A 57,671-nucleotide genomic window follows, 5' to 3' on the forward strand; every position below is an offset into this window, starting at 1 on the left:
CGCTCATATTGAACCATTGAGAGGGAAACACCCCGTGGATCGTGAACCATAAGGGTTACATCAGAGCCCCGTTTCGCAGCATTCAAAATCTCTTTTTCTAATAGAGAATGGTTAAAGGATGGGGTGATGATGAGGATACGCGAGGCATCTTTAATCGCTTTGTTCAATTGATGGATAAAAAGGGAATGATGATTGGGTAGAGGAAAGAGAGTTTCTCCGCCATAAAGGGTCACAAAGGTTAAAAGAAGCCCAAGAAGTTTTATCATTTAATTTTTTTTTAGTTACAATGATACCACGAAGCTTTTGATAGAACAAGAGCATATAAAGAGGGGTCGTACCGATCATGAACATTTTGCTTTTTAACGATAATCCGGTCGTCCGAAAACTGGTAGCTCTCAGTGCACAAAAAACGAAAGACGATTTGAGTGTTATTTGGTCGGTGGATGAGATCCAGGAGAGTGGTTTCGATTTACTGATTATTGATGATGCACTTTACAGTGATGAGCTGTTTGAATCGATCAAAGAGCTGGTGACGTTTAAAAGCACTTTACTGATGGCAACCAGGGGCAAAGCGGTTCCGGCCGGATTTGAGAATGTTATCAATAAGCCGTTTCTTCCTACCGATCTGGTCGATATGTTTATTCAAATTGAGAAAAAAATATCTTCTATTCCTCCTGCAACACAGAGTATGAAGAGTGAAGAGAATTTTACGGAAGCACCTCTATATGCTATTAATTTGGATGAGACACTCACGAAAACGGAAAGTTTTGGGGATGAATTTGATTCTTTTGATTTAGGTGATTTGGACGAAGAATTTGATTTGGACGATGAACTGGATGAAATTATTCCAGGGTCAAAAGCGGGAAATGATGACTTTGATTCTTTTGAGTTGGGTGATTTGAATCTCGACGATGAAGAGGACGAAGAGATCCTTCCCACCGCTATTCTGGATCAAGAAGAGGTTCAAGAAGTTCAAAACCTCTTGGATGATACGGAAAGTGATGACTGGAATGTTGAAGATGACATTATGATCAAAGGGATTGATGAGTTGGACGAATTGGACGAACTTGATCTTCCCAAAGAGGAGAGCGGTGATTTCGGTTCATTAGACGATGAATTACTGTTGGAGGAAGACGATTTTGGCGATTTGGAGCTTCAGATCCAAGATGCGGTGAGCGGATTGGACACGGAAGCGCTCGATAAAGAGTTAGAACTCGATGATTTTGAATTGGATTTTGATGATGCGTTGATGGAAAAGCTTGATCTGAGCGATAAAGAGATTGTTGATAGCGAGGATATGGAAGGGTTTGATGAATTCGATATGCTGGATGAACGGGAGCTTAAGCTGGCAATCGGCGAAGAGGTAGAAGAAGAACCTGTAGCGGGTATTGACGAAGAAGATCTTTTCTTAGAGACGGAAGAACTGGATGAAGAGATGAAGGATACGGATCTCAATGAAGAGGTAGCGCAAGTGGCTTCGAGCACAGTCTCTACTGCTCATACAGAGGGGGTTGAAGCTCTTCAGGCTCTTCTAAAAGCACTTTCCAATGAAGATGTAGCCAAATCGCTTAAAGGGCTTAATATCAGTATTAATATTAATTTTGGGAACGATGCATGAACCGACGCAGTGGAGCTATACTTGTTTTATCCGGGCCTAGTGGTGCCGGAAAAAGTTCGTTGATCGGTAAAATAACCGATCAGATCGGACCTACCTATTTTTCAATTTCAACAACGACGCGCCCTATGAGAGAGGGAGAAAAAGATGGTGTTCATTACCATTTTGTAAGCATTGAGGAATTCAAACATGAGATCGAGCAGGAGATGTTCTTGGAATATGCGGTCGTACACGGCAACTATTACGGAACGTCACTGGGACCGGTCAAAAAAGCGCTGAACGAGGGAAAGCTTGTTATTTTCGATATCGATGTTCAGGGACATGATGCGGTTCAAAATCGCCTCCACGATATTACGACATCCGTTTTTATTACTACTCCAACACTTGCAGAGTTAGAAAAAAGGCTCCATAGCCGTTCGACCGACAGTGAAGAGGTGATTGCAAAACGTCTTGAGATGGCTAAGCGGGAAATTCAGCGTATCAGTGAATACGATTTTTTAATCGTGAATGACAATTTGGATGAGGCATCGGAGATTTTGGTTTCGATCGCTAAAGCGGCACGGATGAAAATACCGACCTTGCAAATCAACGAGTTTGTTCAAACATGGGAAGCCACGTAATAAAAACTTTGGTGTATTAGTCGAAATACGTTATACTTCCCCACCTAATTTTCTAGATAAGGAACTCTACCTATGAGTATGCCAAGCGGAACTGAATTATTATTGATTTTCGGAATTGTTATTTTGTTGTTCGGTGCGAAAAAAATTCCTGACCTTGCAAAAGGTATTGGACAAGGGATCCGTAATTTCAAAAAAGAGATGAAAGACGAAGATGCTGCACCAACTGCATCTACAACGCCTGAAGCTCCAAAACAGGTTGATACCACTGCATCTACAACGGTAGAAGCTCCTAAAACTACTACGCAAGCGTAAGCCTTGAAACAGCGAGTGAGTGCGCTGTTGCGCGATAAATTCAATTGTGATGTAATCCTCGAAAAGCCGAAAGATCGCTCTTTTGGTCATTTCTCTACCCCTATTGCTTTTTCTCTTGCAAAAGAACTCCGAAAATCGCCGATGGCGATTGCGGAAGAAATTGCCACCTCATTTAATGAAACCGAGATGTTCGGTGCCGTTGAATCGGTTAAAGGGTATATCAATTTTCGTCTCTCCGAAGGCTTTATGGATGAATATGCCTCATGGGCATTGAGCCATGGTGACCAATTTGGAAGCAATGACAAAAAAGGCTCCATTCTCCTCGAATTCGTCAGTGCGAATCCTACCGGACCGCTTCATATCGGTCATGCACGTGGTGCGGTGTATGGTGATACAATGCTCCGTCTCGGACGCCACCTTGGGTATGATATCACGGCAGAATATTACGTCAACGATGCGGGTAACCAAATCGATTTACTTGGGGTATCGCTTCAGCTTGAAGGGCGTAGCAGCCTGTTAGGCGAAAGTGTCGAGTGGCCGGAGAAATATTATCGCGGCGAGTATCTTAGTGACCTGGCACGCGAAGTTGTAGCGCTATTTGGCGAAGATGCACTTCGTGATGAGAGCCGTCAAAAAGAGTTGGCACTTTGGGCAAAAGATAAGATTTTAGCCCTCATTGTCGACGATTTAAAAGCAATCAACATTCATTTTGATACCTTTGTCGGTGAGGCGTCGCTCTATAATGAGTGGGATCGTGTTATGGCCAAAATGGGTGAAGGAGTTTACCAAAACGAAGGTAAAACATTCATCCGTTCTTCAGAATTCGGTGATGACCATGACCGTGTTGTCGTTCGTGAAGACGGCCGGCCGACCTATCTTGCCGGAGATATCATCTACCATAACCAAAAGTTTGAGCGCGGGTATGATGATTATATCAATATCTGGGGGGCGGATCACCACGGTTACATCGCCCGTGTGAAAGCGGCAGTAACCTTTTTGGGATATGATTCCAATAAGCTTGAAGTGCTCCTCTCTCAGATGGTGAGTCTCCTCAAAGACGGTGAACCTTTCAAGATGTCCAAGCGTGCCGGAACCGTTATTTTGATGAGTGACGTTGTTGAAGAGATCGGTGCGGAAGCATTACGCTTTATGTTTGCTTCTAAAAAGTGTGACACGGCACTCGAATTTGATATCGAAGAACTCAAACGTCAAGACAGTTCCAATCCGATTTATTATATCCAATATGCCCATGCCCGTATTCAGACGTTGATTGCTAAAAGCGAAAAAACAATGGATGAGATCATGGGATCCCATTTGCACGGTTTAAGTGCGGATGCGGACGGATTGTTGTTCGAAGCATTGTTGTTGCCGGAGATTATCGATGACGCATTCGAATCGCGCCAAGCGCAAAAGCTTCCCGATTATCTAAAAGTTCTTGCGGGACGTTTGCATAAATTTTACTATGATACCCGTATCATCGGCACCGAAGATGAAGCGAAACTGCTTAAACTTCTCCTCGTCGTTGCCCTCTCCATCAAAACAGGCCTCTCGCTTCTCGGGATCCAAGCCAAAGACCGAATGTAAATTCGGTCTCGTAATCTTCTTCACGGTATAATTTAAAAAATATATCCAAGGTATTTCCTATGATTAAAGTTGCAGCAATACAGATGCAAATGGGCAGTGACAAATCACTCAATGTTGCCAAAGCGGAATCAATGGTACTAGAGGCGGCCCGTAACGGAGCGAATATCATTTTGATCCCTGAACTGTTTGAGGGGTATTACTTTTGCAAAGATATGGATACAAAATATTTTGAATGGGCTCAACCTCTCGAAAATAACCCTTTGATCGCACAGTTTAGTGCCGTTGCCAAAGAACTGGGTGTCGTTTTGCCAATCAGCTATTTTGAATGTGACGGGGAGCGTTATTTTAACTCCCTCGTGATGATCGATGCGGACGGAACGGTGATGGATAATTACCGTAAAACGCACATTCCCGATGGCCCCGGCTATGAGGAAAAATTTTATTTTGAACCGGGGGATACGGGCTTTAAAGTATGGAAAACCCGTTTTGGAAATGTCGGGGTCGGGATCTGCTGGGATCAGTGGTTTCCCGAAACAGCGCGCAGTCTCACCCTCATGGGAGCGGATATGATTTTCTATCCTACAGCGATTGGCAGTGAACCGGAGATCGGTGTCGATTCGGCGTCGCATTGGCAGCGGGTACAGATGGGGCACAGTGCGGCGAACATCATCCCCGTTATCGCCGCCAACCGTATCGGCGAAGAGGTGGGGGAGAGCTGTACCCTGACGTTTTACGGCTCATCGTTTATCACCGACCATACGGGGCAAAAAGTTGCCGAAGCATCGCGTGACAAAGAGGAGATTCTCTACAGTGAGTTCGATCCTGTATCCATTCGCGAACACCGCCACTACTGGGGATTGATCCGCGACCGGCGACCGGAGTGTTATGGGGAGATTGTTAAAAAATAGCTTTGTGGAACTTCTTTTGCTTTAGTGAGGGTAAGAATCACTAACGGGGGTTGCCGTGAAAGTTGTTTTACGCAATAACGCTATCTTTGTTCAAGGGAGCTCTAATACGCTTGAAGAGGCGTGGATGGAGGAGTTTTTTGACCATCACATCCATAACACACTGTTTTTGGATAACGGCGTATTAGTCCTCAATAACGAAAATTCCTCCAACCAAAAAGAGGAGTTTTTGGAAACACTAAGTGAGCGTTTTACAAAAGCCAATGAACTCACCGGTTCGTTTTACAGCCGATCGCTCAAACGGTGTCGCACTGCCGCTGTCCGTATCGAAGTCCCTTTCCGTGAGAGTGAAAAAGTGGATATCGAAGTATATGCTTACAATTCGGGATGTGTGCAATTTACCCTTTTGACGCCGAATCGCTGGGTGATGCGCTATCTCAAACAGCAGCTTTCCAACCTCGTAACCAGCTTCAGCGAAGAGGATATCTTTATCGATGCCAGTAGCGCTGCGGCAAAATCATGTCTCGAAAAAACATTGAACCGTCGAGAAGTACTCCATTTTACAATTAACTACCAATACGATGATGAATTTATGAGTCGGCTTTACGGAAATTACAAAGGGTGGGGATTCGGAAACGACGCAATTGATAAAATGATTCGCTACCATGCGATTTTCGAAATACCGATGGGTTCATCCCCGGAAGATTTGAAAAAACGGTACCGCATGCTGGCGAAACGGTATCATCCGGACCGAGTACAGAGCAAAAATCCTAAAATCATCAATAAATACACCGAAAAATTCCAGCTCCTTCAAGAGGCGTACGGTGCATTAAGAGCGGTTAGTTAAAACACTTAAATCTTCCGCGATAAAGCGGTAGAGCCGTTTGTCTTTCATATCATTCAGTTCGTTCGAAAATCCCCGTTTGGTGAAGAGAAAGATTTTGTCCGGGGCAATCGAGAGCTTGGCACATTTTTCTTCGAGTTTGTGAAATTCTTTTTTGTTCACCTTGTGGTTTGTCCATTTGCACTCTCCGACCCATGTCTCCCCCTCCATCGTTTCGCTCAGTAGATCGATTTCCACTTCGCGATTCCAATAACTTCCCGAATCGAGGAGGTCGCTTTGAAATTTGGGTGCTAAAACATCACGAATATACAGATCGCACAGCTCTTCAAAGGTAAAGCCGACAAAGGCGTTGAAGTGGGTATGAAAATGGTTTAAAAAGGGGAGGGTGTTTCCCTCTCGGATTGATCGGCTAAACGGTTCGACAAATGCGAACCAAAACCGTAAAAAGGGGGAGGTAAATCGAAATTTGTGCGAAATACGGTGGTGCTCGATCTCTTTTTTAAAGCGTTGTTTCGGATGAGCCCTCAGCAGCGGCATTTCGCGTGAACGTTCCAGGGTCAGATAACCGCTGTAGCGTAAAAAATCAAAAGCTTCCCTCCCCCTCTCTTTACCGATACGAGCCCGCCGATAGGCTGATCCTTGACGCCGATCTCCTACAGCGATGGCATGGAGCAAGTTGAGGTAGAGAGGGTCGTCTTGGAGCGGTGAGAGGAACTCTTCTCGATGGGACTCAAAGGATTCGATAATGTGATGGAGAATAAGCGATTCGATCGGTTTATCCGTGTCAATTGCTTCGTCATATCCTCCGAAAATGGCGAACAATTCAATGCACTGTTCCATGTCCCGAGGAAGATTACGGTGAAAAAAATCGCTAAAGAGTACTCTATTCATTGAATAGATTATAGCTCATTGCGCATGGTTTACAAAGAGGCGAGTACTGTTGATATTTTGTTTAGAATTTCAGATACTTTTGCTGAGAAGGCACTCAGACGTTCTTCGTAAGCAGTTGTAACGGGATTTCCTGCTGCAAGTTCTTCAAGAGGTGTGAGTATCGCGTATAAAAAATCGCGATGTTCGGCACATTGATGACAGACGGTTGTGTTGGCGCACATCCCCTCGTTCATTGTAACATAGGCTTTTTGGGTGGCTTCATTCACGCGTGTAAAGTAGTCGCTGTTTCGAATGAGATCGCTTTCGAGCAGGGTGTGGATTTCTTGAAATTCTCTCTGTGCCTCACGAAGAATATCGAGCATGGTGGTCTCCCGTTTAAATTTTATGACCTTAATTGTAGCTCAAAAAAAGGTAGAATAGCATTACAAAATTATTCTTATGAAAAAGAGAGTGTATGCACTATCGTTATATTGGGCGCAGCGGTTTACGGGTTTCGCCGATTTGTTTGGGGACGATGACATTTGGAAGCCAGTGCGATGAGAAAACAGCGTTTACCATCATGGACAAAGCGTATGAAGCTGGGGTTAATTTCTTCGATACGGCCGAACTCTATCCGGTCCCTCCGGAAGCAAAACTTGCCGGACTTACTGAAGAGATGGTAGGGCGTTGGCTCAAAACAAAATCCAGAGAGAGTCTGATTCTCGCGACCAAAGTCGCAGGTGCAGCATCCGGATGGTTTGTCCCTCCCATCCGTCACGGTTACACGGCGATTGACCGCTTCCATATCGAGCGGGCGGTAGAGGGGTCATTGAAACGGCTGGGGACCGACTATATCGATCTCTATCAGATGCATTGGCCCGATACCGTTGTTCCCATCGATGAGTCGATGCGGGCATTCGATGCACTCGTGCAAAGCGGGAAAGTGCGTTATATCGGAACCTCCAACGACACGGCGCGGGGGACGATGAAGTCACTGATGGTGAGCAAATACGAAAAACTGGCCCGTTTTGAGTCGATTCAAAATAACTTTTCGCTTCTGAACCGTCGTGATTTGACCGAGATCGGCGCATTGTGCCGTGAAGAGAAAATTTCACTGCTCCCCTATTCGCCTTTGGGCGGTGGGGTGCTGAGCGGCAAATACAATCAGGATATCAATGCGCACGGACGATTCAGCGATTACGTCAAATCCACCAATAAACGTCAGCGTTTGATGGCGGCACGATTTATGAACGATAAAACCTTGGCTTCGACGCAGGAGTATCTTCGTATCGCAGCCGAAGCGGGTTTGCATCCGGTGACAATGGCAATTGCGTGGAGCAAGCAGTTTGATTTTGTCGCCTCGACGATTGTCGGCGTCACAACACCGGAGCAGCTGGATGCGAGTTTAGCAGCCATGAATCTCGAACTAAACTCCGAAATACTTCAAAAACTGGATGAGGTACATGCAAAAATTCTTTATCCTATGGGGTAGTCTCCTCGCTCTTATTATCGGGGGATGCAGCACGAAGCATTATCGTGTGAGTGAGCCAAAAATCATCACCCTCAAAACCCCGAAAATCAAATTTTCCGATACGGGATATATCCGGCATGAGGGGGAATCGGTCGAAGTGGAGCTTTTTACGGCTGGTGTGGCGGTAGAGAAAATTTCGATTGATGCGTTGGTATGTGTCACTGCCGGGTGCATGAGTGAAGAGGCGTTTGTGAAAGAGTATCTCTATCCCGATTACCCGCGTGATACGATGCGGCGTATTGTTTTAGGGCAGGACATATTTGGAGGTCGAGGGAAAGAGGAGATGTGCGACGGTCGCCTTTTCCAGTTTATCCGAAACGATGAGATGGATATTATCTATCGCAGAGGCAAAGGGGAGATCTATTTTAAAGATCGACTCAATAGCCTCATCATTAAAATTGAAGATTTCAAGGAGAACAATGCAACTGAGTGAACGAAGTTCCCATATAGAGCAATCTCATATCCGCTCGATGACACGGGCGTGTAATGCGATGAACGGAATTAATATGGCGCAGGGGGTCTGCGATCTCGAAGTCCCCAGCGTTGTGATCGAGGGGGCGTATGCGGCAATGAATGAGGGAATTAATATTTATACCCCAACCGAGGGATTGCCCCGATTACGTTCTGCAATAGCCGCTAAAATGAAACGGTTTTATGAGGTAGAAATTACACCTGAACAGGTACTGGTCTCTGATGGGGCGACAGGGGCATTTTATACGGCGTGTATGGCGTTGCTCAATCCGGGTGATGAGGTGATTTTATTTGAGCCGTATTATGGTTATCACCGTTCCACCCTCACTTCGCTGGGTGCTGTGCCAACGTATATCCGCCTCGAAGCACCGGAGTGGAAACTAAATATGGAGGCACTCGAAGCGGTGGTGACTCCGAGAACCCGTGCGATGGTGATCTGTAATCCCGCCAATCCAAGCGGAAAAGTCTATACCCGTAACGAGTTGGAAGCGATAGGAGCTTTTGCGGAGAAACACGATCTGATCGTTTTTGCCGATGAGATGTACGAACACTTTTTGTACGGCGATGCAATCCATATTACGGCGCTCAGTATTCCGAGTTTGAGGGATCGATGCGTTGTCCTCTCAGGATTTTCCAAAGTATTCAGTATCACGGGCTGGCGGTTGGGATACGCTATAGCTCCCGTGGGTGTTATCGAAGCGATGGCACAGCTCAACGATCTCATCTACGTTTGCGCCCCCGCACCGCTTCAAATCGGCGCAGCGGTGGGGTTGGAGAGTTTGGGAGATGATTATTATACTGAACTTGCCCGCATTCATGAACATAAACGCGACCTCTTTTGTGATGCACTCCGCGACGCGGGATTGAACCCGAGTGTTCCAAACGGAGCGTATTACGTTATGACCGATGTCAGCAGTGTGAACGGTAATAATGATTTTGAAAAAGCGATGGAAATATTAGAGAGAACGGGAGTTGCCTCCGTTCCGGGTCGGGCATTTTATCATGACGATGCGGGACGAAATATGGTTCGCTTTTGCTACTCTAAACCGTTAGATGTACTCGAAGAGGCGGCGGAGAGAATTCGACGTTTATGATATAATAGTGAGAATTATGATAGAAGGAGGGATCAATGTTAAGTGTGCAAATTAACAATCCTGAGGTCGAAAATTTCTTTCACCATTCATCAGAGTCTATCGTGCAGTTCCTCGAAAAAGCAGTTGCTCATTTAGAAAAGAATCCTTCGTTTATCGTATCATCGATGGATGAAGCGCGTGCACGAGTAGAAAGCGCGCGAAAGTCCGATGATACTCTTTCCGAAGAGGAATACAAAAGCGATATGGAAGCCTTTTGGAAAACCGTGTAATTCTGATTATTCGCAACCGAAAATTTACTATCCAGCTTCAAAATATTCTCCGTTTTATTGCTCTTGATAAACGTTCCGCCGCAATCGATTTTCAACACGATCTTGACGCGAAATTCCAGCTTTTAAAAACTCAGCCAATGATGGGAAGAATGTCTCAATATGCGGATGATGAGAATGTGCGTGATCTTATCCATAACGGGTATACCATCGTTTATGAAATCAAAGATGAACAAACGATCCGGATTTTGGAAGTCTTTAAATGGCAAGATAAATAAGTAGGGGATTGAACTCGATGAAGATGCAGTATGTGCAAAAATTGCACATACTGCCAAGGATCAGAGAAATCAAAAAAACTTTTAAAAAATACACAAGGAATTTAATCATGTCAAATAAGTTTGTCGGAGCACACGTCTCCGCTTCGGGCGGTGTTTTTAACGCTCCCCTAAACGCGATGAAAATCGGTGCCAAAGCGTTTGCCCTTTTTACCAAAAATCAAAAACAGTGGGCGGCAAAGCCTCTCGATGATGAGACGATAGCTCTATTTAAAGCCAATCTTGCCAAAAGCGGGATTCTTCCAAAACACATTCTTCCTCACGATTCGTATCTGATCAATCTCGGTCATCCCGAAGAGGAGAAACGGCAAAAATCGCTCGAAGCGTTTATCGATGAAGCACGCCGATGTGAACAACTCGGACTCGATCGGCTGAATTTCCACCCCGGAAGTCACCTCAAGCAGATCAGCGAAGAGGAGTGCATCGATCGTATCGCGAGTTCGATGAATGAAACGCTGAGTGTTACGAATGGTGTCACTTTGGTCATCGAAAATACAGCGGGTCAGGGGAGCAATCTGGGGTGGAAATTTGAGCACTTAAGTGCCATTATTGAACGTATTGAGGACAAATCCCGTATCGGTGTCTGTATCGATACGTGCCATATGTTTACCGCCGGTTACGATATCCGTACCCGAGAAGCGTATGATGCAACATGGGCAGAGTTTGATAAAATAGTGGGATTTAAGTACCTCAAAGGGATGCACATCAACGATTCCAAACCTGATCTCGGGAGCCACGTCGACCGACATGACTCTCTGGGCAAAGGGAAAATCGGTCTTGATGCGTTTGGATTTATCATGAACGATCCTCGCATGGATGATATTCCGCTGGTGCTTGAGACAATCGATGAGACGATTTGGGCTCAGGAGATTGAACTTCTGTACGGAATGGAGCAAAAATGAGAATTTTGACACTATCAATTATTGCATCGGCGAGTGTGATGGCGGGGGGATACAAAATCCCTGAGAGTTCGATCAATGCGACGGCACTGAGTGCGGCGTATGTGGCAAATGCTCACGGAGCAGATGCGGCGTATTACAACCCTGCGGCAATGGTCTATAACGAGGATGCGGGTCTGCTCGAAGTGGATGCGACCTATATTGGATTAAGTGCTATCCATTACGCGTCAACCAGCGGAACGATAAATATAGATTCCAAAAGTGAATCATTTTTAGTGCCTACTCTCCATTATGCTTCTAAAAAATTGGGAGATAACGGTGTCCGTTTTGGATTTAGTATTGTGGCTCCGGCAGGATTGTCGAAACGGTGGTCGAGTGCTCCTGCACTCTATAGTGCGGAAGAGTTTACCCTTAAAACAATTGAATTTAACCCATCGATAGCGATTCCCCTCAGTGATACGGTCAGTATAGGAGCAGGATTTCGGGTGATTTCGAGTAACGGTGTCGTTAAAAGTACTTACCTTGTTTCTCGAGAAATGGAGGGGAGTTCGATTGATTACGGCTACAATTTGGCATTGATGTACAAGCCTTCAGCGCAATTGAGTTTAGCCGCAACGTATCGTTCGAATATCGATTTGTCGGTCGAAGGGAATGCAAAGCTCTATTCCGGTTCTACACTAGCCTATAACGGGGATGTCAGTGTTAGCGTTCCTGCTCCTGCAGCGCTCAATCTCGCGGCAGCCTATACTTTCGGTCAAGGTACAACACTAGAAGCAGTATATGAACGCACCATGTGGTCGGCTTACGATTATTTAGATTTTAATTATCCGGTATCAATAGGAGGATTGACCCCTTATTTTGATACCGCCATACCTAAAAACTGGGAAAATACTAACAGTTATCGTCTGGGACTTACCCAAAAATACAACCAATGGATGGCGATGGCAGGCTTGGCGTATGATGAAACGCCTGTGCCGGAATCGACGCTCGGATACGAACTTCCCGATTCGGATGCATGGATCGCCTCTCTGGGCGGACGCTATCAGCTAGATTCGAACTGGAATGTTGGATTAGCCGGATTGGTCGATATGAAAAAATCACGTGAAGTTCACAATGCATCCATCAATGGCGAATTTAGCAATGCGCGTGCCTATCTGGTCACGGCCGGAATTGAGTATCGTTTTTGATCGCTTACCCGTATGAGAATTTTTACGCGATGCTCTCCCGTGTCGCACAGGAAAACCCTTCCAAAAAGGTGATTTTCATTGATGATACGAGTTTTACTTACAGAAGCTTTTTAGAGAGTGTCGATCGGCTTGCCCGTGCGCTTGAACTTATTTGTGTCGGAAGAGGGGATCGCATCGCTCTGATTTGTCCCAATGGGATTGAATTTGTCCAAAGTGTTTTTGCTATCAGCAAGCTCGGTGCGGTTTCGGTGCCGATCAACACAATGCTCAAAAATGAGGAGTATCGCTATATTCTAAAGGATTGCGGTGCAAAAATTTTGATCACCTCGCATAAATTTGCCAAAGAGGTCGATGATCTGTATGAAAGTGTTGCATCGATCGAGCATACCCTCTGGATTGATCAATCTCTAATTCAGAACGGGCAGAACTTGGTTCTGGATGAGATTATGTCTGATCATTTGCAGCCTCATGCCCCACCTCCCGCAAAGCTGGATGATACGGCTGTCATTTTCTATACCTCCGGGACGACGGGACATCCCAAAGGGGCGATGATCAGCAATCGAAATCTTTTTTCCAATCTCATCGGCGCAAAAGAGCGGTTTGATTTGAATGAACGGGACCGTTTTATTGTCTATTTGCCGATGTTTCACTCCTTTACGTTTGCGATTATGGTGATCCTCCCCTTTTTTATGCGCGCATCGTTCGTCATCATCCCCTCGATTTTGCCGTTTAGCAATATTATTAAGCAGACGCTTCTGAAGCGGGTCACGGTTTTTATGGGGGTTCCCGATATATATAATGCTCTGATTCGTGCCAAATTGCCGTGGTATTTTCTATGGTTTAACTCCATCCGCTGTTTTATCTCGGGCGGATCCGCTTTGAATGAAGATACCCTAAAGCGATTTCGATCGATCTTTAAACGCTCGGTAATGCTTGAGGGGTACGGGCTGAGTGAATGTTCTCCTGCTGTGACGATCAACCCGATTGAGAAACAAAAACATCTTTCGGTAGGGCTGCCGCTTAGCGGGTATGAAGTAAAAATTGTCAATGAGGAGATGATGGAGCTTCCCATCGGCGAAGCAGGGGAGCTGATCGTCCGAGGGGATTGTGTGATGCAGGGGTATTTGAACAATCCGGCCGCTACCGCGGAAACCATCCAAAACGGATGGCTTCGTACCGGAGATATCGCAAAAGTCGATGAAGAAGGGTATGTCTACATCGTCGATCGGATCAAAGATTTGATCATCTCAAAAGGGATCAACATCTATCCCCGTCAAATCGAAGAGCAGATGATGCTTCTGCCGCAGGTTAAATCGGCAGCCGTAATTGCGCAGAGCGATCCCCATAGCGGCGAAGTTCCAATCGCCTTTGTCGAGTTGGAAGAGGGGTATGAACATACCACTTCTGCTGACATAAAATCGCAACTGAAAGAACATTTGGCAGCGTTTAAAATCCCTAAAACCATTACCGTGGTAGAATCATTGCCGAAAACCGCCACAGGCAAAGTACTCAAAAGGGTACTAAAACAAGGAATCCATTGAAATATTTGATCGACTTTTTAGAAAATAAAACCATTGAAAAAACCCATGTTTTTTCACAGCTTAAATGTACGGTACCGGAAGCAAAAATTTTGCAGCTTCTGACCCGTAAATTTTTACAATCGCAAGAAGACGTGATTGTCGCCGAACTCCTCCAAGAACTTTACGGAGCGGATGATTATTCGTATCTTGGGCATTTCGGTGAGGTGAAAACGTTGCTGGAATTGGGATGGATCACCCATCACTCCTTTACCCCTATCAAAATCAGTGAACTTTCCCATTTGGAACTTTACAATATCCCCGTTGCCGTAACATCGGTATTTATGAAGCTCCTGGAAGAGGGTTCATTGGAGATGACGTTACCCGACATCAAACCTTATGCGGATCATTTGGAGTATCTGCAAGATCAGTTTTTTCGCATCGAGCTCTACCAGAAGATGTCGGTTATTCGTCACAATGGCAATGAACACTCTCTTGGGATCAACCGTATCCAAAACAAACTCGATCTTCTCGAAAAACGGATCGATGAGAGGATTGCCCAAACCTCACTCGACGTTGTCCTCGATCGCTTTTTCAAACAAAAGAAACTGGAACCCAAAGAGCAGGTTATTTTCTTAGCCCTACTCAAAGAGGAGTACAGTGCGACAGAGGGGAATCTACGAGAGATGAATACCCTTATTGATCTTATCAGTTTCGATGATTACGAGCGGATTAAAAACCGTGCCCTCCTCGAAGACGGAGCACGTTTGATCAATGAAGAGGTGATCGATTATGAGGAGATGCTCAATCCGTTCGGTGGTATCAGTCGAGCTTTTTACATCGTCGATGAGGTGCTTCAGTCGATCATGCATCCGCAGAAAAAGAAAAAAGTGCGCAAGCTTAAACTCGATATGCTGATCAAAGAGCAGGAGATTTTTGAGTTGATCGAACCGACAACATCACTGGAGAACGTCGTTTTGAACCCATCTACGGAGCAGACCCTCCAAAATCTTATGCGTCAGCTCGATCGCGAAGTGATCGCACGGCTTCATGAATGGGGAGTCAAAGATAAAAAAGCGGGGATCGATGCACGGATCATTTTCTACGGCCCTCCGGGAACGGGGAAAACCCTTACAGCCCATTCGCTTTCACGCTCATTAAAACGGCAGGTTTTGAGTTTTGACTGTTCCAAAATCCTCTCCATGTATGTCGGGGAGTCGGAAAAAAATGTCCGTAAGATTTTTGATACCTATGCGGATCTCACGAAGCAGACGAAAACAGAGCCGATTTTATTGCTGAACGAAGCGGACCAGTTTCTCTCGTCAAGATCGCAAGGTGCGGGGACATCGGCCGATCAGATGCATAACCAGATGCAAAATATCTTTTTAGAGCAGATCGAGAAATTTCAGGGGATTTTGATCGCGACGACGAACCTTCTCGAAAATATCGATCAGGCGTTTTCCCGCCGATTTAACTACAAAATCGAGTTTAAAAAACCGGATCAAAAACAGCGTCTTACCCTGTGGAAAATGATGCTTCCCAAAAATGCGCCGTATGAGGAAGGGTTTGACGTAGATAAACTGGCATCGTATCCTTTGACGGGGGGGCAGATCAATCTGATTGTGAAGAATACCGCCTATCAGGTTGCGGCGAGAAAAGAGGGGGCATTTAGACTCGAAGATTTCATAGGCGAAATCCAAAAAGAGCGCTCCGGAAGTTTTGAAGGGGAAAAATCGATGGGATTCATCAACCGTTGAAGCCAAAAAAAATAAATTGCTTCGATTAGTAGCACATTAAGTGCTGCGGAGGACGTTGACCTTTTGCTGTTAGTGCCTAAAATTGTTCCGATTTGATACGAAATAAGAACAATCCCTTCAAAGTGTTACGTTATTTAACATTTATCTCCAAAACCCAATATACGAATGTTTCTTATTGTAGCAGACCCATGAAAATATCGAATCGATAAGGGTTTGTTTAATTCTCTTTTTGTTATAGTGCAATAACTGTTTTTATAAAAACCGTATATCGTGGCGGAGTGTTCCTCTGCTGCGGGATATGCCATCAACCACAAGAAGGTCGGAACTATGGAGCATTACAACGTAGCAAATCCCTATTTTGGGGTATTTGTACTGTTTGTGTTAACGTTTGGTGCATTTTATGCCACAACAGTCATCGCACGCTTAGCGAGCCGCGCATTAGCGGCCAAAGATACTGAAAAGATTAAACTGACGGTTTACGAATGCGGACCGGAAGTGACAAAGCAGCCGAACCGTATTTCGACGCAGTTTTACCTGTTTGCGTTGTTGTTTTTATTGTTTGATGTCGAAATCGTTTTCATGTTCCCATGGGCGATCGATTTCAAATTGCTTGGCTGGTTCGGGTTTGTTGAGATGATGATGTTCATCTTGTTACTCGCTATTGGATTTGTTTATGCGTGGAAGAAAGGGGCTCTCGAATGGCACAACATCAAGTAAATTATCTCAAAGACGGCGGACTTCCCGTCGCCTTGACGACAATCGACAAAGTAGTCAACTGGGGTCGATCGAACTCGCTGTGGGCATTAACCTACGGTTTGGCCTGTTGTGGTATCGAAATGATGGCTTCAGGGGCATCACGGTATGACTTCGACCGTTTCGGTACGATTTTCCGTGCTTCTCCGCGTCAGGCGGAATTAATGGTTGTCGCCGGAACATTGACAAAAAAACATGCGGAGTTCATTCGCCGTTTGTACGACCAAATGACCGAGCCTAAATGGGTAATTTCTATGGGCTCATGTGCCAATACCGGCGGTATGTTCAATACCTATGCAACGGTACAAGGGGTGGATCGTGTTATCCCTGTTGACTTGTATCTCCCTGGCTGTGCTCCGCGCCCTGAGACGCTCCAGTATGCTGTCTTGCTGTTGCAGCAAAAAATCCGTAAAGAGAGTGCATCCCGCGCTCAAAAACCAAAAAGGTTGATGTAATGAGAGCTTACACCCCTAAAGACGACGTACAGAAAAAACCCTATTACACCGATCGCTATTGGGTTGCCCCGCAGGTAGCAAAAAGTGACGTTTCTGAAGATGCGGTATTCGCAAGCGATCTTGAAGCGATCAAAGCAAAATTCGACGTAGTTGATGCGTATATCCAAGTCAAACAGATGGTTGTTGTGATCAATGCGGCGGACAACTTCGGTGTTATTGAACTGCTTAAAAATGAGCTTGATTATAATCAGCTCTCTGAACTTAGTGCGATTGATTGGTTGGCCGGGGAGGGAAAATTTGAGATTTTCTACCAAATGCTCAGCATGTCTAAACGCAAACGTATCCGCGTGAAATGCAAAATCAGTGAAAAAGAGTCGATCCAAAGCGTTGAAAAACTGTTCCGTTCAGCGGATTGGTCTGAGCGTGAGATGTACGATATGTTCGGTGTGGTAGTGAACAACCATCCGTTTATGAAACGTATTTTGATGCCGGATGACTGGGAAGGATTCCCGCTTCGTAAAACCTATCCGCTCCAAGGGGATGAGTTCGCCCAATGGTATGAAGTGGATAAAATTTTCGGTAAAGAAGCGCGTGAAATTATCGGCCCTGAAAACCGTGATTCTGCCCGAGTGGATCGTTACGACACCGAACGTTTTGCCCGTTTGGGTCACGAAGTACCACGCGGTGCCGACATCAGCCAAGGTGAACCGGATACTCCTCTGGTCTACCAAGAAGAGGGTGGAGTATTCCTCATCCAAAAATTTGACGCAGAAAAAAGCGTCGTGATCTCTGATCGCGATCGTTAAGGAATTACAGTATGCAACAACCGAATAGATTACGACCTTTTTTTGAAAACATTACGTTTGACCGTGCCGACAATGAACTGATCCTTAACTTCGGGCCTCAGCACCCCTCTGCACACGGACAGCTCCGATTGATGCTTCATTTGCAACAAGAGCAAATCACCAAAGCCCACCCGGATATCGGATACCTCCACCGCGGTATGGAAAAAATGGCAGAGAACATGATCTACAATGAGTTCATGCCGACGACGGATCGTATGGACTATATCGCATCGAGTTCAAACAACTATGGGTTTGCATTGGCGGTAGAAGAGCTTATCGGGCTTGACGTTCCTCGCCGTGCAAAAGTGATCCGTATGATGCTTTTGGAGACAAACCGACTGATGTCCCACCTTTTCTGGTTGGCCACGACAGCACTCGATATCGGTGCGATGACGGTCTTCTTGTTTGCGTTTCGTGAACGTGAGTATTTGATGGACTTGATCGAAGATTACTGTGGTGCCCGTTTGACCCATGCGGCTATCCGTATCGGCGGGGTACCGCTCGATTTACCGGATAATTTTATTGCTGATTTGCGTAAATTCCTCGATAAATTGCCGGAAAACATCAAAGACTACGAAGACCTTCTCGATACCAACCGTATTTGGTTGATGCGTATGGAAAATGTCGGTGTGATCTCTAAAGAGATGGCGCTTAGCTGGGGATGTTCAGGTGTAATGCTTCGTGCATCGGGTGTCGAATGGGATATCCGTAAAGAGGAGCCATATGAGCTTTATGATGAAGTAGATTTTAACGTTCCGGTCTCCGACAAAGGGGATAACTACGCACGTTACAAACTCTACATGGCGGAGATGCGTGAATCGGCGAAAATCTTGTACCAAGTGATCGATATGTATGAGGGGACTGGTCCGGAGCTTATGGCTCATGCACCTCAATACATCTCTGCACCGAAAATCGACATCATGACTCAAAACTACTCGTTGATGCAGCATTTCGTCCTCGTGACTCAAGGTATGCGTCCTCCGGTAGGAGAAGTGTATGTGGCGACCGAATCACCTAAAGGGGAGCTTGGATATTACATCAACTCTCAAGGCGGAGCTTATCCGTACCGTCTAAAACTTCGTGCGCCGTCATTTTGGCACACCGGGATTTTGACCGACCTATTGCCGGGCCATTACATCCCGGACGTTGTATCTATCATCGGGACGACCAACATCGTCTTCGGTGAAGTAGACCGCTAAAAGGAGCATGCAGTGAAACGTTACGATTTACGTCATTTAAAAGAGAACTTTGCAGGCCGCATGTCCGAAATTATCAAAAACGAAGCCGTCAATGGTGAAGTGTTGATTTTCTTGTTTGAAATCGGTGATTTTACTTCCGTGCAGCAATCGGCTGATTTGGTAAAAGAACTTGGGTGTGAACTCATGAACTCGTTGAAATTCAACGAAGCTGACTGGACCATTGTGGTCAAGAAATAAGGAACCGTTGTGAGTAAAGTCTATTTCTCCACGTGGCGGGGCGAGCAAATCAACAACATCGGCAAAAGTGACGATGCTTGGGAAAACTCAGCTTATAACCTCCCGTTGGAATATAACGAACATGCCCATTCCAAAGCGTTTATCGGTTGGGATGGTGTAGCACTGTTTAACCCTGATGTTGACGTGGTTCGTTTGGCGACGGAGTATGCGGCGCAATATCAGGTTTATTCCGAAGCGTGCGGACGCTGCGCTCCTGGACGATGGGGCGGACGTATTTTGTACGATCTTCTCGATAAAATCGCTCGGGGTGAGGGATCAGTATCCGATATGGAACACCTCAAAGAGGTCTCTAAAACGATGCAGGAAACCTCTAAATGTGAGATCGGTAAAACGGTTCCGAATCCACTGCTCGATCTTATGACTCATTTCGAGTCTGAGTTCATGGCGTGTATTGAGAATCAAAAACCGTCGAAACATTATCACATGGAAGATACCAATTACATCGCGAAAATCACTGCACCGTGTATGGACGCCTGTCCTGCGCATGTCGATATACCGGCATACATCGAGGGTGTTCGGGATTTGCGTTTTGACGATTCCCTGATGGCGACACGTCAAACGATGCCTTTGGCTCATACCTGCGGACGTGTGTGTCCTCACCCATGTGAGACGGAATGCCGACGAACGAATCTTGATGAACCGATCTCTATTATGGAACTCAAGCGTTTGGGTGCCGATTACGAGACCGATCACGGTTTCGGATTTTTCCATCCGAGTGAGAAAAAACCGAGCATAGGCAAAAAAGTGGCCGTTATCGGTGCGGGTCCTGCGGGACTTACGGGAGCGTACTATTTGGCATTGGATGGTGTTGATGTGGATGTGTACGAAGAGCTTCCGGTTCTCGGCGGTGAAGTTGCTGTCGGGGTTCCGGAGTACCGTATGCCGATCGATAAATACAACCAAGATATCGAAGCGGTCAGAAGTCTAGGGGTAAATTTTATCACGAATTCCAAAGTAACCGCCGATATGATGCGTCAGTTCGAGAATGAGTATGATGCGACGTTGGTCGCTACAGGAACCCGCATTTCAAAAAAAGTCTATTGTGACAATGAGCGTCCTGAAATCCAAGGGTACTGGGGTGCTATCGACTTTTTGGATAAGGTCAATCTCCAAGTCAAATACGACATTATGGTTCCCGAAGCTGATCAGAAGCGTCATATGCTTCCTGCCGATTTTGTCGATTTGACCGGGAAAACGCTCGTGTGCGTTGGGGGCGGATTTACCTCGATGGACGTCGTCCGTTGTGCGATCCGCGCGAATGCCAAAAAAGTGGTCATGCTCTATCGTCGTGATGAGAAAACGATCATTAAAAATACAACCTATGAAGAGTATCACGAAGCGGTCGAAGAGGGTGTTGAGTTTATTTTCCACTCTGCAGTTGCTAAAATGAACGATGAAAATGATGTACTTAAATCGTTGATTGTCGATCGTTATGAGCTGGTTCCCGATCCAAACGGCGGACGGCCGAATCTGGAAAAAATTGAAGGGGCTAGTTTTGAGATGGAGTGTGATTATCTCATCCCCGCCGTTTCTCAAAGTGCCGATTTGAAGCTTCTTCCGGAAGAGTGGGAGATCGAGCGTACCTCATGGGCGACGATCAAAACCAACGGGAAAGACTATATGACTTCACGTAAAGGGATCTTTGCCGCAGGTGACTGTGAATACGGTCCGATGACGATCGTAAACGCCGTGGGTCAGGCGAAACGTGCCGCATCGGTGATGTCACGCTATGTGCAAACAGGTGAAATCACCCTAACCGATGATGAGATTATGGAAGATCACCTCCGTAAACTCAAAGTCTATGATAAAAAAGAGAAGATTCAAGGATGGCTTCCTGGGTTGCCTCGACAACACAGTGAAGTACTCACGGTTGATGAGCGCAAAGATAATAACCGCGAAGTCAAATACGGCTTTACACAAGAAGAGGCACTCGCAGAGGCGGAGCGCTGTATGCGCTGTTATTACATTGCGATGGTAGCACACTAAGGAGGGATGGATGATCAATTTTACGATTAACGGCCAGCCCGTCATAGCAAATAAAGGGGAAACGATTCTTCAAGCGGCACGTAAAGCGGGGTTTTATATCCCGACAATGTGTTATTTGGAGAAAACGACTCCGTGTGCATCATGCCGATTATGTGTAGTCGAAACCGATAAAACCGATGGTTTGATTCTCAGCTGCCAAACTCCGCCGACGGAAGGGTTAGGTGTAATGATTAATTCAGAGCGCCTTGAGCAAGAACGAACGAATATTATGCGTCTTTATGATGTCAATCATCCATTAGAATGCGGTGTGTGTGACAAATCGGGAGCGTGTGATCTTCAAAACAAAACCTTGGAATTCGGGGTTTCGGCTCAGCACTTTAGCGCTAAAGATCAGCACCGCACAATCGAGCATTGGGGTCTGATCAATTATGATCCATCACTTTGTATCTTATGCGAAAAATGTGTTCACGTTTGTAATGAGATTATCGGTGACGATGCGATTACCCTTCAGTTTGGAGGGTATAAGTCAGCCGTTATTCCAAAGAACAGCGATGCACTTGATTGTACGTTCTGCGGTGAATGTATCGCGGTGTGCCCGGTCGGTGCCTTGGTGAGTTCAGAATTCCAATACAGTGCCAATGCGTGGGAACTGGCGCAAGTACCGGCTACGTGTGCCCATTGTTCCGCAGGATGTTCACTGATGTATGAAGTAAAACATACATCGACATCGAATGCTAATGATCGTATCTATCGGGTAACGAACGATTTTGAACATACAACCCTTTGCGGTGCGGGACGTTTTGGATTTGATTTTAATCACCAAAGTGAAAAAGATTCAGCAGAATTTTCAAAAGCAGTTACGGCTATTCAAAAAGCCGATGCGATCCGATTCAATTCATTGATTACCAATGAAGAGGCAATGATTCTTCAACGTCTCAAAGAAAAGCTGGGAGTTAAACTCTACAACGAAGAGGCGCGGGCTTATCAGAATTTTATGAGTGCTTATAGCTCTATCAGCGGAAAAACGGGATTCGGCGGAAGCCTGGACGCGATTTCTCAGAGTGATGCGATTATTGTGATGGGGGGACGTATTTCGACCGACAATCCGGCGGTTCGTTATGCAATGACCACTGCAGCACGCCATAACGGTGCAAAAGTTGTATACATGCATCCCCTTGAAGATGAGCTGCTTCAAAACGTTGTAACGCAGTTTGTTAAATACGAAGTAGGAACGGAAGAGGGCGTCGTAGCTATGTTGGCTAAAACGCTTCTCAGCCATGAGGATATCAGCGAGGAGGTTCGTGCGTATTTCGACGGACTCGATGAAGGGTATTTGTGTGCAGAGAGCAATGTCGGCGATGAAGAATATGCCCGTCTTGCCAAATCGATCGTCCGTTCAAAACGCAAAACCCTTGTTCTCGGAAGCGATTTGTTGCATCATAACCGCGCAATGAATATTGCACGGTTGTGTGCGATGATCGAAACCTATACAGAATTTTCGGTTGTCGTCGTTGCTCCGAGCGTCAATACGGTCGGGGTATCTTTGATCTGTGCTTTGGATCTTGATAACGGCGGTGATCGTGTTGTCGGTTACAATGCAGCAGGGGATTACACCATGGGCTCCATCGGTGAAACGATGCTTAAACTCCCGGCGCTTAATTCGCAAGAGGGGACATTTGTCAATATCAATTATCAGGTATTACCAACCAATGTAGCGGTTGCATTTCGCGGATATACCCTTAACGATCTTGCGAATGAGCTTGGGGTGATTGCACAGCACACGGTTGATTATACGGCTGCGCTTCCGATTACTAAAGGTTTTAATGGCTCATCTTTCGATGATCTGGGGAATTTTTACACTCCATTGGGTGAAGATACTCGAGGATACCTTCTTGAAAATAGTGATGTTGAAGCCAGCGGCATACTCGAAGAGATTGAAGATCTACCGGAGTTTAACGGCACGGTGGTTTACCGCTGCAACCCGGTGAATCAGTTCAACGGCTATACCGCTCGTACGAGGCAGCTTGAAAAAGAGGCAACATTGCGTGGTTCAGCCCAATTTGCCGCTGCCGCAAAAATCGGTGATGGTGATAAAATCCACATTGAGTTTTCCGGGGAGAGACAAGAAAGGGTCTTTAAGCTTGATTCTGGACTTAAAGGGACAATCGCATTGATCCCGGCATACGATGTTGCATACGGGACATTGAATGAACAATACCGCTTTGAAAAGGTGAAAATTATGAAAATGGGGAGTGAATCATGAATGAAATCACGGTAACCATAGACGGTAGGGCGATTCAGACGCAAGAGGGCGAGTATATCCTGAATGCGGCACGTGCAAACGGGATCTTTATTCCGGCTATTTGTTATCTGACACGATGTTCGCCGACGTTGGCATGTCGTATTTGTCTGGTAGAAGCAGACGGCAAACAAGTGTATGCGTGTAATGCAAAAGCCAAAGAGGGGATGAATATTACGACGACAACTCCGAACATCGAAGCGGAACGCCGCGCGATCATGGAGGTTTACGACGTTAATCACCCACTTGAATGCGGTGTGTGCGATCAATCCGGGGAGTGTGAACTGCAAAACTACACCCTTGAAATCGGTGTCGATTCACAAAGCTATTCGATTAAAGACACACATAAACCGGCACAAGACTGGGGATTGATCCATTATGATCCGGCATTGTGTATTATGTGTGAGCGTTGTATTACCGTGTGTAAAGATATGATCGGGGATGCGGCACTTTCTACCGTTGCACGCGGTTCAGAACCAATCGAAGCGGCGTTTAAAGAGTCGATGCCAAAAGACGCCTATGCGATGTGGAACAAACTCAATAAATCGCTTATCGCTCCGAATGCGGGAGATACCCTTGATTGTACAAATTGCGGTGAGTGTACCGCAGTATGTCCGGTCGGGGCATTGGTAAGCAGTGATTATCAGTACACGTCAAATGCATGGGAGCATAAACAAATCCCGGCAACGTGTGCCCATTGTTCGGCAGGGTGTCAGCTTAGCTACGATATCAAACACACCTCTATTGAAAACCCGGAAAATAAAATCTACCGTGTTAAAAATGAGTGGAACTACGTATCTTTGTGCGGTGCGGGACGCTACGGGTATGACTTTGAAAATCGCAATGTGACCAAAGATGCCGCAGCATTCGAAGCGGCTATCGCTGCATTCAAAAAAGCCGATGGGATCGCGTTTACTTCGACCATCACTAACGAAGAAGCATTGATTTTACAACGGCTTAAAGAGAAATACGGCTATCGCCTTATTAACGAAGAGGCTCGTGCATTCAAAAATTTCTTGAACGCTTACAGTACGGTAAGTGCAAAATCTCTTTACGGCGGAGATTTGGGTGAAGTACATGCTTCGGATTTTGTTGTTTCCATCGGAAGTGCATTGAAAACCGATAATCCGAATGCCCGTTTTGCCATGAATAATGCGTTGTCGATGAACAAAGGGGCGGGATTGTATTTCCACCCGATCAACGACCCGATCATCGCAGATATGTCCAAAAACGTCACACAGTTCAACCATGCGCCGATGATGGAAGAGGCGGCACTGTATCTGATGCTCGATCTTTTCGGAGATAAAGCCGCTATGCCATCAGAGGTGACAGAATATTTAGCAACTTTTCATTCGACGAAAACAGTAACCGTCGAAGAGACAGTCGATGAAAAGGTGACCGAAACCGTTGTTAAAAAAGTCCTCAATGAGGAAACGGGTGTTGAAGAAGAGGTAAGCGAAGAGGTTACCAAAACGATCAAGAAAAAAGTCTCTAAAGAGGTTGACGTCGATGTCAATGCTTTCTACGAGCTTTTGAATGCTCCGGCAGGGTTTAGCGATACTTTGACTAAATATTTGGCGAAAAAAGAGCGTTTTTCATTGATGGTTGGACCGGATCTTTATTCCCATCCTAACGCTGAAAATTGTGCCCGTCTTGTTGCCTTGATTGAAAAATACACGGCGTTTAGTGTTACGATGATCCCAAATCTTGCCAATACCCTCGGTGTGGCAATGATATGTGATTTGGACGCTGAGGGTGGAAGTTACACAATCGGTTACAACAGAGCGGGTGATTTCACCCTTAGCGCTCTTGGGAACGGTGATTTGGATATGCCGGCCCTTAACCAGCAGGAAGGGACACTCACCGGTATCGACAAGCGCGTCAATCCGACCAATGCGGCACTTGGCTACGGCGGATATGTGCTCAATGATATTGCCAACGCATTGGGGATCACTGCGGAGTTTACCGTTGATTACACGGCACAGCTTCCGGCTGCTGCGGGATTTAAAAATATAGAATTCGATACCCTTCCAAATCACTACACCAACAGCGGTGAAGAGGTTCGCGGTTACCGTCTCGATGTTCAGAGCGTTACTGTGAGCGGCAATGAGAGTGTTATTCCGTTTGATGCCAATGCAGCGATAAAAGAGAAAGTTGTTTACATGGCGAATCCGGTTCTCCAATTTTCACCGTTTACGGCGCGTGCTCATCAACTTCAAGAAAATGGAGGTCTTTATGTCTCTAAATCGTGTATGGAATCTAACGGTTGGAACGAAGGGGACCGTGTCTCTGTCAAAACAGCGCGCGGTGAGCTAAGCGTATCAATTATCAAAGATGGTAAAATTGAGGGAGATATTGTCTATCTTCCGACATTTGATACCGCTATCAATTCTGAGGCACTGTTTGACGGTTACCGTTTTACGTGCGTATCAATTCAAAAGGTGTAAAGCATGGATGTAGCATTTATCATCGAAACGATTGTAAAAATCGTCGTAATCTTGTTAATCTTCTCAGCGCTCGCAGGTCTTGGTACCTATTTTGAGCGTAAAGTGCTGGCGTTCATGCAACGCCGTTTGGGGCCGATGCACGTCGGGCCGTTCGGTTTGCTCCAGGTTGCGGCGGATGGGATTAAACTCTTCACCAAAGAGGATATTATCCCGCAAAACGTCGTTAAGCCGATTTTTAAAATCGCTCCTGTGATTACGGCGGCAACAGCATTTATGGCTTCTGCGGCGATTCCATTTTGGCCTCAGTTTACCGTTATGGGATATACCGTCCATCCGATCGTTGCTGATATCAATGTCGGTATCCTCTATGTTTTAGGGGTTATGGCAATTGGATTGTACGGACCGCTCCTTGGGGGTATGGCATCCGCGAATAAATGGTCGTTGATCTCAGCGGCTCGTAGTGCGGCGATTTTTATTTCCTATGAGGTCATTACGGGACTCTCTTTGTTGGCACCGTTGATGATGGTGGGTTCATTGTCATTGATTGACATTAATAACTACCAAGCCGGCGGAATCAGCCACTGGATCGTATGGTCACAACCGGTAGCATTTATCCTTTTCTGGATTGCCGCATTCGCTGAAACAGGTCGTACACCGTTTCACTTGGTGGCGAACGACCATGAAATCATCGACGGTTTCGGTACGGAATATTCGGGTATGCGCTGGGGTCTTTTCTTTATCGGTGAGTACGCGAATATGTTCTTTATCTCGTTTGTAATCGCAATTATCTTCTTGGGTGGTTTTGGTGACGGTACTATTGCTGGAGCGATTCAGCTCTTGTTGAAAGTAGCGTTTTTCTTTTTCTTTTTCCTCTGGACTCGTGCTGCATGGCCGGATGTTCGACCTGACCAATTGATGTGGTTGTGTTGGAAAGTATTAATGCCGATTGCGGTGATCAACATTGTTGTCACCGGTATCGTGATGATGTTCTAAGGAGGTTGGGTTATGCATCATGAAGAACCATTTACGAATCGTAATGTGAGCGAGTCATCTGCTTACTATTACGTCGATATCGAAACCTATCCGACTGCAGGATGGGATAAGTTTAAGCAAGTTATGAAGCGGACATTTAACGGAGAACTCTTTGTAGGACTTTGGGTAGTATTGCGTGAGATGATCAAATTTGACATCCATACAGTTCAATATCCCCTTGAAAAACTTCCTATTGGTCCTCGTTACCGTGCGGTGCATAAACTGCTCCGTTTGTGGGAGTCAGGGTATGAGCGCTGTATCGGATGCGGATTGTGCGAAAAAATCTGTATTTCTGATTGTATCCGTATGGACACGCGTATCGATGAGAACAGCCGCAAAGAGGTTACCGAGTACAGCATCAATCTGGGTCGCTGTATTTTTTGCGGATACTGCGCCGAAGTGTGTCCGGAACTTGCGATTGTTCACGGACAACGTTACGAAAACGGTTCCGAACAACGTGCCCATTTCGTGATCAAAGACGATATGCTAACCCCTCTTGATCTGCTTAAAGCGGGCGAGCAGGCAGAATACCCAGGCTTCGGAGCCATCATCCCAGGAAGCGACGCGTCGGTCAAAAAGACCCCGTTGGCGTATTAAGGAGTCAAAGTATGTTTGAAGCAATCGCTTTTTATCTGTTTGCGGCGCTCACAATCGTGATGTTTACCATTACCGTTATGACGAGCCAAGCGCTTTATGCGATTACCGCAATGGCGGCAGGGATGATTTTCATCTCGGCATTTTTCTTTATTTTGGGTGCCGACTTTTTGGGTGCGATCCAAATTATCGTTTATACAGGCGCGGTTATGGCATTGTACGCGTTTGGTATGATGTTTTTTGATACAACCCGTAATGTGGTTGAAAAACGGACCAATCCTCAAATCGTATTTGTTCTTGGGGTGTTGGCAGCGGTCATGGTTGTAGCCATTTTTGTTGCTCCAATCGTGTCCAATAATATTCAAGCTCTTTATCCGATTCAAGAAGGGATCGGAAACTCCCAAGCGGTGGGTATGGTTCTCTTTACGAAATACCTTGTCCCTTTTGAACTTGCAGCGGTTATGTTGTTGGTTGCGATGATCGGGGGAATTGTTCTGGCCGGTAAGAAAATGGACCGCTCATTGACCTTGATGGCTGAAGAAGAGATCGGATTGATGGACGAAAGTTATGAACCAAAAGCAGGGGGACACTGATGGAAGTTACACTCACCCATTATCTTGTTTTGTCGACGATTTTATTCGCGATCGGTTTGATCGGGGTTATGCGTCGTAAAAATCTCTTGATGCTCTTTTTTGCAACCGAGATTTTACTCAACGCAACCAATATCGCATTCGCGGCGATCTCTCACTATATCGGTGATTTGAGCGGCCAAATGTTTGCGTTTTTTATTATCGCAATTGCGGCATCTGAAGTGGCGATCGGGCTGGGTCTGCTCATCGTATGGTACAAACGTACCGGTAAGATCGACCTAGATCAAATGAATTCAATGCGAGGATAGGCTATGGAACTCTATTTATATATTGCACTCTTTGCTCCGCTGGTAGGGTCGCTTTACGCTGCTCTTTTCAGTGGATCACCTAAATCGCAGCATGTCGGTATTGTGGCATCGGGATTACTTTTTACCTCATTTGTGAGCAGTGCTATTTTACTCACTTATGTCATGAGCGGGCATACGGTTCATGTTGAACTGATGACATGGATGGCAACAGGTGATCTGTATATTCCGTTTGGGTTTGTCGTCGACCAAGTCAGTGTCGTCATGATGATGGTGGTTACCGTTGTTTCCACGGTTGTCCATATCTACTCTATCGGTTACATGGATCACGATAAAGGATTCAACCGTTTCTTTTCATGGCTCTCCGCCTTCGTTTTCTCGATGATGGTACTTGTCATGAGTGACAACTTTGCCGGTCTTTTCATCGGATGGGAAGGGGTCGGTCTTTGTTCATGGGGACTCATCGGCTTTTGGTATCACAAAGAGTCAGCTACGTGGGCGGCAAACGAAGCGTTTATTATGAACCGTATCGCTGACCTTGGGATGTTGATCGGTATCTTCTTGATTTATTGGAATGTCGGTTCGCTTCAATACGATGTCGTATTTGCCGAAATCGGAAATCTTCCGATGGTGATCATTACGTGGATCGGTATTTTTCTCTTTATCGGTGCGATGGGTAAATCGGCGCAGTTTCCGTTGCATACATGGCTTGCCGATGCGATGGAAGGTCCGACTCCGGTTTCTGCATTGATCCACGCCGCGACGATGGTTACGGCAGGGGTATATTTGGTTGTCCGTGCTAACCCGATTTATGATTTGATCCCGAATGTCGGTATTTTCATCGCCAGCCTCGGTGCATTTGTGGCTCTTTTTGCCGCTTCGATGGCACTCGTAAATCGTGACATGAAACGTATCATTGCCTATTCTACTCTCTCTCAGTTGGGCTATATGTTCGTAGCGGCCGGTTTGGGTGCGTATTGGGTAGCCTTGTTCCATCTTATGGCGCACGCATTCTTTAAAGCATTGTTGTTCCTCGGTGCTGGTAACGTAATGCACGCGATGCACGATGAGCTTGATCCGTTTAAAATGGGTGGATTGCGCAAAGTGATGAAAGGGACATTTATTATGATGACCCTCGCTTCGGTTGCATTAGCGGGTATCTATCCGTTTGCCGGATTCTTTTCAAAAGATTTGATTTTGGAAGTCGGATTCGTTGAACACCATTATGTTATTTATACTGTATTGTTGTTGACTGCCGGTTTGACCGCTTTTTATTCTTTCCGTTTGGTTGCCTTGATTTTCCATGGTGAAGAGCGTTATAAACTTTTCGGAATTCATCCGCACGAAGCGTATAAATTTATGTTGGTGGCAATGTCTCCATTGTTAGTATTGGCTATTATTGCCGGTTCATTCAAAATGACCTACTACCAATTGGTAACCCATTTGCTCCCATCGACACAATATCATGTCCACAGCGAAATGACGTACTGGATAATGACGATCGGGACACAACTTTTTGTCATGCTTGCCATTGCGTTGGCGTACAAAAAATACAGTAATTGGAGCGGTGTGCCGGACGGTACCTCTAAAATGGAGAACCGTTTTTGCTACAAATTGCTATGGAACCAATATTACATTCCAAAATTTTACGATGAAGTTTTCTCGAAACCGTATTTAGAACTTTCAAAAATCGCGTGGAAACAGATTGATCTCAAAATCGTTGATGCAACGGTGGATGGAATTGCGAATGCAATCTACAAAACGGGTGAAAATACACGTGACATCCAAAACGGGAATCTCTCAACGATGCTTCGTTGGATGGTTGTCGGTTTGGTCGTTTTAGTGACGCTTGCCGTTGCCTTTACCGTTGGATACAACGCGGTCGGCGCTTAAGGAGTAATGATGATAGATCACATTTTAACGCTTTTAATTTTCTTCCCTGCATTGGCTGCAATGCTCGGGTTTGTCGTCGCCAAAGACAGTATGAGAGTCTACGGTATTGCCGTAGCATTCATTGAATTTGTCCTCTCTTTGTGGCTGTGGTATGCGTATGATCCGATGATTTCGGGGATGCAGTTTATGGAATCACTACCGTTGATTCCCGCTTTTGGTATCAATTACTTACTTGGTGTGGACGGAATTTCACTCTTTATTATTATCCTTTCGACGTTTTTTACCTTGATCGGTATTGCGTCGTTGACTGAAACACGCCGTTTGAAAGATTTGATTATTACGTTGTTGTTCCTTGAAATGACGATGGTGGGTGTATTCGCTGCGTTGGATGCCATCGTGTTTTATGTTTTCTGGGAACTTTCACTGGTTCCGATGCTTTATATCATCGGTGCATGGGGCGGACCATTGCGTATTTACGCGTCGATCAAGTTTTTCCTTTACACCTTTACGGGTTCATTGGTGATGTTGGTCGGTATGTTGTTTATGGCGTACTTCTATTACCAAGCGACAGGGCAATGGAGTTTCTCAATCCTTGAGTGGTATCGTTTGATTTTGCCGGAAAATTTCCAGTTGTGGTTGTTTGCCGCATTTTTCCTCGGTTTTGCTATTAAAGTTCCGATGTTTCCATTCCATACCTGGCTTCCGTACGCTCACGGTCAGGCACCGACCATCGGTTCGGTTATCTTGGCGGCCATTTTGCTTAAAATGGGAACCTATGCATTTGTCCGTTTTTCCTTGCCGTTGTTTCCGGACGCATCGGTGTTTTTCATGTTTCCGATTGCGATCATTGCGATCATTATGATCATCTACACGGCGATGGTGGCCTATGCGCAAGAGGATATAAAACAAGTCGTTGCCTACAGTTCGGTTTCGCATATGGGGGTTATTATCCTCGGTACGTTTGCATTGAACGTTGAAGGGGTAAGCGGATCGGTCTTTTTGATGCTGGCGCATGGGGTCGTCTCAGGGGCGCTGTTCTTGCTCGTCGGTGTCATTTATGATCGTCGTCATACGAAGATGATGTCGGAATTCGGCGGCCTTGCATCGGTTATGCCGCGTTATGCGACGATTTTCGGAATCATGATGATGGCATCGGTAGGTCTGCCGTTGACGATTAACTTTGTTGGGGAATTTTTGAGTCTCCTAGGTTTTTACAAACAGTCTCATATGTTGACTCTGACTGCCGGTGTCGCGATTATCGTCGGAGCAATCTATATGCTGGCAGCATACAAAAAAATGTTCTTTGGTAACGTTACGAACGAAGAGAACCGACATCTAAAAGATATTAACAAAACTGAATTGGTAGGACTTGTCCCTCTGGTTATCGTTGCCATTTGGTTGGGTGTTTATCCTAAACCGGTTTTGGAGCCGATCAACAACAGCGTCGAGTCGGTCATTCAACTGATGCATGATAAAGCGCAAAGTCCAGAAGCAAAAGCGCGTATTCCGAATCTTTCAGGTTCGAACGGGACCATTTCTATGCAGGAGGCGCACTAATGTTAGAGCCGATTAATATTTCGTTAGCGTCGCTTAATTTAGCGACTTTAGCTCCGATGCTCATTGCCATCGTCGGTGCGTTGGCAATTTTGGTGATCGATATGATGAAGGGTGGGCTGCACAAATCGTTGTACGTTATGATCAGCCTTTTGTTTTTACTCCTTGATTTGGGTGCGTTGGTCGATTTCGCAGGTGTTTTTCTCAAAAACGGAACCGTTTTGGGGTTCTTTGATGTGATGCTGATGGATGGGATTGCGATCCTTTCACAGATTATCATTGTTGTGGGGTCGATGCTTTTCATCCCCCTGGCATTGACGTCCAAACGTTTTCATGAGTACAACTATCCGGAGTACTTTGCTCTGTTCTTATTTATGATCGCGGGCTTCCAGTTTATGGTGGCAACGGACAACTTGATTCTGATTTTCGTCGGTCTTGAGACGGCATCGTTGGCTCTTTACACCCTTATCGCATTGCATAACCGTTCCAAATCATTTGAAGCGGCCGTGAAATATTTCACAATGGGTGCTTTGGCAGCGGGTTTCTATGCGTTTGGTTCGATGATCCTTTATGCGATCAGCGGTTCGGTTGAAATCAACCAAATTGCAACGGTATTGGCGGAAGATCATTACAGCAACATCGGTTACGTTCTCGTTTCCATGGCGTTTATGATTGCCGCATTCGGGTTTAAACTCTCGATGGTGCCGTTTCATACGTGGACACCGGACGTCTATGAGGGGTCATCCGCTGCATTGGCCGGGTACATGTCCATCGTCCCTAAAATCGCTGCATTTGTCGTGGCAATGCGTTTGTTCGAATTTTTAGTTCACAGCGGTGTCGTATGGCTTCAGGTGATCCTCTATATCGGGGTTGTCGTAACCATGACCGCTTCGAACATCTGGGCATTGGTACAAACCGATGTTAAGCGTATGTTAGCATACAGTTCGATATCTCATGCTGGCTTTGTTATGGCGGCGATTTTAATCGGTACGACTCAGGCCAATACGGGGCTCTTTTTATACTGGGCACTTTTTAGTTTTACCAACCTCGGTGCCTTTACGATGTTGTGGGTTAACCGTCAAAAAGATCTCCTTCCGGGGCAAAGTTCAGATCATCCGTATGAAAAATTCTCCGGTATGATTAAAACCATGCCGATGGGTGCGGTGATGATGGCGTTGTTTATGCTTTCATTGGCGGGAATCCCGCCGTTTGGTTTGTTCTGGGGGAAAATGTACATGATCGGTTCAGCCGTAAGTGCAGGATACACCGTATTGGCACTTATCATGGCCCTTAACTCGGCCATTGCGGGGTATTATTATCTCAAACTGATTGTCTTTATGTTTATGAAAGAGCCAAAAGTGGGGTACGAAAAGCTCTATTTTATGAATGCTTCACTGTCACTCAAAACGATTATCGGGATTGCGGTCGTCGGAACGATTTTTGCGGTGTTTGCAGTGAATCCTCTCTTGGAAGTTATTACGCTATTCGTGTATAATAGCGGCTATTAAAAGGGAAACAAAAGGGGGAAGGATTGAGATACTGGATAGCTCTTTGCTGCCTCTGGTTACCCCTGTGCGCATTGGAGCTTTCCGTCCAAAGCGGCAAAGAGGAGGGGGAGAAGTTTAGTATTCTCCATCTCCGCCACACCGTACCCTTTACCTGTCAAGCCACACAGGATGAATTTGGTGAGACAAAACGGATTGACTGCCGCTTTCCTACCCCTCCAAAACAGAATTTTTCTCCAATCGATAATCCCCTTTTACGGGTGAGTGCTGCTTCCTCATCGGAAGGGTACACGATCACGGTCCTTCCCAAATCAAAAATGAAATTGATACCGGTTGTTTTTGATCTCTCGAAAGAGTCGCAAACCTATCAATCTACTGTGAAAAAGGCAACACACTGGAGTGTCGTCGGATACCTTAAAACGCTTCCGCTGTTAAATCTCACCCCCCCCTCCTCTTCTGCGATTAATTTCCCGGTCAAAGTAAACAAAAATATCCATCCTTTTGTAGGGGGACTTGATCTTAAGGGAAATCCTATCAAAATTAAACGTGTTCAAGATGTAACGGAATACATGAATATGAAAAAAGCGTATGAAGCTAAAGATTACAACAAAGTCCGTGAACTGTCTGAATATGCCCTCAAAAATTATCCCAAGAGCGTCTTTAAAAATGAACTGATGCTCTATCAGATTCGTGCATTGCATCACGAAGATGAGCCTGAAAAGCTTATCGAAACCGGCAAAAAGTTTTTGAAGGATTATTCTTCGGATCCTAATGTTGCCGAGGTACTTGCCTATATGGCCAATGCTTATGGAAAAATCGGTCAGAATACCGATGCAGACTACTTTTTCGACCGCCTTTTTGATGAGCAATCAGAGAGCTCGTTTGCATCTTTGGGGATGATATATAAAGCAGAACAGCTTGAAAATTCGGGCAGTTCTACAAAAGCGGTACAGTTTTATCAACGAGCACTTAATACCAGCCGTGATAAAGCGATCGCTTCTAAAGCGGCATTTCGTCTCACGCAAATAGAGCTAAACAAAGGAGATACGAAAAAAGCAGCGCACTACATCGATAAAATCGTATCCGGAAATCCTGATTATTTGATAGAAGTGCGTGAAGATGCCATGATTATGGCAGAGACCTTTTTCAATCGAAATGATCCAAAAACCGCGATACGGATGACGGAAACTCTGTTGAAAAATACCGATAAAACTTCGTCGGATCATCCGAAACTGCTTAAAAATCTTGGGCTGCAGTTAGCTAAAGCCTCCAAGCGGAACGAAGCTCTTAAACGGTTTAATGAGTACCTTGATACGTACAAATACGGCGAATATGTCGAAGAGGTGCGGCGGGCCAAAGACGGCCTCTTTTTTGAAGAGGGGGACGAAAATACGACGGCACAGATCAAGAAGTACAATGATCTCATCGAGCGCTACGGCGACGACAGTGTCGGAAGAAAAGCACTCTATAAAAAAGCGCAGCTTCTGTTGAAAGAGAAAAAATATCAAGAGATATTGGATATGGAGAGTCCCCTTTATCGTTTGGATTCTACGGAATACCCTGATACGAATGCCCTTATTTCCAAAAGTGCCATTGGTTTGGAAAAATCATTGCTGAAAGAGGGAAAATGCAGTGAAGCACTTAGCCTGCAAAAAATGTATAAAATCAAGCTTCTTCCCGAATGGGATGAATCTCTTTTTAACTGCGCATTGAAAACAACGCAATACACAGCAGCTAAAAAAATTGCCCAAAGACATCTCAAATCCAAATCGATTCCGGAACGTCAGATATGGCTTTCGCGTATGGTGAAAACTCAGTTTGGGCTGGGTGAATACAAAGCTGCGATGAAGGGTGGGAAAGAACTTATTACCCTATTGGAGATAGAAAAAAATCCTCCGCTCAATGATATTTATCGGACAATGTATGATGCGGCACAGCGCGTGGATGATGCGGAAGGGATGATTCGACATATTAAATCAATCGAAAATGCCTATCCGAATAGTTTCAAGGACATTGAACGCTATACCCAAATGGTAAGTCTGGGACTCAAACGTAAAGATGAAGCAATGACACAGGCTTATGCCCGTAAAGTTGTTGCATTGCAAGAGCGGACGAAAACGTATACCCAAAGTCCTTACATCGAATTTACATTGGCACAGTCGTACCAGAATTTGGGGAAAGATGCCGACGCGTTGAAAATCTTAAAAACGCTGAATGCCCGAAAAATGACGAATGAAAAACGTTCGCGCCAGCACTATCTGATGGGTGCGATTGAGCAAAAATTAGGGCATAAACGTGAATCCCGTGATGCATTCAACGCCAGTATCAAGGCAGACAAAAACTCTGCATGGGGAAAACTAGCGAAAGACGCGCTAGGATTACTTTAAGAAAATTGCTTCTGCACAGGCAGAGAGTACTTCACTGCTTCCGCTTGCGGTCAACGTAAACTGATGGGCATTAAACGTCTGTTGCCGCTTTGCTAACTGTGCGGTATGCGTTGCAATGAGACGTATCAGCTCCTCTTTCATGATCTTACCATCCAAATATTCCAAAGTTTCGATTATTCCGATGGCTTTCATGCTGTTGGGGGCTCTTCCGTAGACCCGTTCCAGCTCGGCAACTTCATCGATCAATCCCTCCGCAACCATTTTGTGTGTCCGTAGGGCAATCCGTTCTCGCAAAAGCTCACGGTTTATTTGGAGATTTAATACGGAGCAGTCACGAATAATAGGTTTGGGAGGATGGGCACGAAACCATTCGGAGGGAGGCGTCTGTGTTTGTAAATAGATGAGGAGCATTTTTTCGATCCGGTAAGCATCGTTCTGGGTAATTTTTTGCATCGACAAAGGGTCGATTTCGCTCAGTAATTTGTAGCATTCCGACAAATCAGTCACCATAAGCTTGGTCTTTTGCAGGGTTTCAGGGGAGAAATCGGGGATTTCGGAAAGCCCTTCAATCATACTTTTGAGATAAAAACTGCTTCCACCGACGATGATGATATTTTTCTCTTCAGCTAATGCTTTTTCACGAATCCGGGAGTATTCACTGATAAAGGTAATTACGCTGGCATTTTCATCAGGGGTGAGGTGATTGATTCCGAAATGCTCGATGGTGGATAACTCTGATTTAGAGGGTTTTGCAGAGGCAATATCGATCTCTTTATAAATACTGAGCGAGTCGATTGAGAGGATCAGCGCATTATGGCGTTGCGCGAGATCCAATGCCAAATCACTTTTTCCGGATGCGGTGGAGCCGATTATTGCCAACTGTTTCATTAACAGTATTATACCCTGAAGTGTTTTTAGGATAAAATAAATAAAAACGTCATTCCCGCGTAAGCGGGAATCCAGCTAATCTTCAAGATGGATCCCCGGGTCAAGCCCGAGGATGACGAGGATTTCAAAGGGAATGTGTGAAACGATTGGCGAAAAAACTGCAAAATTTTAATGAGCTGGTGATGTTTCAGCACAGCGTCTTTTCACTCCCTTTTATCTTTATCGCAATGATTGTCGCTGCAAATGGGTGGTTTGGAATAAAGCTACTTATTTTGGGGGCACTGGCGGCGATCAGCGCACGTAATGCGGCGATGGGATTTAACCGCTATGTCGATCGTACTTTTGATGTTCGTAATCCCCGTACGGCCGGGCGTCCAAGTGTCGACGGGCGATTGGACGGACCTTCCATCGCCATTTTTACCGTTGTCAATGCACTTGTATTTATGGCGGTGGCTTATTTTATTAATGACCTCGCTTTTTATCTCAGTCTCCCCGTTTTGATCGTTTTACTCAGTTATTCCTATTTTAAGCGTTTTAGTTCGATGGCTCATCTTGTATTGGGCATTTCGCTCGGGCTGGCACCGATGGCCGGAGCGATTGCGGTAATGGGGAGTGTTCCGTTGTGGTCAATGTGGCTGAGTATCGGAGTGGTATTTTGGGTTGCGGGATTCGATCTGCTCTATTCGTTGCAGGATATGGAGTTTGACAAAACGAACGGATTGCATTCGATCCCATCACGATTTGGCAGCAGCGCGACACTCAAAATTTCGGCAGGATTTCATATCCTAACGGTCCTTTTTTGGGGGTTGTTTGTGAGTGCGGCGGAACTCGGAATATTCGGCAGTGCCGCGATTGTCTTTTCAGCAGTGATGCTTGCGTATGAACACGCACTGGTTCGTCGTGATTTTACACAGATTGATCGGGCATTTTTTACGGTAAACGGCTATTTGGGCTTTGTGTTTATCGGATTCATTATTTTAGACAAGGTAATAGCATGAGCGACGTGAGACTAGTCCCAACAAGTATGGATATCGTCTATGAGGAAGTAGGCGATAACATCGATAAATTTGAACGCGAATTTGATCAAATCAGCGAAAACGAAGAGAATTCTGTCGGACAGTTGATTAAACATGCCAAAATGCGTGGTGAAACAGATGAAAGTACTGTTTTAATGCTCAATGTCATGGCAGAGCTGTATCGAAAGATGGAAAAAATCGAACAACTGCTGAGTAACGGCGCATCAAAATATCTTCAACTCTCCTCCGAAGCACTTATCAAACATATCGGGCTGGAACATTTTAAGTTAAGTGCAGAGTGTTTGGAAGCCGGGAAAGATTATTACGGCCGACTTGAGATAGGGACATTCCCAAAACGGGAGATAGCGTTCTTTTTTGAAGCGGTAGAACCATCCTTGGCCAAAATAAAAAATATTCATCTACGGGATAGGGAAGCGTGGGAATATTATATGATGGCTTGTGAGCGGGCAATGATCCGCCAGATGAAAGGGCTTGAATGAATCATACAATCGAGATAGCACTGGTCGCCCTTGCCGTTTTGGTCGTGGGGATCATTTATTATGTGGTCACAAAAGAGAGTGAGGTTTCATCCCAAATTCGCTCGATTGCCAAAGCGGTTGAAGATTTGCATCGAGAGCTTTTTATGATGGATAAACGGTTGAAGCAGGAGTTGGAGATTATCACCTCGCTCCAAGAGAGTGTTCCGGTGTCTCAGCACTCGCTTCACGCTGAGCTTGGGCGTGAGGTCAATGAGATATCGGTTCCGATCTTGGAGTCATTGGGACAAATCGAAGGGAGCCTCAGCGCGTACAAAGAAAAGACGGAAAACCGTTTGCGTTATCTGGAAGAGCGAATCCGCAATCTTTCTTTGCCGACATCGATCAGCGGGTTGGATGACGAAAAAGTGATCAGCCGCTACAATCAGGGAATCGAAGTGGATGCAATCGCCAAAGAGTTGCGATTATCAAAAGCGGAAGTAGAATTTGTTCTGAAAATCAACCAGCTTCGCTAAAACTCAGGTTAATTGTTATTTAAGCTTATTGCGCTATAATTTCGTTCTCTTTAAAAAGATGCGTCCGTAGCTCAGCTGGATAGAGCACCGGTTTGCGGTACCGGCGGTCAGGGATTCGAATTCCTTCGGGCGCACCACTTACAAACACCGTAATCAAACTTTAAGCTACCCAAAATCAAACACACAAATTGCTTAAGAATCTACTCCCTCCCACTTTTACGCCTATTTTTCTTTTGTCATTCCTGCGAAGGCGGGAATCCAGCTTTATCTTATGGGATGGATCCCCGGGTCAAGCCCGAGGATGACAGGAATAAATTGACTGTGTAAGGTCAGTTAGCATGTTTTTTGAGGCAAAAGACTTTATTATTACTGCTTGTTTTTGCGTGCGGTAATTTCAGCCAAAAAGCTTTCCAAGTCGTATTTGACCCGGTATTGCGGCGTGAGGATGTGGATGAGGATGTCTCCCAAATCGATAGCCACCCAGTCGCCGCTCTCGTCAACATATAAAAATTGTTCCTCCGGTTTGAGCCCTTTTTTAAGGTGGTCAAGCAGAGCAAGCGTGTGGCGCTCACCCAATGATGATGCGAGGACAACGTAATCGGCGAAATAATCGCTACCTTGGAGGTCGAATACTTCAATCGCTTCGGCTTTATTTTGATCGAGAATAGCACTGATCTTTTCAATTCGTGGGTTCACTGGTGTTCCTTGTAATATGTAATAATCTTTTTTTCGATCTCCGGCTCCAATCCCAAAGGGCAAATGCAGGAACGAAAATCGGTTGAGCTGATCGGGACGTCGATGTTGAGCCGAATCATGTTTTCGGGAATAGGGATATCGCTTCGTGAAGCTACGACCCACTTCACCCTTGTATTCAGTTCATCATACCGGTGCCAACTCGAAAGCTTTTCGAGATTGTCGGCTCCGATGATGAGATAAAACTGATCGCACATCTTTGCGTAGTGTTTGAGCGTTTCGATGGTATAAACACTCCGCTCTTGAGAAATCTCAAAATCGCTGACGAAGACTTTTTCATCGTGTTTAAAAATTTCTTTTAACCACTCATAGCGTACCGCTCCGCTGGCGATGACAGAAGGTTTGAACGGATTGCGCCACGCGGGAACAATAATGAGCTTGTCGATCGGTAAAATCTCCAGCGCTCTTCTCACGATAGCAACATGTCCGGCATGAGGCGGGTCGAAACTTCCGCCATAGAGTGCAAGCTTCATAAGCCTTAACTTCTTTTAATCGAAATTATAACTGATTTTTGGTAAAATAACCCCTATTTTGTGTTTAGGATAAGGTGATGGGGCTGAAGATTGCTATTAACGGATTTGGCCGTATCGGTCGCTGTGTGACCCGTCTCATTGCTGCGCGGTGTGATGTGGAACTTGTTGCGATCAATGACATGGCTTCCATCGATATGATTCTCTATCTATTGCAAAATGATTCAGTGCATGGCTCTTTTGGTGTTGAGGCAGCAAAAGCGGAGGAAGGATACCTGCAAATCGGGAAAAACAGGGTTCGTATACTGTGCGAAAAAAATCCTGAAAACCTCGATTTGGGAGCATTGGGGGCGGAGGTTGTTTTTGAGTGCAGCGGTCTGTTTTTGACCGGAGCGCTTACAAAGCACCATTTGGAAAAAGGGGTCAAAAAAGTCATTTTGTCGGCTCCGACACAAGACAGTGCAATCCCTACCTTTGTATTGGGGGTTAACGAGCATTTGTATGCGGGAGAGAGTATTATCTCGAACGCTTCGTGCACGACGAATTGTTTGGGGCCGATTGCCAAAATTATTGATGAGGCATTCGGAATCGAAAAAGGGCTTATGACAACGATTCATGCTTATACCAACGGCCAAGCAATTATCGATTCGGCTCATGGGAGTGATATGCGGCGTTCGCGTGCGGCGGCGCTCAATATGATTCCTACCACTACCGGTGCGGCCAAAGCGATCAGTTTGGTACTCCCCTCTTTGGAAGGGAAACTGCATGGGCAAAGTGTCCGTGTTCCTACCCCTGATGTGTCGATGGTGGATTTGAATGTTGTGGTAGAACGTCGTACGAGCAAAGAGGAGATCAGCGCTCTTTTTAAAGCGTATGCCAAGAATCAGATGCAGGGGATTTTGGAAGTGGATGAGCGTTATCGTGTTTCGCAGGATTTTGTCGGTTCTTGTTTTAGTGCCACAGTGGCGGATGATTTGATACAAGTGATCGACGGGAATTTGATTAAAGTAATGGCATGGTACGATAACGAATGGGGCTATTCCAACCGTCTTATCGAAATGGCGTTGTTTATCAGTAAAAAATAAATTTTAATCTTACAGTAAGAGGAAATTATGGAGTTATTTAACATCAAAGAGTGCGATATCAAGGGAAAGAAAGTATTTATCCGATGTGATTTTAATGTTCCGATGGATGAATATGGCAATATCACCGACGATCGCCGTATCCGTTCGGCACTTTCAACGATCAGCTATTGTCTGGATCAGGGGTGTGCGATTATTTTAGCCTCCCATTTTGGTCGTCCTAAAGGTGAACCGGATGATAAATACACCCTTGCTCCGATTGCCCGAAGACTGCATCAACTTCTGAAAATTGAGGTTCAGATGGCGGAGGATGTTGTCGGGGAAAGTGCACAAAAGCTTGCCTCTGAACTTAAAGGGGGAGAAGTCTTGTTGCTGGAAAATTTGCGTTTTGAAAAAGGGGAGACTAAAAACGACCCTGAACTGAGTGCTGCACTGGCATCAATGGCCGAGGTGTATGTTAATGATGCATTTGGGGTAAGTCACCGTGCCCATGCCTCGGTAGAGGGGATAACCCAGTATTTTGATGACACACACAAAGCGGCCGGTTTTTTACTCCAAAAAGAGATACAGTTTTTCGGTACCCTTTTGGACCGTCCGGTGAGACCCTTCGCGGCGATTGTCGGCGGGTCTAAAGTTTCCGGTAAACTCGAAGCGCTCATTAATCTATTGCCGAAAGTGGATAAAGTTCTGATTGGCGGCGGTATGGCGTTTACCTTTCTCAAAGCACTCGGACATGATGTCGGAAATTCATTGGTTGAAGATGATTTGCTGGATGAGGCGATCAATATTATGGACGAAGCGAAACGTCTCGGTGTGAAATTTTATCTTCCGGTCGATGTAGTCGCCGCCGAGAAATTTGCTCCCGATGCTATGAGCCGGCTTTGCAGTGTTCAAGAGATCCCGCATGGGTGGATGGGTCTGGATATCGGGCCTGCTACGGTTAGACTCTATCGTCAAGTCCTCGCCGATGTTCAAACGATTTTGTGGAACGGGCCGATGGGGGTTTATGAGATGGACCGCTTTGCACGCGGATCGAACAAAATCGCTCATTTTGTGGCGGATTCGTATGCAACCACAGTCGTAGGGGGCGGTGACACGGCCGATTTGGTCCAGCGCGTGGGTTTGGACGAGGAGATCACTTTTATCTCTACGGGCGGCGGAGCGTCATTGGAGTTGTTGGAAGGTAAGATTCTTCCGGGCGTTAAACCGTTGTTGAAATAATAATACTCGTCACCCCCGCGAAGGCGGGGGTCCAGCTGGATTCCCGCCTTCGCGGGAATGACAATACTGAAAGAAAGGAATTGTCATGATTTTATGTGCCAACTTCAAAGCGAATAAAACACGTCAAGATACACGCGCCTATATGGCAGTGGTTGAGTCGTTTGTGAGTGCAAATGATATCACTGATACGATTATCGTATTTCCCCCTTTCACGGCGCTTGAACATGAGCCGCGTAATGTTTTAATCGGAGTGCAAAACGGCTATCCGGTCCGTAACGGGGCTTATACAGGTGAGATTGCACTCGAACAACTCGAAGAATTTGGCATAAAAACAATTCTTATCGGACACTCCGAACGTCGGCATGTTATCGGTGAGACGCAAGAACAGATCGCTGCAAAATTTCGCTTCTTTGCCGAGGAGGGGTTTGCTATTGTTTATTGTGTCGGCGAGCCTCTGGAAATTCGCGAAGAGGGGAATGACGCCTTGATGGCCTACATCGAACATCAGTTCGAAGGGATCGACCTGTCGTACCCGGATCTGATTTTAGCCTATGAGCCGGTATGGGCAATCGGAACGGGACTCACTCCATCGAACCGCGATATCGAACGGGTGCATGGAGCATTAAAAGCCAAAACGGATGCCCCATTGCTCTATGGCGGAAGTGTGAAAGTGGAAAATGTCGGTGAGATCATGAGACTCGAAAATGTGGACGGAGTTCTCGTCGGATCAGCAGCGCTCAGCGCAAACGATTTTTGCGAGATGATTGCACAGGCGGCAGAATTAAATACAGAAAGAGGAGAATAATTGATGTTAATGCAAGGTAAAAAAGGTCTCATTGTAGGTTTAGCCAACGATAAATCGATTGCATACGGAATCGCGCAGGCACTTCACGCTCAAGGGGCGCAAATGGCGTTTACCTATCTCAACGAAGCGTTACAAAAACGGGTTGAGCCGATTGCGGCAGGCTTTAACAACTCTCCTGTCTATAAACTTGATGTATCGGATGAGTCCGATATGGAAGCAATTGCGGCAAAAGTGGCGGCCGATTTCGGACAAATCGACTTTTTGGTTCACTCAGTTGCATTCGCTCCCAAAGAGGCTCTTACCGAAGGGTTTATGAAAACCTCTAAAAGTGCTTTTCAAATTGCAATGGATGTCTCAGTGTATTCATTGATCGATTTGACGAATCGTTTAGAATCGGTATTAGCTCCGGGTGCATCGATCATTACTCTCAGCTATCTCGGCGGACCGAAATATATCCCTAACTATAATGTTATGGGGGTTGCAAAGGCAGCGCTTGAATCGGCGGTACGCTATATGGCGGTAGAACTGGGTGCACTCAAAGGGCAACGTGTCAATGCAATCAGTGCAGGACCTATCCGTACCCTCGCCGCCAGCGGTATCGGTGATTTCAAACAAATCCTCAATTGGAATGAATCAAACGCACCGCTTCGTAAAAATGTCACCATCGAAGAGGTCGGAAACTCAGCAATGTATCTCCTCAGTGATCTCTCCAGCGGTGTCAGCGGTGAAGTTCATTATGTCGATGCGGGCTATAACATCATGGGTATGGCTGCGGTAGAGAAAAATGACGAAGGTAAAAGTGTTTTTGTTTGGGATGAGAGAGAGTAATCTCCTCGTCATTCCCGCGCAGGCGGGAATCCAGCTCTAAAAAAGGATATCTTCGTATAAATCTTTCCATTCAGGATTAAACTCCTCAATCATCCTAAGTTTCTAATTGCGGTTCCATTTTTTAATTGCTTTTTCTCTACTGATAGCTGATTCCATAGAATCGTGTAATTCATACCATACCAGCACATTGACATCATACTTATCTGTAAAACCATAAGCTAAATGCTGTTTGTGCTCAGAAATTCGTTTAGAAAGATTGGAAGTAACACCTATATAGAGTGTTCCATTAGGTTGAGAAGCGAGTAAGTAAACAGCTGGTTGTTTCATAAATACCTTATTAGCTGGATTCCCGCCTTCGCGGGAATGACGAGAAAAATGTTACGAAACGTTACTTGCCAACTACCGGAAGCGATTGCATCATCTCGATATGAGAAGCCTCTTTCGGTTTCCCTTCCTTCATTTTTTCTTTGTTTTCATGATAAGTTTTCCATTTATCCGCGTATTTTTGGAGGGTCAAAGGGGTGTTGTCCTCTGGTTGTGCAGTGACTGTGCCTGATGGCTCAGAAACGTTTGATACAGCCGTTGCGGAAGTCGCATTTGCGCCGTTCGCAGGGGTAGTGAGCGGTGTCCACTCTTCTTTGAGCCATGCATCCAAAGAGCGCTGCATTGACCCCCCCTCACTTGTTGCGGTAGTACTTGGAGAGACAGCATTAAGCGAGCTGTTTTGAGACGGTGCGACCCCCTCATGGTTGGCACAACCAACTAACAGCAATGCGCTTACAGCGGCAGTTATCATAAGAGTTGCTTTCATTTTTAGTTTCCTTTGAATTATTTGATAATTTGATACTAAGTTATACTATACCATAAAGGGGCTCAGATTTATGATGATTATTCATTTTAAAAATCATACAAAAATGTCATTCTCCATAAAATAGGCGTTTTGCATGGGTAAACGGCAGGTAAACGAAATATTTTTTTCACAGCATTGTTTAAGAATAGCATAGTTACAATTAACCTTGACGAAACAAACACATAAGGTCAAGCTTAACTTAAGGAGAATCAATGAAGTTAGTTAAAATGAGTCTTGCAGCAGCAGTATTGCTCGGAGCAAGCGCATTCGCAATCGATAATGTAAAAGTAAGTGGTGACGCTAAACTTTTCTACAACACAAATGACACAGGTACATTAAGTCTTTTTGACAAAGACAATAGCTATGCTGATACAGCTCTTCGTCTTGGTGTAACCGGTGATTTGCTCAAAGGTGTATCATTCGGTGTAACTGGATATGCAATCAGTACACTTGGCTTGGAAAACAATCTTGTTAGCCATGTTTGGGAAGGAACAGGAGCAGATCAGTCTAAAATCGGTGAAGCATGGTTAGCAGGTACAATGGGCAAAACCACTGTAAAAGTTGGTCGTATGGAACTTGATACTCCATTAGCGTTCTCTGAAAAATGGTCAATCATTCCTAATACATTTGATGCAGCGGTATTGATTAACCAAGATCTTCCGGATACGACTTTGGTGGGTGCATGGGTTGGAAAAAGCAACGGTTCAGCGACAACTGGTGATGAGTATGTTGTTATGGCTCCAAGTTTAGCTTTTAGCAGTTTTTATCAAGGTGCTTATGCTGCAGCTGTCGTAAATAACTCTTTTAAACCTCTTACTGCCCAAGCATGGTACTACGATGTTCAGCATGTTGCTAATGCATATTGGTTGCAAGCGGATTGGGATTGCCAATTGGTTAAAGGTGTAAAAATCGGTGCACAATATGCGGATATCGATTTGAAAAACAGTAGTGCTGATTCTTCTGCGTATGCGCTCAAAGTTGCTTATGCAGGTGTAGAGAATCTAACTCTTTCAGCGGCTTATTCAGATACAGATAAAGATGGCGCTTTGAATGTTGCCAATATTGCAACAACAAATACAACTAGCCAATCTAAATTGTACACAGAAGCATGGTGGAACTACGGATACGTAGGTACTGCAGGTGCTGAATCTTTTAACGTAACAGCTGAATACAATGCAGGATTCGCAAAAGTTGGTGCATATTACACAGATGTTAGCAATGATATTGCTACAAGTACGCATGAAATGACAGAACTAACCGTTACTGCTTCTAAATCATTCGGACCTTTGGATACAACTTTGGCATACGTATCAACCGATGCGGATGATCAAAATAACGGTAGCCAGTACAACTCTGTACAAGCATACCTTACTCTTAATTTCTAAGAGTTTTTCTTCTCACCCCTTTTTGGGGTGAACCTCCACTTCTTCGCATATCTTTTTTTCTTAGCAGCACAAAAAAACAATTATAAAAACTCTTTTGGAAACTGATTAAAATTTAATCAGCAGTATGCACTCTCCCTCTCCAAAAATCCTCTATAATTTTCCCATGTAGAAAAAGCGGAGAGAAGATTTCTTTCTACCATTGTTCAAACAGGATACTAGGGTTCCGGCAGAAATGCGCTGGTCCGAGAGTATCCGGCCTCGCAAGCGGCTACACGGAGGGACAAAAGCCCGGGAGAGAGATAGTTTCTCCCCGCTTTTTCTCGACAAACCGCTCAGGAGGATTTTCATGACACATTTAACCACTCAGTGCACATCTGCTGCAGGCTCCAAGCTCACATCACCGACATTGTCCAAGCGTTTTTCGCTCGCTGTTTTGGCATTGGCTGTTGCGTCAACGACTATGTTTGCCGCTCCGAAAACCCATTTTAAAGTGGCATGGACTATCTATGCCGGATGGATGCCGTGGGATTACGGTGCTCGTAAAGGGATCGTTAAAAAATGGGGTGACAAATACGGCATTAAAATCGATGTTGTTCAGCTCAATGACTATGTTGAATCGATCAACCAATACACGGCGGGATCGTTTGACGGATGCGTTATGACCAATATGGATGCCCTGACAATTCCTGCTGCCGGCGGAATCGATTCAACGGCATTGATTATCGGAGACTATTCCAACGGAAATGACGGTATTGTTGCCAAGGGAGCTAAAAGCCTCAAAGAGTTGAAAGGTCAGAAAGTCAATCTTGTTGAGTACTCCGTTTCTCACTATCTGTTGGAACGGGGCCTCGCTTCTGCAGGGATGAGTGCCAAAGATGTGAAAACCGTCAATACCTCGGATGCGGATATGGTTTCTGCGTTTAATTCCTCTTCGGTCAAAAATGTGGTGACCTGGAACCCTCAGCTCGGTGAAGTGAAAAAAGTTCCTAAAGCGTCACTGTTGTTTGATTCGAGCAAAATTCCCGGTGAGATTATCGACATGATGGTGGTCAATACCCAAACGCTCAAAGAGAATCCGAAACTCGGGAAAGCACTGACCGGGGCATGGTTCGAAATTATGGGAATTATGTCAAAAAATGATCCTAAAGGGGTTGAAGCACGTACGTTGATGGCGAAAGCGTCCGGTACATCGCTCAAAGAGTATCAGTCACAGCTCTCTACAACCAAAATGTTCTATACCGCGGCTGAAGCCCAAAAGTTTACCGAAGATCCAAAACTTATCACGACGATGGGAGAAGTGAGCAAGTTTTCATATGCTCATGGATTGTTAGGGAACAAAGCAAAAAATGCGAATTTTATCGGGATGACGTTTCCGGCTAATAAAATGGTTGGAAATCCTAAGAATATCAAACTCCGATTTAACTCAGAGTACATGAAACAAGCAGCAGAAGGGAAATTGTAATCCATGCGTCTGATCAATCTGGATGCTGGACGGTTTTCCCCGCTTTTAAAAATCCTGCCGTTTGTGATCCTTGGATTGGTCTACTGGATTGCCGCGGATGCACGCCACGCACTAAATCCGGAAGATAAGCTTCTTCCGACATTTGAGGCGATCGGGGATGCGGTAAAGATAATGGTAATGGAGCCGGATGAGTTAACGGGTGAGGCGATTTTGTATACCGATACGGTTGCCAGTTTGTCTCGGATTGTGCAGGGGCTTGGTATTGCTGCTGTAATCGGGTTGGTTTTGGGGATTATTCAAGGGACGTTACCGCTGTTTCGAACCCTATTGTCACCGTTTTCGGCGGCAGTTTCCCTGATCCCTCCGATTGCGATCTTGCCCATATTATTGGTGATATTGGGGATGGAAGAATCGGCAAAAGTGGCTCTGATCGCGATCGGGGTTGCTCCGTTTTTGGTTCGTGATACCCAGCAGCGCTCGATGGAGCTTTCCGAAGAGCTGCTGATTAAGGTACAAACGCTTGGGGCATCGACATGGCAGATTATTCTGCGGGTAGTGTTGCCACATGTAATGCCGCGGCTTTTGGATGCGTTGCGTCTCTCTTTGGGAGCTGCATGGCTTTTCTTGATCACGGCAGAGGCGATTGCATCGTCGGAAGGTTTGGGATACCGTATTTTTTTAATGCGCCGTTACATGGAAATGGATGTAATCTTGCCCTATGTCGCATGGATTACGCTGTTGGCATTTTTGATGGACTGGATGTTGGCCGTGATTATCCGTAAAGCGTTTCCATGGTACCGAAAGGAGAAAAAATGAGTTATCTGCAAATACGCAATGTGTGGAAAACATACGGCGACAATGTTATTTTGGAAAAACTCAATTTCACCATCGAAAAAGGGGAATTTTGTACCCTTATCGGACCTTCCGGATGCGGTAAGAGTACCTTTTTACGGATGCTTTTGGGGCAGGATACCCCCTCAAAGGGGACCATTCTTCTCGAAGGGGAACCCCTCGCCTCCGAGCCGGGGAGCGACCGGGGGGTTGTATTTCAAAAATATACCCTTTTCCCGCATCTTAAAGCGTTGGAAAACGTGATGCTGGGGCTGGAGATGGAACGCTCCCCCTTTTTGGGCAAAGTGCTTGGTTCCGCACGACGGAAGATCAAGGAAGAGGCAATGGAAATGCTGGAATCGGTAGGGCTTGAGCAATCGGCACTAAAATACCCTTCCGAACTTTCAGGAGGGATGCAGCAGCGTCTTTCCATCGCGCAGGCGTTGGTGAAAAAGCCAAAAATCCTTTTGCTGGATGAACCGTTCGGGGCACTTGATCCCGGCAGCCGCGCGGATATGCAGGAACTGGTCCGTGGATTGTGGCAGAGGTACGGACTGACCGCCTTTATGGTGACGCACGACGTAAAAGAGGCGTTTGAATTGGGGACGCGATTACTCGTTTTTGATAAGGTACGCCATGATCCTCAAGCGCCGAATGCCTACGGGGCTACGTTGGTCAATGATATAAAACTCGATAAAAATAAACGAAAAAATAAAGGAGAAGAGCATGTCAACATTAATGAAACCACTATTGCCTGAGACGGTCCTCTTTGATGAGGTTCTTCCCGGCGGGGGACGCTGGAGCAAAATCGTCCGTAAAGGGCAAGTTCTTCGGATTGTGAATACGGAAGGGACAAGCGGTCTTTCGGCTCTTTTCTATAATGTCCATGAACGGACTGAGCGGTACAACGCTGCCGATACGGTCAAAATCCAATACAACGCCTATCTCAAACGAGGCAATGCGCTCTATTCGGATATGGGACGGATTTTGATGTCGATTGTGGCGGACAGCTGCGAAACGCACGATACGGTGTGCGGCTATACGATGGCTTCGGATATCGAAGCGCACTGCGGGCTTGGAAACTATCAGACCAAACGCAACTGCTATTACAAAAACGATTTTGATAATTTTCTTGTGGAACTGGGAAAATACGGGATGGGACGCCGCGATATCATGCCGTGTTTAAACCTTTTTGCCGATGCAAAAATCGGTGAGAGCGGAGAACTGATCTTTCGTGAGGAGAGCGTACCTGCAGGAAGCTTTATCGAGCTGCGTGCAGAGATGGATGTGTTGGTGATTCTCTCCAATACGGTGCACGTTTTAAGCACGGATACCACGTATGATGTAAAACCTGTTGCCTTGATCGTCTATCAAGGAGATGAGGTTACGTCCGATGATCCGTGTGTGATCGATTCGGAGCGTAGCGAGCGGGCGTTTGTAAATACCCGAAATTATATGAAGCAGTTTGCGCAAGGAGGGGGAAATGTCTGAAATGATTACGGTTAATCTAACGTTGAATGACCCGATTTACGATGAAACGATCCCCGCCGGAGAGCCATGGTACAAAGTGGTGAAAGCCGGAGAGGTATTGCGAATCGTCGATTTGGAAGGGTGCCAGGCGGTGGATACCCTCTTTTACAATGCCAATGATGTCACGGAGCGCTACAGTGCCCCTCAAACGATCGTTCGCCAAAAAAATATTTTTGTCGAGACGGGAACCGAGCTGGTTTCAAATTTGGGAAATACGATGATGAAAGTGATCAGTGACACGTGCGGGCGTCATGACACCCTTGGCGGTGCGTGCAGTGCTGAGAGTAATACCGTTCGCTATGCATTGGACAAACTCGATATGCATTCGTGCCGGGATAATTACCTGTTGGCACTGGGGCAAATGGGAATGGACAAACGTGATTTGGTCAGCAATATCAATTTTTTCATGAATGTGCCGGTTGAAGCGGACGGAAAGCTGGCAATCGTTGATGGAATATCGGCTCCAGGAAGTACAATCGAGCTGTTTGCCGTGATGGATACGCTGGTCTTGATATCCAACTGCCCTCAGCTCAATAATCCGTGCAATGCGTTTAACCCTAGTCCTGTCCGACTGAGTATCTATAAACCTGTTTAATAACTGATGTTACGTACTGTATTGATTTAAATTCTTGAAAGTCGTATTTTACTTTTGTCATTCCCGCGAAGGCGGGAATCCAGCTTTGCTTTATGGGGATGGATCCCCGGGTCAAGCCCGAGGATGACGGGAAAAAGATTTTTCAGGGTAAGGTCAGTTAATAATTTATCAATTTTGATGTGAGGAAATAAAATGTTTGCCAAAGTACTGATTGCTAACCGTGGGGAGATTGCGTGCCGTATTATCCGTACCCTCAAAAAAATGAAGATCGGATCGGTTGCGGTCTATTCGCATGCCGATGCGGGATCGCTTCACGTGATGATGGCCGATCAATCGGTATGTCTGGGCGAGCCGCCCGCCAAAGAGAGCTATTTGGATGCTGAAAAAATCATTCAGGCGGCAAAAGAGACGGGAGCGCAGGCGATTCATCCCGGATACGGATTTTTGAGCGAAAATGCAGCATTCGCCCGCCGATGTGCCGAAGAGGGGATCGTTTTTATCGGTCCGATGCCGCAGCACATGGAAGAATTTGGTCTCAAACATACCGCACGCTCTATGGCAAAAGCACATGGAGTTCCATTATTACCGGGAACAGAACTTCTCGAAAGTGTTGAAGAAGCACTGAGTGCTGCTGCAGAGATTGGGTATCCGGTGATGCTCAAAAGTACCGCAGGCGGTGGCGGAATCGGAATGCAGTTGTGCACCAGTGCCGAAGAGCTGCAAAACGGGTATGAATCGGTTGGACGTCTCAGTAAGAGCAATTTTAGCCAAGGCGGCATTTACCTCGAAAAATTTGTCGCCTCCGCCCGTCATATCGAAGTACAGATCTTCGGTGATGGACAAGGGGAGGTGATCGCATTGGGCGAGCGGGACTGTTCGCTTCAGCGTCGTAATCAAAAGGTGATCGAAGAGACACCGGCACCGGGGTTATCAGAAGAGATCCGGGAACAGCTGCGCAGTGCCGCGACCAATTTGGCTCGCGCTGCCTCGTATAAATCGGCAGGAACGGTAGAGTTTGTCTACGATACGCAGGAAGGGAAATTCTATTTTCTGGAAGTGAATACACGGTTGCAAGTCGAGCATGGCGTAACGGAAGAGATCTACGGAGTAGATTTGGTTGAGTGGATGATTCTCGAAGCCTCCGGCGACCTAGGTGATACCCTGAGCCGTTCGTATTCGGCCAACGGCCACGCGATTCAAGTACGTGTTTACGCCGAAGATCCGCTGAAAAATTTCCAACCCAGTTCGGGAATATTGAGTGAGGTGATTTGGCCTGATGAGGTACGGTGCGAGACATGGATTGAACGTGGGAGTGTGATCTCTCCTTATTACGATCCGATGATTGCCAAGATCATTGTCCATGCATCAACGCGCGATGATGCTATCAAGGCAATGTTGAGTGCACTCAAAGAAACAACGCTGTATGGGATCGTGACGAATCTCGGGTATTTGCAGTATGTCTTAGGAGAAGAAGTTTTTGCAAAAGGTGAGCAGACCACCAAATATTTGGGGACTTTAGCCTATGCACCCTCAATTGTCGAAGTAATCAAACCGGGAACTCATACCACGATACAATCAGCACCCGGACGAATCGGCTACTGGGATATCGGTGTTCCCCCTTCCGGTCCTATGGATTCACTCTCGTTTCGATTGGGTAACCGTCTTTTAGGCAATGATGCAAAAGCTCCGGGATTGGAAATGACGGTTACGGGCTCGACACTGAAATTTCATTTTCCGACTCGGATCGTATTGACCGGGGCGCAGATGAAAGCCCAGCTTAACGGCATCGATCTTTCTTTCTGGGAGACGATAGAGGTGGTGTCCGGGGATGTTCTCAAAATGGGGATTATCGAAGGCTCAGGGGCACGTACCTATTTGCTGATTGATGGCGGATTTAAGGTACCGGAATATCTGGGTTCTACGGCAACCTTTACCCTCGGAGAATTCGGCGGACACGGGGGACGAATCCTTCAGATAGGCGATCAGTTGACGACCCTTCCCGCGACATCCGGAAAATCTGCGGCCGTATTGAATGGCTCATTGCGTCCGCAGATGTCAAAACAGTGGGAGATTGGTGTAATTTATGGCCCGCATGGAGCTCCGGATTTTTTCAAAGAGGAATACATCGATACTTTTTTTGCCACTGATTGGGAGGTTCACTACAACTCCAACCGTACGGGTATCCGGCTCATCGGTCCTAAACCACTTTGGGCTCGAGAAGACGGGGGAGAGGCAGGATTGCACCCCTCCAATCTGCATGACAACGCTTACGCGATCGGGACGGTCGATTTTACGGGAGACATGCCGGTTATTTTAGGCCCCGACGGGCCGAGTCTGGGAGGATTTGTCTGTCCGGTCACGATTATCGGTGCGGAATTGTGGAAGATGGGGCAGTTGGGTCCAAAAGACAGAGTCCGATTTATTCCGGTAACGTATGACGATGCTGTTGCAATGGAGCGGGAACTTGAGGAGAAAATTGCATCACTTGAAGGGAGTTTGCCGACACTTCCGGCTTCAACCGTTACGAATCCGGTTGTAGATGAGATTTCTGCCAATGAGCGCCATGATGCCGTGAAGGTACGTTTGTCGGGGGATCATTATGTGTTGATCGAATTTGGTCCTATGGAGCTTGATCTGACGTTACGTTTTCAGGTGCATGAATTGATGCGCCGTCTCAAAGTCTCAGGTGATTCGCGCCTGATTGACCTGACGCCGGGGATCCGATCGTTGCAGATTCATTATGAGAGCCAAACATTGCCTTTGAGCGAACTGCTGGCGACCATCAAGAGCGAACTCTCTCACATGCCTGCGACACGTGACATCATTGTCCCTAGCCGAACGGTCTATCTTCCGTTGTCCTGGGATGATTCTGCAACGAAACTGGCGATTGAAAAATACATGCAGTCGGTTCGCAACGATGCGCCGTGGTGCCCGAGCAACATCGAATTTATCCGACGTATGAACGGCTTGGAGAACCTTGAGGAGGTACAAAATATCCTTTTTGAGGCGGAATATCTTGTCATGGGGCTGGGCGATGTTTATTTAGGGGCTCCGGTTGCGGTTCCTGTCGATCCGCGCCATCGTCTTGTCACGACGAAGTACAATCCGGCACGTACCTGGACACCGGAAAATGCCGTTGGGATCGGCGGAACCTACATGTGTGTCTACGGAATGGAAGGACCCGGAGGGTATCAGTTCGTCGGTCGGACGGTACAGATGTGGAATCGCTATAAGTCCACGCACGATTTTAAAGCGGGTAAACCGTGGCTTTTGGAATTTTTCGACCGGATCCGTTTTTATCCTGTATCTCACGATGAATTGCTTCAGATGCGAAAAGATTTTATCAACGGAACTTTTTCGGTGCGAATAGAAGAGGGAGAATTTTCGTTGGCCGAATATCTTGGGTTTCTTGAGACAAATAGTGAAGGGATATCGGCATTTAAAAAGGTTCAGCAAGAAGCATTTAAAGAAGAACGCGAGCGGTGGGAGGCATCCGGAGTCTCCGCGTATGTGAGTGAAACGCTTGAAACACAAGAGGAGAGCGATTTTGCCGAAATTCCGGCCGGATGCGAAGCGATTGCCAGTTTTCTCTCCGGGAATGTTTGGGAAGTTTCAGTCAAGGCGGGGGATCGTGTCGCCGAAGGGGACACCCTCGTCGTGATCGAAGCGATGAAATCGGAAGTTTTCATCGAATCTCCTGCGGCAGGTGAAGTGGTAGAGGTGCTGTGTGTACAAGGAGATACCGTTCATACCGGACATACCCTTGTTATTCTCAAAACGGAAGGTGCATGATGAACAGTTGGGTTTTATTGGGACTGGCGATATTGCTGGAGGTTGCCGGGACGACATCGATGAAACTTTCCGATGGGATGCAAAAGGTTTTCCCGACGGTTATGATTTTTGTCTTTTATGCAATGGCTTTTACCCTTATGCCCTTTATAATGAAAAAAATTGAGATGAGCACCGTTTATGCGATTTGGACGGGGGCAGGAACGGTTATGGTGACATTCATAGGGATTGTCTATTTCAGTGAATCTTCGAATCTGTTGAAGCTTGGCAGTATCGCCCTCATCGGCTTTGGGGTAATCGGGCTTCACATGGCTGAACGGGCTACACACGGAGGTATCGGATGAAAACATTAAAAACGATCAAAGATTATGCAGAGAGCTATTTGCTAGAGGGGCATTCGGTCCGGGACGTCATCAATCATTGTATGGTTGTGTCAGAGCGGTTTGATGAAAACAATATCTGGATCGCAAAAGCCGATGACGCGTTTTTGGAGCCCTATTTTCTTAGATTGGAAAAATGCGATCCCGCTTCTTTGCCGTTGTACGGTGTCCCTTTCGCGGTAAAAGACAATATCGATGTGGCAGGGTTGCCGACAACGGCCGGATGTGCCGAATTTTCCTACATCCCGACCGAGCATGCTTTTGTCGTTGAACAGTTGATCAATGCCGGTGCGATTCCGATCGGAAAGAGCAACATGGATCAGTTCGCTTCAGGGCTTGTAGGGACACGAAGCCCCTATGGCGAGGGGATCAATCTCTTTGATCCGGAATACATTTCGGGGGGGTCGAGTTCCGGTTCGGCATTGGCCGTTACGGCCGGAATCGTCCCTTTTTCGTTGGGTACCGATACGGCCGGATCGGGACGTGTTCCCGCAGCGTTCGGCAACATTGTGGGATTGAAACCGACGCGGGGATCGCTGAGTATCCGGGGCGTCGTTCCCGCATGTAAAAGTCTCGATTGCGTTGCTGTTTTTGCACGATCTTGTGAAGATGCCCAGCGTGTTTATGAGATATGTGCTGTTTTTGATGCGGATGATTCGTATTCTCGTCCACACAGTTGTGTCCATCCTTTTGGAGGGACGTTTCGCTTCGGAGTCCCCCGTAGGGAGCAGTTGGAATTTTTTGGAAACAGCGCGTATGAGACTCTTTTTTGGGAGAGTGTTGAGAAACTTGAATCCTTAGGGGGGGTGCGGCACGAAATTGATTTTACCCCTTTTATGGAAACGGCACGATTGCTGTACCACGGTCCGTGGATTGCGGAACGCTATTGCGGGATTAAAGAGTTTGCCGCTACGCAAAGCGATGCGATGCTGGAGGTGACGCGGGGGATTGTCCTCTCCGGTGCCAAACCGACAGCAATGGATGCTTTCGATGGGTTTTATCGTCTTTCGGAGCTGAAACGTCGGAGTGATGAGATCCTCGAAACGATCGATCTCATGGTGACTCCGACGGCGGGAACGATCTATACCCGGGATGCGGTTCGCAACGATCCGCTTGCATTGAATACCAATCTCGGATACTACACCAATTTTATGAATTTGCTGGATCTCAGCGCGTGCGCCGTCCCCGCCGGATTTACTCCCGAGGGGCTCCCCTTCGGCGTAACCCTGGCTGCCCCTGCATGGAGTGAACATTCCCTCTTGAGTGTCGGTGCAAAGCTGCACTCAGCGTCGGGATATCCCAGTGGGCTTGTTGAAACCGGTCACCACGAAACCGTCTTGTTAGCCGTCTGCGGTGCGCACATGTCCGGACTTCCGCTGAACCATGAATTGACGAGCAGGGGAGCGGTGATGGTGCATAAATCTTCCACAGCACCTTCGTACCGATTTTATGCGCTGGAAAGTTTTGCGCCGCCCCGTCCCGGTCTTGTTCATGTGAATGAGGGGGGAGGAGAGATCGATGTTGAGATTTGGGAGATACCTGCACAGCAGTTCGGGTCATTTTTTAACGGAGTCCCCGCACCTTTGGCATTGGGGAGTTTAACTTTGGGCGATGGAAAGGTTGTCAAGGGATTTTTGTGTGAAAGTTATGTCCTTGTGGGGGCTAAAGAGATCACGGCAATGAAAAGTTGGCGAACCTACCTCCAATCCAATCGGTAAATCGGTTCTGATTCTCATCCCTTAGGGGATGAATCCCCTTTTTGATTTTCGCTATAATCTCCCCATGAAATATTTTTTCCGATCTTTGTCGTATACGGCATTAATGCTCTTTTTGATTTCCCTGATCTCTTTCGGGGCGATTCACATGGCACCGAACAGTTTTATGGGAGGGGAGCTTAACCCGAACATGACCCCCGAATCGATAGCGCAATTGCGTGCCATCTACGGGTTGGATAAACCGCTGTTTCAACAGTACATCGATTGGGTTGTCAATCTCTTTACCCTTAATTTCGGCATATCATTCGTCAGCGGTGCTCAGGTATCCGAAGTGGTTGCCGATAGGCTGCCGGTAACCTTGTGGATGAACATCATCGCCATGATGATGACCTTTGTTCTTTCGTTATGGATGGGGATCAAAGCAGCACTGGCCCATGGAAAAAAAACCGATACGTTCCTGAGCCAGTTTGCACTGCTGAGTTTCGCAATGCCTTCCTACTATCTGGCATTGGTGGCGATGATGGTGCTCAGCGTAACGCTGGGATGGTTTCCGATTGCGGGGATGCATTCATTGGAGCCGCCTGAGGGGATAGGGTATTATCTCGATATGGCATGGCATTTGAGCTTGCCGATTTTGGTGATGGTGTTTGTCGGGGTAGGGAGTTTGGTTCTTTATATCCGATCTTTAACCCTCGAAATCCTCAAAAGTGACTATATCTATTTTGCCCGTTCGCGGGGGATAGAGGAGGCTATGATTATTCGCCGCTATATTCTCCCCAATCTCCTCCCCCCCATTGTGACGATGATGGGGCTCTCTCTCCCCGGACTGATCGGCGGATCGGTGATATTGGAATCGATTTTCGGGATTGAGGGGATGGGACAGCTCTTTTATCTCAGTGCTATGAGTCGGGATTATCCGGTGATTATGGGGATTTTGATGATGAGTGCGTTTTTAACGCTGATCGGGAATCAGATTGCGGATGCAATCTTGTTAAAACTCAATCCATTTGTGAAACGGTAGTGTTCTTTTCTTTTTAAAAAGAAAAGTACGCAAAAGAAAAGCGTCCCAAAAACAGAACGCTGGCGGTACGCTTTTGCCTTGCGGCAAGCG

The 57,671-nt window shown here is 46.1% G+C and carries 56 protein-coding genes, 1 tRNA gene and 1 riboswitch (1 of these 58 cut by a window edge); of the genes, 49 read left to right on the forward strand and 8 right to left on the reverse strand.

Annotation, left to right across the window (positions count from 1 at the left end; genetic code table 11):
• Positions 1–266 carry the 5' portion of a hypothetical protein gene (locus tag WB308_RS05055; protein ID WP_424189624.1) on the reverse strand. The gene continues 211 nt to the left of window position 1, outside the view, so only the first 266 of its 477 coding nucleotides appear in the window; it begins with the start codon at positions 264–266; the stop codon falls past the left edge of the window.
• Between the two features lie 77 nt (positions 267–343).
• Between WB308_RS05055 and WB308_RS05060 the strand changes: the two genes are divergently transcribed.
• The 6 genes from WB308_RS05060 to WB308_RS05085 all read left to right on the forward strand — a co-directional run bounded on the left by WB308_RS05060 (position 344) and on the right by WB308_RS05085 (position 5,883).
• Entirely contained in the window at positions 344–1,618 is a 1,275-nt protein-coding gene (locus WB308_RS05060; protein ID WP_424189626.1) for a hypothetical protein, read from the forward strand.
• Complete coding sequence (gmk, locus tag WB308_RS05065) at positions 1,615–2,235, forward strand: guanylate kinase (protein WP_424189628.1); 621 nt, start codon at positions 1,615–1,617, stop codon at positions 2,233–2,235. Before WB308_RS05060 ends, gmk begins: the two co-directional genes overlap by 4 nt.
• A 72-nt stretch (positions 2,236–2,307) precedes the next feature.
• The gene (locus WB308_RS05070) at positions 2,308–2,547 is read left to right on the forward strand and encodes a Sec-independent protein translocase subunit TatA/TatB (RefSeq protein ID WP_424189630.1); all 240 of its coding nucleotides are present in this window, start codon (positions 2,308–2,310) and stop codon (positions 2,545–2,547) included.
• 3 nt (positions 2,548–2,550) lie between these two features.
• A complete protein-coding gene (argS, locus tag WB308_RS05075; protein WP_424189632.1) occupies positions 2,551–4,131 on the forward strand; it encodes an arginine--tRNA ligase in 1,581 nt (526 codons plus the stop codon).
• A gap of 59 nt (positions 4,132–4,190) precedes the next feature.
• Positions 4,191–5,039, forward strand: a complete 849-nt coding sequence (gene aguB, locus WB308_RS05080) for an N-carbamoylputrescine amidase (RefSeq protein ID WP_424189634.1) — start codon at positions 4,191–4,193, stop codon at positions 5,037–5,039.
• A 55-nt stretch (positions 5,040–5,094) separates the two neighbouring features.
• Positions 5,095–5,883, forward strand: a complete 789-nt coding sequence (locus tag WB308_RS05085; RefSeq protein ID WP_424189636.1) for a J domain-containing protein — start codon at positions 5,095–5,097, stop codon at positions 5,881–5,883.
• Here the strand turns inward: WB308_RS05085 and WB308_RS05090 are convergent.
• Positions 5,866–6,771 carry a DUF234 domain-containing protein gene (locus WB308_RS05090; RefSeq protein WP_424189638.1) on the reverse strand — a complete coding sequence of 302 codons (906 nt, stop codon included), beginning with the start codon at positions 6,769–6,771 and terminating at the stop codon, positions 5,866–5,868. The genes WB308_RS05085 and WB308_RS05090 overlap by 18 nt on opposite strands.
• 29 nt (positions 6,772–6,800) lie before the next feature.
• Complete coding sequence (locus WB308_RS05095; protein WP_424189640.1) at positions 6,801–7,133, reverse strand: hypothetical protein; 333 nt, start codon at positions 7,131–7,133, stop codon at positions 6,801–6,803.
• Positions 7,134–7,225: 92 nt separating this feature from the next.
• Here WB308_RS05095 and WB308_RS05100 point away from each other — a divergent pair, with 92 nt between their 5' ends.
• From WB308_RS05100 to WB308_RS05220, 25 genes are all read left to right on the forward strand, one after another.
• Positions 7,226–8,242, forward strand: a complete 1,017-nt coding sequence (locus WB308_RS05100) for an aldo/keto reductase (protein WP_424189642.1) — start codon at positions 7,226–7,228, stop codon at positions 8,240–8,242.
• On the forward strand, positions 8,214–8,714 hold the full coding sequence (locus WB308_RS05105) for a hypothetical protein (RefSeq protein ID WP_424189644.1): 501 nt from the start codon (positions 8,214–8,216) through the stop codon (positions 8,712–8,714). Before WB308_RS05100 ends, WB308_RS05105 begins: the two co-directional genes overlap by 29 nt.
• Complete coding sequence (locus WB308_RS05110; protein ID WP_424189646.1) at positions 8,701–9,846, forward strand: pyridoxal phosphate-dependent aminotransferase; 1,146 nt, start codon at positions 8,701–8,703, stop codon at positions 9,844–9,846. Before WB308_RS05105 ends, WB308_RS05110 begins: the two co-directional genes overlap by 14 nt.
• Positions 9,847–9,881: 35 nt before the next feature.
• Complete coding sequence (locus WB308_RS05115) at positions 9,882–10,115, forward strand: hypothetical protein (RefSeq protein ID WP_424189648.1); 234 nt, start codon at positions 9,882–9,884, stop codon at positions 10,113–10,115.
• Positions 10,100–10,390, forward strand: coding sequence for a type II toxin-antitoxin system RelE/ParE family toxin (locus WB308_RS05120; protein ID WP_424189650.1), 291 nt, complete (start codon positions 10,100–10,102; stop codon positions 10,388–10,390). The genes WB308_RS05115 and WB308_RS05120 overlap by 16 nt, the downstream gene beginning before the upstream one ends.
• 107 nt (positions 10,391–10,497) lie before the next feature.
• Positions 10,498–11,349, forward strand: coding sequence for a deoxyribonuclease IV (gene nfo / locus WB308_RS05125; RefSeq protein ID WP_424189652.1), 852 nt, complete (start codon positions 10,498–10,500; stop codon positions 11,347–11,349).
• On the forward strand, positions 11,346–12,533 hold the full coding sequence (locus tag WB308_RS05130; protein WP_424189654.1) for an OmpP1/FadL family transporter: 1,188 nt from the start codon (positions 11,346–11,348) through the stop codon (positions 12,531–12,533). The genes nfo and WB308_RS05130 overlap by 4 nt, the downstream gene beginning before the upstream one ends.
• Before the next feature lie 29 nt (positions 12,534–12,562).
• On the forward strand, positions 12,563–14,074 hold the full coding sequence (locus WB308_RS05135) for a long-chain-fatty-acid--CoA ligase (protein ID WP_424189855.1): 1,512 nt from the start codon (positions 12,563–12,565) through the stop codon (positions 14,072–14,074).
• Positions 14,071–15,807 carry an ATP-binding protein gene (locus WB308_RS05140; RefSeq protein ID WP_424189656.1) on the forward strand — a complete coding sequence of 579 codons (1,737 nt, stop codon included), beginning with the start codon at positions 14,071–14,073 and terminating at the stop codon, positions 15,805–15,807. The genes WB308_RS05135 and WB308_RS05140 overlap by 4 nt, the downstream gene beginning before the upstream one ends.
• Positions 15,808–16,134: 327 nt before the next feature.
• Positions 16,135–16,524, forward strand: a complete 390-nt coding sequence (locus WB308_RS05145; protein ID WP_329658627.1) for an NAD(P)H-quinone oxidoreductase subunit 3 — start codon at positions 16,135–16,137, stop codon at positions 16,522–16,524.
• A complete protein-coding gene (locus WB308_RS05150; protein ID WP_424189658.1) occupies positions 16,506–17,015 on the forward strand; it encodes a NuoB/complex I 20 kDa subunit family protein in 510 nt (169 codons plus the stop codon). Before WB308_RS05145 ends, WB308_RS05150 begins: the two co-directional genes overlap by 19 nt.
• Complete coding sequence (locus tag WB308_RS05155) at positions 17,015–17,821, forward strand: NADH-quinone oxidoreductase subunit C (protein ID WP_424189660.1); 807 nt, start codon at positions 17,015–17,017, stop codon at positions 17,819–17,821. The genes WB308_RS05150 and WB308_RS05155 overlap by 1 nt, the downstream gene beginning before the upstream one ends.
• Before the next feature lie 11 nt (positions 17,822–17,832).
• Positions 17,833–19,059, forward strand: a complete 1,227-nt coding sequence (gene nuoD / locus WB308_RS05160; RefSeq protein ID WP_424189662.1) for an NADH dehydrogenase (quinone) subunit D — start codon at positions 17,833–17,835, stop codon at positions 19,057–19,059.
• Between the two features lie 12 nt (positions 19,060–19,071).
• Complete coding sequence (locus tag WB308_RS05165) at positions 19,072–19,296, forward strand: NADH-ubiquinone oxidoreductase subunit E family protein (protein ID WP_424189664.1); 225 nt, start codon at positions 19,072–19,074, stop codon at positions 19,294–19,296.
• Between the two features lie 9 nt (positions 19,297–19,305).
• Entirely contained in the window at positions 19,306–21,342 is a 2,037-nt protein-coding gene (locus WB308_RS05170; RefSeq protein ID WP_424189666.1) for an FAD-dependent oxidoreductase, read from the forward strand.
• A 10-nt stretch (positions 21,343–21,352) separates the two neighbouring features.
• The gene (locus WB308_RS05175; RefSeq protein ID WP_424189668.1) at positions 21,353–23,605 is read left to right on the forward strand and encodes a 2Fe-2S iron-sulfur cluster-binding protein; all 2,253 of its coding nucleotides are present in this window, start codon (positions 21,353–21,355) and stop codon (positions 23,603–23,605) included.
• Complete coding sequence (locus tag WB308_RS05180; RefSeq protein ID WP_424189670.1) at positions 23,602–26,088, forward strand: NADH-quinone oxidoreductase subunit G; 2,487 nt, start codon at positions 23,602–23,604, stop codon at positions 26,086–26,088. Before WB308_RS05175 ends, WB308_RS05180 begins: the two co-directional genes overlap by 4 nt.
• Positions 26,089–26,091: 3 nt before the next feature.
• Positions 26,092–27,081 carry an NADH-quinone oxidoreductase subunit NuoH gene (gene nuoH / locus WB308_RS05185; protein WP_424189672.1) on the forward strand — a complete coding sequence of 330 codons (990 nt, stop codon included), beginning with the start codon at positions 26,092–26,094 and terminating at the stop codon, positions 27,079–27,081.
• A 12-nt stretch (positions 27,082–27,093) separates the two neighbouring features.
• Positions 27,094–27,717 carry an NADH-quinone oxidoreductase subunit NuoI gene (nuoI, locus tag WB308_RS05190; protein ID WP_424189674.1) on the forward strand — a complete coding sequence of 208 codons (624 nt, stop codon included), beginning with the start codon at positions 27,094–27,096 and terminating at the stop codon, positions 27,715–27,717.
• Between the two features lie 11 nt (positions 27,718–27,728).
• Entirely contained in the window at positions 27,729–28,307 is a 579-nt protein-coding gene (locus tag WB308_RS05195; RefSeq protein WP_424189676.1) for an NADH-quinone oxidoreductase subunit J, read from the forward strand.
• Positions 28,307–28,612, forward strand: coding sequence for an NADH-quinone oxidoreductase subunit NuoK (nuoK, locus tag WB308_RS05200; protein WP_015652679.1), 306 nt, complete (start codon positions 28,307–28,309; stop codon positions 28,610–28,612). Before WB308_RS05195 ends, nuoK begins: the two co-directional genes overlap by 1 nt.
• 3 nt (positions 28,613–28,615) lie before the next feature.
• The gene (gene nuoL / locus WB308_RS05205) at positions 28,616–30,502 is read left to right on the forward strand and encodes an NADH-quinone oxidoreductase subunit L (RefSeq protein WP_424189678.1); all 1,887 of its coding nucleotides are present in this window, start codon (positions 28,616–28,618) and stop codon (positions 30,500–30,502) included.
• A gap of 9 nt (positions 30,503–30,511) precedes the next feature.
• Positions 30,512–32,059 (forward strand): NADH-quinone oxidoreductase subunit M, encoded by a 1,548-nt coding sequence (locus tag WB308_RS05210; RefSeq protein WP_424189680.1) that lies wholly within the window; start codon positions 30,512–30,514, stop codon positions 32,057–32,059.
• A complete protein-coding gene (gene nuoN, locus WB308_RS05215; protein ID WP_424189682.1) occupies positions 32,059–33,564 on the forward strand; it encodes an NADH-quinone oxidoreductase subunit NuoN in 1,506 nt (501 codons plus the stop codon). The genes WB308_RS05210 and nuoN overlap by 1 nt, the downstream gene beginning before the upstream one ends.
• A 23-nt stretch (positions 33,565–33,587) precedes the next feature.
• Positions 33,588–35,948: a DUF7494 domain-containing protein gene (locus tag WB308_RS05220; RefSeq protein WP_424189684.1), complete on the forward strand. Its 2,361-nt coding sequence runs from the start codon at positions 33,588–33,590 to the stop codon at positions 35,946–35,948.
• On the opposite strand, the gene miaA is transcribed toward WB308_RS05220, so the two are convergent.
• Positions 35,940–36,836, reverse strand: coding sequence for a tRNA (adenosine(37)-N6)-dimethylallyltransferase MiaA (gene miaA, locus WB308_RS05225; RefSeq protein WP_424189686.1), 897 nt, complete (start codon positions 36,834–36,836; stop codon positions 35,940–35,942). The genes WB308_RS05220 and miaA overlap by 9 nt on opposite strands.
• A 137-nt stretch (positions 36,837–36,973) precedes the next feature.
• Between miaA and mqnP the strand changes: the two genes are divergently transcribed.
• The 4 genes from mqnP to WB308_RS05245 all read left to right on the forward strand — a co-directional run bounded on the left by mqnP (position 36,974) and on the right by WB308_RS05245 (position 39,001).
• Positions 36,974–37,834 (forward strand): menaquinone biosynthesis prenyltransferase MqnP, encoded by an 861-nt coding sequence (mqnP, locus tag WB308_RS05230; protein ID WP_424189688.1) that lies wholly within the window; start codon positions 36,974–36,976, stop codon positions 37,832–37,834.
• 5 nt (positions 37,835–37,839) lie between these two features.
• Positions 37,840–38,352: a hypothetical protein gene (locus WB308_RS05235; RefSeq protein WP_424189690.1), complete on the forward strand. Its 513-nt coding sequence runs from the start codon at positions 37,840–37,842 to the stop codon at positions 38,350–38,352.
• On the forward strand, positions 38,349–38,864 hold the full coding sequence (locus tag WB308_RS05240; protein WP_424189692.1) for a hypothetical protein: 516 nt from the start codon (positions 38,349–38,351) through the stop codon (positions 38,862–38,864). The genes WB308_RS05235 and WB308_RS05240 overlap by 4 nt, the downstream gene beginning before the upstream one ends.
• 60 nt (positions 38,865–38,924) lie before the next feature.
• Positions 38,925–39,001, forward strand: a tRNA-Arg gene (locus tag WB308_RS05245).
• A gap of 229 nt (positions 39,002–39,230) precedes the next feature.
• Here the strand turns inward: WB308_RS05245 and rsfS are convergent.
• Complete coding sequence (gene rsfS, locus WB308_RS05250) at positions 39,231–39,560, reverse strand: ribosome silencing factor (RefSeq protein ID WP_424189694.1); 330 nt, start codon at positions 39,558–39,560, stop codon at positions 39,231–39,233.
• Complete coding sequence (gene nadD / locus WB308_RS05255) at positions 39,557–40,090, reverse strand: nicotinate (nicotinamide) nucleotide adenylyltransferase (protein WP_424189696.1); 534 nt, start codon at positions 40,088–40,090, stop codon at positions 39,557–39,559. The genes rsfS and nadD overlap by 4 nt, the downstream gene beginning before the upstream one ends.
• A 77-nt stretch (positions 40,091–40,167) precedes the next feature.
• Here nadD and gap point away from each other — a divergent pair, with 77 nt between their 5' ends.
• From gap to fabI, 4 genes are all read left to right on the forward strand, one after another.
• Positions 40,168–41,172 carry a type I glyceraldehyde-3-phosphate dehydrogenase gene (gene gap / locus WB308_RS05260; protein ID WP_424189698.1) on the forward strand — a complete coding sequence of 335 codons (1,005 nt, stop codon included), beginning with the start codon at positions 40,168–40,170 and terminating at the stop codon, positions 41,170–41,172.
• Between the two features lie 27 nt (positions 41,173–41,199).
• Positions 41,200–42,390 (forward strand): phosphoglycerate kinase, encoded by a 1,191-nt coding sequence (locus tag WB308_RS05265; RefSeq protein ID WP_424189700.1) that lies wholly within the window; start codon positions 41,200–41,202, stop codon positions 42,388–42,390.
• Positions 42,391–42,475: 85 nt separating this feature from the next.
• Positions 42,476–43,195 (forward strand): triose-phosphate isomerase, encoded by a 720-nt coding sequence (locus tag WB308_RS05270; RefSeq protein ID WP_424189702.1) that lies wholly within the window; start codon positions 42,476–42,478, stop codon positions 43,193–43,195.
• A gap of 3 nt (positions 43,196–43,198) precedes the next feature.
• Positions 43,199–44,023, forward strand: coding sequence for an enoyl-ACP reductase FabI (gene fabI / locus WB308_RS05275; protein WP_424189857.1), 825 nt, complete (start codon positions 43,199–43,201; stop codon positions 44,021–44,023).
• A 102-nt stretch (positions 44,024–44,125) separates the two neighbouring features.
• Here fabI and WB308_RS05280 read toward each other — a convergent pair whose 3' ends face one another.
• The gene (locus WB308_RS05280) at positions 44,126–44,350 is read right to left on the reverse strand and encodes a GIY-YIG nuclease family protein (RefSeq protein ID WP_424189704.1); all 225 of its coding nucleotides are present in this window, start codon (positions 44,348–44,350) and stop codon (positions 44,126–44,128) included.
• Positions 44,351–44,411: 61 nt separating this feature from the next.
• Entirely contained in the window at positions 44,412–44,834 is a 423-nt protein-coding gene (locus WB308_RS05285; protein WP_424189706.1) for a hypothetical protein, read from the reverse strand.
• 251 nt (positions 44,835–45,085) lie between these two features.
• Between WB308_RS05285 and WB308_RS05290 the strand changes: the two genes are divergently transcribed.
• From WB308_RS05290 to WB308_RS05335, 10 genes are all read left to right on the forward strand, one after another.
• A complete protein-coding gene (locus tag WB308_RS05290; protein WP_424189708.1) occupies positions 45,086–46,258 on the forward strand; it encodes a porin in 1,173 nt (390 codons plus the stop codon).
• A gap of 204 nt (positions 46,259–46,462) precedes the next feature.
• Positions 46,463–46,555, forward strand: a riboswitch (guanidine-I (ykkC/yxkD leader).
• A 49-nt stretch (positions 46,556–46,604) separates the two neighbouring features.
• Positions 46,605–47,720: a putative urea ABC transporter substrate-binding protein gene (locus WB308_RS05295; protein ID WP_424189710.1), complete on the forward strand. Its 1,116-nt coding sequence runs from the start codon at positions 46,605–46,607 to the stop codon at positions 47,718–47,720.
• Positions 47,721–47,723: 3 nt separating this feature from the next.
• On the forward strand, positions 47,724–48,536 hold the full coding sequence (locus WB308_RS05300) for an ABC transporter permease (RefSeq protein WP_424189712.1): 813 nt from the start codon (positions 47,724–47,726) through the stop codon (positions 48,534–48,536).
• Positions 48,533–49,309 (forward strand): ABC transporter ATP-binding protein, encoded by a 777-nt coding sequence (locus tag WB308_RS05305; RefSeq protein ID WP_424189714.1) that lies wholly within the window; start codon positions 48,533–48,535, stop codon positions 49,307–49,309. The genes WB308_RS05300 and WB308_RS05305 overlap by 4 nt, the downstream gene beginning before the upstream one ends.
• Complete coding sequence (locus tag WB308_RS05310) at positions 49,278–50,042, forward strand: urea amidolyase associated protein UAAP1 (RefSeq protein WP_424189716.1); 765 nt, start codon at positions 49,278–49,280, stop codon at positions 50,040–50,042. The genes WB308_RS05305 and WB308_RS05310 overlap by 32 nt, the downstream gene beginning before the upstream one ends.
• Entirely contained in the window at positions 50,035–50,676 is a 642-nt protein-coding gene (locus tag WB308_RS05315) for an urea amidolyase associated protein UAAP2 (RefSeq protein ID WP_424189718.1), read from the forward strand. Before WB308_RS05310 ends, WB308_RS05315 begins: the two co-directional genes overlap by 8 nt.
• A gap of 192 nt (positions 50,677–50,868) precedes the next feature.
• Positions 50,869–54,468 carry an urea carboxylase gene (uca, locus tag WB308_RS05320; protein ID WP_424189720.1) on the forward strand — a complete coding sequence of 1,200 codons (3,600 nt, stop codon included), beginning with the start codon at positions 50,869–50,871 and terminating at the stop codon, positions 54,466–54,468.
• On the forward strand, positions 54,465–54,809 hold the full coding sequence (locus WB308_RS05325) for a DMT family transporter (RefSeq protein ID WP_424189722.1): 345 nt from the start codon (positions 54,465–54,467) through the stop codon (positions 54,807–54,809). The genes uca and WB308_RS05325 overlap by 4 nt, the downstream gene beginning before the upstream one ends.
• Positions 54,806–56,563, forward strand: a complete 1,758-nt coding sequence (gene atzF, locus WB308_RS05330; RefSeq protein ID WP_424189724.1) for an allophanate hydrolase — start codon at positions 54,806–54,808, stop codon at positions 56,561–56,563. The genes WB308_RS05325 and atzF overlap by 4 nt, the downstream gene beginning before the upstream one ends.
• A 64-nt stretch (positions 56,564–56,627) precedes the next feature.
• Positions 56,628–57,581, forward strand: a complete 954-nt coding sequence (locus tag WB308_RS05335) for an ABC transporter permease (protein WP_424189727.1) — start codon at positions 56,628–56,630, stop codon at positions 57,579–57,581.
• The last annotated feature ends 90 nt before the right edge of the window (positions 57,582–57,671 follow it).

The organism is Sulfuricurvum sp. (assembly GCF_049587615.1).
Taxonomy (GTDB): domain Bacteria; phylum Campylobacterota; class Campylobacteria; order Campylobacterales; family Sulfurimonadaceae; genus Sulfuricurvum.

Excerpts from the sequence above, each read along its gene's own strand:
- WB308_RS05060 (WP_424189626.1), top strand. The coding sequence starts at position 344 with ATGAACATTTTGCTTTTTAACGATAATCCGGTCGTCCGAAAACTGGTA.
- gmk (WP_424189628.1), top strand. The coding sequence starts at position 1,615 with ATGAACCGACGCAGTGGAGCTATACTTGTTTTATCCGGGCCTAGTGGT.
- WB308_RS05070 (WP_424189630.1), top strand. The coding sequence starts at position 2,308 with ATGAGTATGCCAAGCGGAACTGAATTATTATTGATTTTCGGAATTGTT.
- aguB (WP_424189634.1), top strand. The coding sequence starts at position 4,191 with ATGATTAAAGTTGCAGCAATACAGATGCAAATGGGCAGTGACAAATCA.
- WB308_RS05090 (WP_424189638.1), bottom strand. The coding sequence starts at position 6,771 with ATGAATAGAGTACTCTTTAGCGATTTTTTTCACCGTAATCTTCCTCGG.
- WB308_RS05095 (WP_424189640.1), bottom strand. The coding sequence starts at position 7,133 with ATGCTCGATATTCTTCGTGAGGCACAGAGAGAATTTCAAGAAATCCAC.
- WB308_RS05100 (WP_424189642.1), top strand. The coding sequence starts at position 7,226 with ATGCACTATCGTTATATTGGGCGCAGCGGTTTACGGGTTTCGCCGATT.
- WB308_RS05105 (WP_424189644.1), top strand. The coding sequence starts at position 8,214 with ATGCAAAAATTCTTTATCCTATGGGGTAGTCTCCTCGCTCTTATTATC.
- WB308_RS05110 (WP_424189646.1), top strand. The coding sequence starts at position 8,701 with ATGCAACTGAGTGAACGAAGTTCCCATATAGAGCAATCTCATATCCGC.
- WB308_RS05115 (WP_424189648.1), top strand. The coding sequence starts at position 9,882 with ATGTTAAGTGTGCAAATTAACAATCCTGAGGTCGAAAATTTCTTTCAC.
- nfo (WP_424189652.1), top strand. The coding sequence starts at position 10,498 with ATGTCAAATAAGTTTGTCGGAGCACACGTCTCCGCTTCGGGCGGTGTT.
- WB308_RS05130 (WP_424189654.1), top strand. The coding sequence starts at position 11,346 with ATGAGAATTTTGACACTATCAATTATTGCATCGGCGAGTGTGATGGCG.
- WB308_RS05135 (WP_424189855.1), top strand. The coding sequence starts at position 12,563 with ATGCTCTCCCGTGTCGCACAGGAAAACCCTTCCAAAAAGGTGATTTTC.
- WB308_RS05145 (WP_329658627.1), top strand. The coding sequence starts at position 16,135 with ATGGAGCATTACAACGTAGCAAATCCCTATTTTGGGGTATTTGTACTG.
- WB308_RS05150 (WP_424189658.1), top strand. The coding sequence starts at position 16,506 with ATGGCACAACATCAAGTAAATTATCTCAAAGACGGCGGACTTCCCGTC.
- WB308_RS05155 (WP_424189660.1), top strand. The coding sequence starts at position 17,015 with ATGAGAGCTTACACCCCTAAAGACGACGTACAGAAAAAACCCTATTAC.
- nuoD (WP_424189662.1), top strand. The coding sequence starts at position 17,833 with ATGCAACAACCGAATAGATTACGACCTTTTTTTGAAAACATTACGTTT.
- WB308_RS05175 (WP_424189668.1), top strand. The coding sequence starts at position 21,353 with ATGATCAATTTTACGATTAACGGCCAGCCCGTCATAGCAAATAAAGGG.
- WB308_RS05180 (WP_424189670.1), top strand. The coding sequence starts at position 23,602 with ATGAATGAAATCACGGTAACCATAGACGGTAGGGCGATTCAGACGCAA.
- nuoH (WP_424189672.1), top strand. The coding sequence starts at position 26,092 with ATGGATGTAGCATTTATCATCGAAACGATTGTAAAAATCGTCGTAATC.
- nuoI (WP_424189674.1), top strand. The coding sequence starts at position 27,094 with ATGCATCATGAAGAACCATTTACGAATCGTAATGTGAGCGAGTCATCT.
- WB308_RS05195 (WP_424189676.1), top strand. The coding sequence starts at position 27,729 with ATGTTTGAAGCAATCGCTTTTTATCTGTTTGCGGCGCTCACAATCGTG.
- nuoK (WP_015652679.1), top strand. The coding sequence starts at position 28,307 with ATGGAAGTTACACTCACCCATTATCTTGTTTTGTCGACGATTTTATTC.
- nuoL (WP_424189678.1), top strand. The coding sequence starts at position 28,616 with ATGGAACTCTATTTATATATTGCACTCTTTGCTCCGCTGGTAGGGTCG.
- WB308_RS05210 (WP_424189680.1), top strand. The coding sequence starts at position 30,512 with ATGATAGATCACATTTTAACGCTTTTAATTTTCTTCCCTGCATTGGCT.
- nuoN (WP_424189682.1), top strand. The coding sequence starts at position 32,059 with ATGTTAGAGCCGATTAATATTTCGTTAGCGTCGCTTAATTTAGCGACT.
- miaA (WP_424189686.1), bottom strand. The coding sequence starts at position 36,836 with ATGAAACAGTTGGCAATAATCGGCTCCACCGCATCCGGAAAAAGTGAT.
- WB308_RS05240 (WP_424189692.1), top strand. The coding sequence starts at position 38,349 with ATGAATCATACAATCGAGATAGCACTGGTCGCCCTTGCCGTTTTGGTC.
- nadD (WP_424189696.1), bottom strand. The coding sequence starts at position 40,090 with ATGAAGCTTGCACTCTATGGCGGAAGTTTCGACCCGCCTCATGCCGGA.
- gap (WP_424189698.1), top strand. The coding sequence starts at position 40,168 with ATGGGGCTGAAGATTGCTATTAACGGATTTGGCCGTATCGGTCGCTGT.
- WB308_RS05265 (WP_424189700.1), top strand. The coding sequence starts at position 41,200 with ATGGAGTTATTTAACATCAAAGAGTGCGATATCAAGGGAAAGAAAGTA.
- WB308_RS05270 (WP_424189702.1), top strand. The coding sequence starts at position 42,476 with ATGATTTTATGTGCCAACTTCAAAGCGAATAAAACACGTCAAGATACA.
- fabI (WP_424189857.1), top strand. The coding sequence starts at position 43,199 with ATGTTAATGCAAGGTAAAAAAGGTCTCATTGTAGGTTTAGCCAACGAT.
- WB308_RS05280 (WP_424189704.1), bottom strand. The coding sequence starts at position 44,350 with ATGAAACAACCAGCTGTTTACTTACTCGCTTCTCAACCTAATGGAACA.
- WB308_RS05285 (WP_424189706.1), bottom strand. The coding sequence starts at position 44,834 with ATGAAAGCAACTCTTATGATAACTGCCGCTGTAAGCGCATTGCTGTTA.
- WB308_RS05290 (WP_424189708.1), top strand. The coding sequence starts at position 45,086 with ATGAAGTTAGTTAAAATGAGTCTTGCAGCAGCAGTATTGCTCGGAGCA.
- WB308_RS05295 (WP_424189710.1), top strand. The coding sequence starts at position 46,605 with ATGACACATTTAACCACTCAGTGCACATCTGCTGCAGGCTCCAAGCTC.
- WB308_RS05300 (WP_424189712.1), top strand. The coding sequence starts at position 47,724 with ATGCGTCTGATCAATCTGGATGCTGGACGGTTTTCCCCGCTTTTAAAA.
- WB308_RS05305 (WP_424189714.1), top strand. The coding sequence starts at position 48,533 with ATGAGTTATCTGCAAATACGCAATGTGTGGAAAACATACGGCGACAAT.
- WB308_RS05310 (WP_424189716.1), top strand. The coding sequence starts at position 49,278 with ATGTCAACATTAATGAAACCACTATTGCCTGAGACGGTCCTCTTTGAT.
- WB308_RS05315 (WP_424189718.1), top strand. The coding sequence starts at position 50,035 with ATGTCTGAAATGATTACGGTTAATCTAACGTTGAATGACCCGATTTAC.
- uca (WP_424189720.1), top strand. The coding sequence starts at position 50,869 with ATGTTTGCCAAAGTACTGATTGCTAACCGTGGGGAGATTGCGTGCCGT.
- WB308_RS05325 (WP_424189722.1), top strand. The coding sequence starts at position 54,465 with ATGATGAACAGTTGGGTTTTATTGGGACTGGCGATATTGCTGGAGGTT.
- atzF (WP_424189724.1), top strand. The coding sequence starts at position 54,806 with ATGAAAACATTAAAAACGATCAAAGATTATGCAGAGAGCTATTTGCTA.
- WB308_RS05335 (WP_424189727.1), top strand. The coding sequence starts at position 56,628 with ATGAAATATTTTTTCCGATCTTTGTCGTATACGGCATTAATGCTCTTT.